General features: G+C 66.7%; 40 protein-coding genes (1 of these 40 cut by a window edge). 19 read left to right on the top strand and 21 right to left on the bottom strand.

What is annotated here, in order from left to right:
* Window positions 1–177: 177 nt before the first annotated feature.
* The 3 genes from HY019_RS01625 (at window position 178) to HY019_RS01615 (ending at window position 3092) form a co-directional block, all read left to right on the top strand.
* Window positions 178–1182: a helix-turn-helix domain-containing protein gene (locus tag HY019_RS01625; RefSeq protein WP_290687828.1), complete on the top strand. Its 1005-nt coding sequence runs from the start codon at window positions 178–180 to the stop codon at window positions 1180–1182.
* A gap of 110 nt (window positions 1183–1292) precedes the next feature.
* Window positions 1293–2447, top strand: a complete 1155-nt coding sequence (locus tag HY019_RS01620; RefSeq protein WP_290687826.1) for a hypothetical protein — start codon at window positions 1293–1295, stop codon at window positions 2445–2447.
* 261 nt (window positions 2448–2708) lie between these two features.
* Window positions 2709–3092, top strand: a complete 384-nt coding sequence (locus tag HY019_RS01615; RefSeq protein ID WP_290687825.1) for a hypothetical protein — start codon at window positions 2709–2711, stop codon at window positions 3090–3092.
* A 69-nt stretch (window positions 3093–3161) separates the two neighbouring features.
* Here the strand turns inward: HY019_RS01615 and ahpF are convergent, their stop codons facing one another.
* The 3 genes from ahpF to HY019_RS01600 all read right to left on the bottom strand — a co-directional run bounded on the left by ahpF (window position 3162) and on the right by HY019_RS01600 (window position 7572).
* The gene (gene ahpF, locus HY019_RS01610) at window positions 3162–4730 is read right to left on the bottom strand and encodes an alkyl hydroperoxide reductase subunit F (RefSeq protein WP_290687823.1); all 1569 of its coding nucleotides are present in this window, start codon (window positions 4728–4730) and stop codon (window positions 3162–3164) included.
* 160 nt (window positions 4731–4890) lie between these two features.
* Window positions 4891–5454 (bottom strand): alkyl hydroperoxide reductase subunit C, encoded by a 564-nt coding sequence (ahpC, locus tag HY019_RS01605; RefSeq protein ID WP_290687821.1) that lies wholly within the window; start codon window positions 5452–5454, stop codon window positions 4891–4893.
* Window positions 5455–5640: 186 nt separating this feature from the next.
* Window positions 5641–7572, bottom strand: a complete 1932-nt coding sequence (locus HY019_RS01600) for a reprolysin-like metallopeptidase (protein ID WP_290687819.1) — start codon at window positions 7570–7572, stop codon at window positions 5641–5643.
* A 301-nt stretch (window positions 7573–7873) separates the two neighbouring features.
* Here HY019_RS01600 and flhD point away from each other — a divergent pair, with 301 nt between their 5' ends.
* From flhD to HY019_RS01585, 3 genes are all read left to right on the top strand, one after another.
* Window positions 7874–8197, top strand: a complete 324-nt coding sequence (flhD, locus tag HY019_RS01595) for a flagellar transcriptional regulator FlhD (protein ID WP_035037613.1) — start codon at window positions 7874–7876, stop codon at window positions 8195–8197.
* 51 nt (window positions 8198–8248) lie between these two features.
* Window positions 8249–8785 (top strand): flagellar transcriptional regulator FlhC, encoded by a 537-nt coding sequence (flhC, locus tag HY019_RS01590; RefSeq protein WP_035037610.1) that lies wholly within the window; start codon window positions 8249–8251, stop codon window positions 8783–8785.
* Window positions 8786–9028: 243 nt separating this feature from the next.
* On the top strand, window positions 9029–10162 hold the full coding sequence (locus tag HY019_RS01585; protein ID WP_290687817.1) for a hypothetical protein: 1134 nt from the start codon (window positions 9029–9031) through the stop codon (window positions 10160–10162).
* A gap of 41 nt (window positions 10163–10203) precedes the next feature.
* Here HY019_RS01585 and HY019_RS01580 read toward each other — a convergent pair whose 3' ends face one another.
* Window positions 10204–10569: a PilZ domain-containing protein gene (locus HY019_RS01580; protein ID WP_290687816.1), complete on the bottom strand. Its 366-nt coding sequence runs from the start codon at window positions 10567–10569 to the stop codon at window positions 10204–10206.
* Between the two features lie 296 nt (window positions 10570–10865).
* Between HY019_RS01580 and HY019_RS01575 the strand changes: the two genes are divergently transcribed.
* The 3 genes from HY019_RS01575 to HY019_RS01565 all read left to right on the top strand — a co-directional run bounded on the left by HY019_RS01575 (window position 10866) and on the right by HY019_RS01565 (window position 13475).
* Window positions 10866–11129 carry a hypothetical protein gene (locus HY019_RS01575; RefSeq protein ID WP_290687814.1) on the top strand — a complete coding sequence of 88 codons (264 nt, stop codon included), beginning with the start codon at window positions 10866–10868 and terminating at the stop codon, window positions 11127–11129.
* A gap of 155 nt (window positions 11130–11284) precedes the next feature.
* Window positions 11285–12841: a methyl-accepting chemotaxis protein gene (locus HY019_RS01570; RefSeq protein WP_290687813.1), complete on the top strand. Its 1557-nt coding sequence runs from the start codon at window positions 11285–11287 to the stop codon at window positions 12839–12841.
* A gap of 49 nt (window positions 12842–12890) precedes the next feature.
* On the top strand, window positions 12891–13475 hold the full coding sequence (locus HY019_RS01565; RefSeq protein WP_290687812.1) for a chalcone isomerase family protein: 585 nt from the start codon (window positions 12891–12893) through the stop codon (window positions 13473–13475).
* Between the two features lie 21 nt (window positions 13476–13496).
* Here the strand turns inward: HY019_RS01565 and HY019_RS01560 are convergent, their stop codons facing one another.
* Window positions 13497–13751, bottom strand: coding sequence for a hypothetical protein (locus tag HY019_RS01560; protein ID WP_290687811.1), 255 nt, complete (start codon window positions 13749–13751; stop codon window positions 13497–13499).
* 118 nt (window positions 13752–13869) lie between these two features.
* Here HY019_RS01560 and HY019_RS01555 point away from each other — a divergent pair, with 118 nt between their 5' ends.
* Window positions 13870–15825: an SPFH domain-containing protein gene (locus HY019_RS01555; protein WP_290687809.1), complete on the top strand. Its 1956-nt coding sequence runs from the start codon at window positions 13870–13872 to the stop codon at window positions 15823–15825.
* Between the two features lie 6 nt (window positions 15826–15831).
* Here the strand turns inward: HY019_RS01555 and HY019_RS01550 are convergent, their stop codons facing one another.
* Window positions 15832–16815: an MDR family oxidoreductase gene (locus tag HY019_RS01550; RefSeq protein ID WP_290687807.1), complete on the bottom strand. Its 984-nt coding sequence runs from the start codon at window positions 16813–16815 to the stop codon at window positions 15832–15834.
* Window positions 16816–17000: 185 nt separating this feature from the next.
* On the opposite strand from HY019_RS01550, the gene HY019_RS01545 reads away from it, so the two are divergent.
* The 4 genes from HY019_RS01545 (at window position 17001) to HY019_RS01530 (ending at window position 23559) form a co-directional block, all read left to right on the top strand.
* Window positions 17001–18347, top strand: a complete 1347-nt coding sequence (locus HY019_RS01545; RefSeq protein ID WP_290687805.1) for a dicarboxylate/amino acid:cation symporter — start codon at window positions 17001–17003, stop codon at window positions 18345–18347.
* A 702-nt stretch (window positions 18348–19049) separates the two neighbouring features.
* The gene (locus HY019_RS01540; protein ID WP_290687803.1) at window positions 19050–19700 is read left to right on the top strand and encodes an ABC transporter ATP-binding protein; all 651 of its coding nucleotides are present in this window, start codon (window positions 19050–19052) and stop codon (window positions 19698–19700) included.
* A complete protein-coding gene (locus HY019_RS01535; RefSeq protein ID WP_290687802.1) occupies window positions 19690–22308 on the top strand; it encodes an FtsX-like permease family protein in 2619 nt (872 codons plus the stop codon). The genes HY019_RS01540 and HY019_RS01535 overlap by 11 nt, the downstream gene beginning before the upstream one ends.
* The gene (locus HY019_RS01530; protein WP_363302075.1) at window positions 22309–23559 is read left to right on the top strand and encodes a lipocalin-like domain-containing protein; all 1251 of its coding nucleotides are present in this window, start codon (window positions 22309–22311) and stop codon (window positions 23557–23559) included.
* Between the two features lie 24 nt (window positions 23560–23583).
* On the opposite strand, the gene HY019_RS01525 is transcribed toward HY019_RS01530, so the two are convergent.
* Window positions 23584–23835 carry a DUF1289 domain-containing protein gene (locus HY019_RS01525; protein WP_290687801.1) on the bottom strand — a complete coding sequence of 84 codons (252 nt, stop codon included), beginning with the start codon at window positions 23833–23835 and terminating at the stop codon, window positions 23584–23586.
* 166 nt (window positions 23836–24001) lie between these two features.
* Here HY019_RS01525 and HY019_RS01520 point away from each other — a divergent pair, with 166 nt between their 5' ends.
* A complete protein-coding gene (locus HY019_RS01520; RefSeq protein ID WP_290687799.1) occupies window positions 24002–26149 on the top strand; it encodes a phosphocholine-specific phospholipase C in 2148 nt (715 codons plus the stop codon).
* Here HY019_RS01520 and HY019_RS01515 read toward each other — a convergent pair.
* Together HY019_RS01515 and HY019_RS01510 are read right to left on the bottom strand one after the other, a co-directional pair.
* Window positions 26116–26598 carry a hypothetical protein gene (locus HY019_RS01515; RefSeq protein ID WP_290687797.1) on the bottom strand — a complete coding sequence of 161 codons (483 nt, stop codon included), beginning with the start codon at window positions 26596–26598 and terminating at the stop codon, window positions 26116–26118. The genes HY019_RS01520 and HY019_RS01515 overlap by 34 nt on opposite strands.
* Window positions 26599–26693: 95 nt before the next feature.
* The gene (locus HY019_RS01510; RefSeq protein ID WP_290687795.1) at window positions 26694–27695 is read right to left on the bottom strand and encodes an AraC family transcriptional regulator; all 1002 of its coding nucleotides are present in this window, start codon (window positions 27693–27695) and stop codon (window positions 26694–26696) included.
* Between the two features lie 198 nt (window positions 27696–27893).
* Here HY019_RS01510 and HY019_RS01505 point away from each other — a divergent pair, with 198 nt between their 5' ends.
* Genes HY019_RS01505 through mmsB form a run of 4 tightly spaced genes read left to right on the top strand, consistent with a single transcriptional unit; the run spans window position 27894 to window position 32289 of the window.
* Window positions 27894–28670, top strand: coding sequence for a 3-hydroxyacyl-CoA dehydrogenase (locus HY019_RS01505; protein ID WP_290687793.1), 777 nt, complete (start codon window positions 27894–27896; stop codon window positions 28668–28670).
* A 21-nt stretch (window positions 28671–28691) separates the two neighbouring features.
* Window positions 28692–29825 carry an acyl-CoA dehydrogenase family protein gene (locus HY019_RS01500; RefSeq protein ID WP_290687839.1) on the top strand — a complete coding sequence of 378 codons (1134 nt, stop codon included), beginning with the start codon at window positions 28692–28694 and terminating at the stop codon, window positions 29823–29825.
* A 12-nt stretch (window positions 29826–29837) separates the two neighbouring features.
* Entirely contained in the window at window positions 29838–31370 is a 1533-nt protein-coding gene (locus HY019_RS01495; protein ID WP_290687791.1) for a CoA-acylating methylmalonate-semialdehyde dehydrogenase, read from the top strand.
* Between the two features lie 31 nt (window positions 31371–31401).
* On the top strand, window positions 31402–32289 hold the full coding sequence (gene mmsB / locus HY019_RS01490) for a 3-hydroxyisobutyrate dehydrogenase (RefSeq protein ID WP_290687789.1): 888 nt from the start codon (window positions 31402–31404) through the stop codon (window positions 32287–32289).
* Window positions 32290–32355: 66 nt separating this feature from the next.
* Here mmsB and HY019_RS01485 read toward each other — a convergent pair whose 3' ends face one another.
* From HY019_RS01485 to HY019_RS01430, 12 genes are all read right to left on the bottom strand, one after another.
* Window positions 32356–32742 carry a VOC family protein gene (locus HY019_RS01485; protein WP_290687788.1) on the bottom strand — a complete coding sequence of 129 codons (387 nt, stop codon included), beginning with the start codon at window positions 32740–32742 and terminating at the stop codon, window positions 32356–32358.
* A 72-nt stretch (window positions 32743–32814) separates the two neighbouring features.
* On the bottom strand, window positions 32815–33381 hold the full coding sequence (locus HY019_RS01480; protein WP_290687786.1) for a hypothetical protein: 567 nt from the start codon (window positions 33379–33381) through the stop codon (window positions 32815–32817).
* Between the two features lie 3 nt (window positions 33382–33384).
* The gene (locus tag HY019_RS01475; protein WP_290687785.1) at window positions 33385–33939 is read right to left on the bottom strand and encodes a DUF4442 domain-containing protein; all 555 of its coding nucleotides are present in this window, start codon (window positions 33937–33939) and stop codon (window positions 33385–33387) included.
* Window positions 33932–35956, bottom strand: coding sequence for a tetratricopeptide repeat protein (locus HY019_RS01470; protein WP_290687784.1), 2025 nt, complete (start codon window positions 35954–35956; stop codon window positions 33932–33934). The genes HY019_RS01475 and HY019_RS01470 overlap by 8 nt, the downstream gene beginning before the upstream one ends.
* A gap of 88 nt (window positions 35957–36044) precedes the next feature.
* Window positions 36045–36518 (bottom strand): hypothetical protein, encoded by a 474-nt coding sequence (locus HY019_RS01465; RefSeq protein ID WP_290687783.1) that lies wholly within the window; start codon window positions 36516–36518, stop codon window positions 36045–36047.
* A 22-nt stretch (window positions 36519–36540) separates the two neighbouring features.
* Window positions 36541–39999, bottom strand: coding sequence for a DUF4157 domain-containing protein (locus HY019_RS01460; protein WP_290687781.1), 3459 nt, complete (start codon window positions 39997–39999; stop codon window positions 36541–36543).
* Window positions 40000–40011: 12 nt separating this feature from the next.
* Entirely contained in the window at window positions 40012–41376 is a 1365-nt protein-coding gene (locus HY019_RS01455) for an ATP-binding protein (RefSeq protein ID WP_290687779.1), read from the bottom strand.
* On the bottom strand, window positions 41373–43472 hold the full coding sequence (locus HY019_RS01450; protein WP_290687778.1) for a contractile injection system tape measure protein: 2100 nt from the start codon (window positions 43470–43472) through the stop codon (window positions 41373–41375). The genes HY019_RS01455 and HY019_RS01450 overlap by 4 nt, the downstream gene beginning before the upstream one ends.
* 16 nt (window positions 43473–43488) lie before the next feature.
* Window positions 43489–46278 (bottom strand): hypothetical protein, encoded by a 2790-nt coding sequence (locus HY019_RS01445; RefSeq protein WP_290687776.1) that lies wholly within the window; start codon window positions 46276–46278, stop codon window positions 43489–43491.
* Entirely contained in the window at window positions 46271–49006 is a 2736-nt protein-coding gene (locus HY019_RS01440) for a hypothetical protein (protein WP_290687775.1), read from the bottom strand. Before HY019_RS01440 ends, HY019_RS01445 begins: the two co-directional genes overlap by 8 nt.
* Window positions 49006–52164 carry a baseplate J/gp47 family protein gene (locus HY019_RS01435; protein WP_290687773.1) on the bottom strand — a complete coding sequence of 1053 codons (3159 nt, stop codon included), beginning with the start codon at window positions 52162–52164 and terminating at the stop codon, window positions 49006–49008. Before HY019_RS01435 ends, HY019_RS01440 begins: the two co-directional genes overlap by 1 nt.
* Window positions 52165–52172: 8 nt before the next feature.
* A protein-coding gene (locus HY019_RS01430) for a GPW/gp25 family protein (RefSeq protein ID WP_290687772.1) crosses the window boundary here: on the bottom strand, window positions 52173–52366 show its 3' portion. Its footprint extends 238 nt past the window's final position; 194 of the gene's 432 nt are visible here — the last part of the coding sequence; its start codon lies beyond the right edge, outside the window — the gene reads right to left on this strand; the stop codon is at window positions 52173–52175.

Raw genomic sequence — 52366 nt, 5'->3', positions numbered from 1 at the left:
ATACAAGTTAGAGGGCGCCACCTCGTCGCGAGCATCGCAGGGCAGTCCTGCCTACGGCAGGACCGTCAACATGAAGCCCGGCCCGATGCCACCTCAGCCCCCGACCTGCGGCCGCAACGCCAAAGCGCCAGAACCTCCGCACGAACACCACAGCATGAACGAACCTATATTTCACGCATGCCAAGCCAACGCCCCACCCCGCACACCATCCTCATGGTCGTCTTCCCCGACTTCCTGCTGCTGGATGCCGCCGGGCCCCTGCAGGTCTTTGCCATGGCCGACCAGGAAGCCGCCAAAGCCCAGCTCACACCCCGCTACCGCTTGCGCACCGTCTCCACCACCGGCGGCTTGATCACCTCCTCCACCGGCCTGGCCGTGCAAACCGAAGCCCTGCCCCGCCCAGCCAGCCTGAAACACACCACCCTCATCGTGGCCGGTGGCGACGGCACACAAGGCGCCATGCACGACAAACGCCTGATCCGCTGGCTGCAAGCCGCATCCAAGCAAGTAGCCCGTTGCTGCTCGGTCTGCACCGGCGCCTTCGTGCTGGCCCAAGCCGGTCTGCTCGACGGCCGGCGTGCCGTGACCCACTGGCAAGACGTCCCCCTGCTGCGCCAGCTGTTCCCACAGGTGCACCTGCTGGACGACGCCATCCATGTGCGAGACGGCCATGTCCACACCTCAGCCGGTGTGACCGCCGGCATCGACCTGTGCCTGAGCCTGGTCGAGGCCGATCACGGCCGCGCCCTCTCGCTGCGCGTGGCCAAGCGCCTGGTCGTGCCGCTGCGGCGAGCCGGTGGCCAGCGCCAATTCAGTGCCGAGTTGCTGGCGCAGGCAAGCGATCAAGAAGGCATCGCCGGCCAGCTGCTGCAATGGCTCAAGCCCCGCTTGAAGCAGGCCATCAGCGTGGCCGACATGGCGCATGCCCTGGCCCTGTCTGAACGCACCCTGCACCGCCAGGTGCTGGCCCAGACCGGGCAGACCCCGGCCCGCTTCCTTGCCAACCTGCGGCTGGAGCGCGCCTGCCGGCTGCTGGAGGCCGCGCCGACACCGCTCAAGCGCGTCGTGCGGGAAAGCGGCTTCGGCAGTGAAGACAAACTGCGCCGCTGCTTTCAGCAACGGCTGGGTGTGTCGCCTGGAGACTACGCATGGCGCTTCAGTTCAGGGCGAACCCGCAGCTGAACACCACCTGGTGGTGTCGCTGTTGCGCCCTGGTCCGCCATTTACGAATGATTACGGGCCAAGTTGCGACACTGCCCTTAATGTCTTGCCTGCACATCAGGAGCCCCCGCATGAACACCCGGATCACATCGTTTGCAGCGCTGCTCGGCAGCGCGCTGCTGGCGCTGTCGTCCACAACCGCCGGTGCCGCCTACAGCGTGAGCCTGCTGGCACCCATCGCACAGGATCAGAACAGCTACGGTGAGGTGATCGCCGCCAACGGGGTCATGCTGGGTGAGTCCTACGTCAAGCAGGACTGCCCCGTCAGCCAGTGGGTAGGCTGTCTGGTCGAGGGCTACAGCAGCCGCCAGCCACGTTCGGTGTGGTGGCCTGCGCAAGGCGGCGCCCCCACCGCGCTGCCCTGCCTGAGCAAGGCCGTCAGCACCTCGGCCAGCTGGGACAAGCCTTGCGAGGCCCACGCCATCAACAACCGCGGCGTGATGGTCGGGCGCAGCTACGTCCCCAAGGGCGCATTTGACATCGGCGTGCACCCGGTGCTGTGGTTGAGCCCTGGCAGCGCCCCTGTGGACCTCAGCGCGCAGTTGCAGGGCCTGCCCAGCTACCTGTCCGCCCGCGCCGTGGGCATCAATGAACAAGGCTGGATCATCGGGCGCGCCCAGATCGACAACCGGCAGAACGAATACGCCTTCCTGCTGCGTGATGGCCTGGCCACCGTGCTGCCCTCGGCCAGCGCCCTGTCGGTCAAGGCCCGCGCCATCAACACCACCATGGCCGTGGGTGATGGCCAGTACGAGCGCGGCGGGCAATCTGGTGTGATCGTGTGGACACTGGGCGGGCCGACCACCACGCTGCGCACGGTCGACGGCAGCGAAAACGACGTGCATGCCGAAGCCATCAGCTCGGCGGGCCATGTGGCGGGCTTTTACTGGGCGCCCGCCAGCAAGCAGGGCAACCGGGCCTACGTCTGGTACCAGGGCCGCGCACAGGCCTTGCCCACCGATCCCGGCTACAGCAGCGTGGCCTATGGCGTGAACGCCGCGGGGCAGGTCGTGGGCAGCCACTGCCGCACCGATCAGGACATCCATGGCTGCCGCGCCGTGGTCTGGACCAATGGCGTGCGGCAGGACCTCAATGTGCTGGCCACCCCGCCGGCAGGCTACACCTTCGTGCAGGCCAAGGCCATCAACGACCAAGGCCAGATCACCGGCTGGATGGTCAATGCCGCCAACGCTTATCGAGGCTTCGCGCTGATCCCCAAGCCGTAGCGCTCAAGCCTGAACGCTCAAGCCCTGACGCCACCAGCGCCCCAGCACGGGGCCCCTCTTACGGGGCATCTTGTATCCAGATCCTTCCGTGCGATGGGCCTGCGTCACGCACGTAAGCATTGGTTGCCGCAGCGCGCCAGCCTGGGGCACGCGCGGCCTGTTCAAGCTGGCATGGATGCTGCGCTCACCAGCGGGCCGGTTCGCTGTACCCCCGCTCGTCAAAGCAACAAGATCCATTCAACCCAAGAACACGGAGTTTTCATGAACACTTTCTTCCACTCATCCACCGTGGTGCGCCTGGCAATGGCCGCCACCTTGCTGTTCTCCAGCCAGGCCTGGGCCGACAAGCTCAGCATCAAAGCCAACCTGGGCGCCGCGCGCGAACGTGTGGTGGCCATCGTCAATGGCCAGGGCGACGCGGCCAAGCTCAAGCCCGAGATCAGCGAACTGAGCGCCAAGGTGGACGCCGAAGCCGACAGCGTGCCGGGCCTCAAGCCGGTGTGGGAGCAGTTCAAGGCCAACCGCGACGGCAAGATCATCCCAGCCTTCGACGGCAGCAATGCGGCTGACAAGGAAGCCGCCAAAGCCCTGGCCATGGGCGAGCAAAAGCAGCTCTACGAGAAGATGATGAGCCTGCTGAACTGATACCTGCGAGGGCCACTACAGGGGCGAACCGGCCCCCGCTGTGAAGCACCCCTGCCGCTCGACTGCCGCTTAAGCCGGCACCGATGAACGGATGAGGTGATCGAAGGCGCCCAGCGCGGCCTTGGCACCGTCACCTGCGGCGATCACGATCTGCTTGTAAGGCACGGTCGTGCAGTCACCCGCGCCAAACACACCGGCCACATTGGTGGCACCCTTGGCGTCCACGATGAGCTCGCCGAAGCGCGACAGCTCCAGCGTGCCCTTGAGCCACTCGGTATTGGGCACCAGGCCGATCTGCACGAAGACACCTTCCAGCGCGACATGGTGATCAGCCCCGGTGGCGCGGTCCTTGTAGCTCAGGCCATTGACCTTGCCTTCAGCCCCGGTGATCTCGGTGGTCTGCGCATTCGTGTGGATCTCGACATTGGGCAGGCTCTTGAGCTTGTTGACCAGCACGGCATCGGCCTTGAGCTGCTCGGCAAACTCGATGAGCGTCACGTGGGCGACCACACCAGCCAGGTCGATGGCGGCCTCCACACCCGAGTTGCCCCCGCCGATCACGGCCACACGCTTGCCCTTGAACAAGGGGCCATCGCAGTGCGGGCAATAGGCCACGCCCTTGTTGCGGTACTCGGCCTCGCCGGGCACGTTGACATTGCGCCAGCGCGCACCGGTCGAGATGATCACGGTCTTGCTCTTGAGCACACCACCATTGGCCAGCTGCACTTCAACCAGGCCGCCAGGCTGCGCCGCCGGGATCAGCTTGTCGGCACGCTGCAGGTTCATGATGTCCACGTCATAAGCGCGGGTGTGCGCTTCCAGGGCGGCGGCGAACTTGGGGCCATCGGTCTCCAGCACCGAGATGTAGTTCTCGATGGCCAGCGTGTCGTTGACCTGGCCGCCAAAGCGCTCGGCCACCACGCCGGTGCGGATGCCCTTGCGGGCGGCGTACACGGCTGCCGCGGCACCCGCAGGGCCACCGCCAACGATCAGCACGTCATAGGCTTCCTTGGCCGACAGCTTGGCGGCATCACGCGCGGCCGCACCCGTGTCCAGCTTGGCCACGATCTCTTCCACCGTCATGCGGCCCGAGCCGAACATGCTGCCGTTGAGGAAGACCATGGGCACGGCCATGATCTCGCGGGCGGTCACTTCTTCCTGGAAGGCCCCGCCTTCGATCACGGTCGTCTTGACCTTGGGGTTGAGGATGGCCATCAGGCTGAGCGCCTGCACCACGTCCGGGCAGTTGTGGCAGCTCAGGGACATGTAGACCTCGAAGTTGAAGTCACCGTCCAGCGCCTTGATCTGCTCGATCACATCGGGCTCGACCTTGGGCGGGTGGCCGCCCGTCCACAGCAGCGCCAGCACCAGCGAGGTGAACTCGTGGCCCAGCGGCAAGCCGGCAAAGCGCAGCGATGTGCCGCTGCCAGCGCGTTGCAGCGTGAAGGAGGGCTTGCGCGCATCCTGGCCATCGGTCTTGAGCGTGATCTTGTCGCTGCGCAGGCCGGTGATGGTCTGCAGCAGGTCCAGCATCTCACGCGAGTTCTCGGAGTCGCTCAGGGATGCGACGATCTCGAAGGGTTGCTGTACGCGCTCCAGGTAAGCGCCGAGTTGTGCCTTGAGGGAATCGTCCAACATGATGTGCATCCTTTTTAATCAAGCGACTTCGGGAACCGGCCCCCTTTCGATCTTGAAAGGCGACCAGCATCCACCCCGGCGAGCCTCTTGAGCCCGCAGGGTAGGTATCTTCAACAAGGTGATGAGGTCAGGCCTCAACACAGATCAAGCAAAGCCTGATTTAGATCTTGCCGACCAGGTCCAGCGAAGGGGTCAGGGTCTTGGCGCCTTCTTGCCACTTGGCAGGGCAGACCTGGCCAGGGTGGGAAGCGGTGTACTGAGCGGCAGCCAGCTTGCGCACGGTTTCCTTGACGTCACGGGCGATCTCGTTGGAGTGGATCTCCAGCGTCTTGATCGTCAGGCTCGGGTCGATGATGAAGGTGCCGCGCAGAGCCAGGCCTTCTTCAGGGATGTGCACGCCGAAAGCGTTGGTCAAGGCGTGGGTGGGGTCGCCAACCAGGGGGAACTTGGCCTTGCCCACGGCGGGGGAGGTTTCGTGCCACACCTTGTGCGAGAAGTGGGTGTCGGTGGTGACGATGTAGACCTCGGCGCCAGCCTTCTGGAATTCAGCGTAGTGCTCGGCGGCGTCTTCGATTTCGGTCGGGCAGTTGAAGGTGAAAGCAGCCGGCATGAAGATCAGGACCGACCACTTGCCCTTCAGGGACTGCTCGGTGACTTCAATGAACTTGCCGTTGTGGAAAGCCTGCGCCTTGAAAGGCTGAACTTGGGTGTTGATCAGAGACATGGCTTGTTTCCTGTTTAGGTTTGGGGTTGAAAGACTACGGGCTGAATCTTAGGCCAGCTCATGCCATATAGCGAATTGATTGATCAAATACGAGCGATTGTCAGGGGCTATTGAGCAGGCACGTCGATCAGACATGAAAAATCCCGCCAGGCCTTGCAACCTGGCGGGATTAAAGATAGCGGGCGCTTACTTCTTGATCGTGATGGCCGCCGTCGTGGGCGCGGCGCTCAGGTAGAAGCGGGTGCCAACCACCGGCATGTTGACGGCGCGGTCCACGGTGAAGGAGCCCACCGAGGGCGCCACCACCTTGCCCGTGGCCGTCACGCTGAGCGACACCGCCCCCACCGCGCTGGGCACCGTGCACACGTACAGGCCGGTTGTCCCGGTGGCGCAACTCACCCGGCTGTCCGTGGCCCGGATCGTGGCCGCGCCCGTGTAGGGCGAACCGTTGGCATTGAGCAGCCAGCCCGCCACCACGGTCGAGCCATCGCTCGAGACGGAGGCCTTGCTGGCGTTGCCCTGCGCCGCCACCGTGGCCTTGGTCTGCAGCATGGTGGCCACCACGTTCTCGGTGCTGGTGCCACAGGGCTGCTTGGAGGCCGTGCACGTCAACTGCGGCGAGGAGAACAGCGCCACGCGCGGCGAGATGTAGGACATGATCGTGCCGAACTGCCCGCTGATGCCCTTGCCGTAGCTGTAGCTGAACACGCCGGGGAAGGACGAATTGGCCTTGTCATGCGCATTGCCCAGGTTGTGGCCCAACTCATGAGCCAGGCTCAGCATCTCGCAGTAGTAGCCGTTGGACTGCCCGTCGTTGAGCGAGGCGAACATCGAACTGGCCACCTGGGCGTTGAACAGGCTCATGCCCCCGGCCCCACCGCCCGGCACATAGGCCAGCCCGCAGGTGGACGAACTGGAGGTGGTCGTGTTGAAGGGGGCAAAAAAGACCGTGATGGCACCGCCCGCCGTCCGCTTGAGCGCCGCCACGCCCTTGAAGGCACCGGAGTCGGCCCGCATGGCCGGCAGGATGACCTGTGGGGTGGCATCGGCTTGCGCCACCTTGGCCCACCCGACGATCTTGAAGGCGACACCCGTGCCGCTGTTCGAATAGGCCGAGTTGGCCAGTTGCACGATGTTGGACAGGCGGGTGCGCGCCACGGCCTCCGTGCCCCATTGCGCCACGTAACCGGGCCCATAGGTCATGAACAAGGTGATGGTGGTGTCGATCTTGCCGGGGGCCAGGGGGACCAGGGTGCTGCCGCTTGCCGCGGCGGTCGCGCCTGCATTTTGCGTGCTGCCCCCGATCTTGATCGCCAGGGCCGAGGACTCCCCGCCCGGGTCTGCCTGGTCTGGCCCGCGCAGCTTGGTCCAGCCGGCCGCATTCGGGTCCACGATCTGGGTCCGCCCCTGGCGGGTCACGATCTGGTACTCGTTGCCATTGCTCAGCACCGTGCCAAAGACCGCGTCCGTGCCCACGGTGATGACGGTGGGCGCTGCCGCACCGTCCATGCGGCTGATGCCCTGGATCTGCACGAATCCGTCCTGGTCCAGCTCGCGGTGGGTGACGATGGCCACCTCCACCTGGCCGTCGGGCAGGGGCAGCGCGATTTCCGCACCCTCATCGGCTTGCGCCAGCCCGGCCAGGTTGCCCGTCAGCTCGCGCACGCCCTGGCTCACCTGGGCGCCCAAGGTGTAGGCCTGCCCCTGGATCGGGCCCGCGTCGGCCACCCGCACCAGGGCGCCGTTGGCCTGCTGACGGAAGGGCACCTGGCGCCCGCCAAAGCGAACCGCCCCCACAAAGCCTTCCTTGGTCTGCTTGAGGTAGACGCGGTCGCGGGGGCTGCCCTGCAGGCTGCCATGCCAGTAGCTCAGGCCGTCCTGCCCCTTGGTGGTGGTCTCGAACACCACGGTCTTGCGCCCGATCACCGGGAAGGTGATGGCCACGGTCTGGCCGCTGCGCATGGCCATCAGGCTGCGCACGTCAAGCTTGAGCGGGCTGTTGATCTCCAGGCCCTTGTCGGACAGGGTGGCGGGGTCCACGGCCGCCAGGGCCTGGCCACTGCCAACACCCATGGCCGCCAAGGCCAGCGCGGAACACATCGTGCGGCTGATCTGCATCTTCCTCGTCCTTCGCCCTGCAGGCGCGTCGTCATTGACATGCCAGCGTACGTGGCCAGGCCCAGGCGTCCTAGTGAATTTCTGACGGCTTTCGGGCAATTACAGGCTGTTTACAAAGCTTTTGTCTGAACCGCCTTGCCTGCCCTGTTCGGCGTTTTTGTCAGGCAAATTCCTACAAGGCGTGTAGCCGGAAACCGACCCGTCTTACAGCCGCTTACCTATCAAGGAATTTGGCATCCGTTTGCACAATGACTCCATCGACAACGCGAAACCGCACTGAGCCAAACAAAGGAACACAGCCATGAACGCCGACCAAATCCTGATGGAAATCCGCGAAACCAACCTGTCCTACCTGATGCTGGCTCAGACCCTGATCCGCAACGACCGCGAGCAAGCCCTGTTCCGCCTGGGTCTGTCCGAAGCCGCCGCCGACCGCCTGGCTTCGCTGTCCCCCGCTCAACTGATGAAGGTCGCTTCGAGCAACACCCTGGTGTGCCGCATGCGTGTTGACGACGACATGGTCTGGACCCTGCTGACCAACCACGGCAAGGGTGCCGGCAGCGATGGCGCCTCCCGCCTGCACGCCTCGATCCTGCTGGCTGGCAAGCATCAAGAAGCCGCCTGATCCCGAATTCGACAAGACCCCACCATTTACAGACAAGCCGGAGAATCCACCATGCGTAGCAAGAGCCTGTTGACCGAAGCCAAGCAAATCGACCGCGCCGTGACCCTGATCAACCTGGGTGCCCGTCTGCAGGTCCTGGAGTCGGAAACCGACATGTCTTACGAACGCCTGCTGCGCCTCTATAAGGAAGTCTCCGGCAAGTCGCCATCCAAGGGTCAGCTGCCCTTCTCGACCGACTGGTTCATGACCTGGCAGCCCAATATCCACGCCAGCCTGTTCCTCAACATCCACGAGTACCTGAACAAGGCCGCCGAGATGGACGAGATCGACGTCGTCATCAAGGCCTACCAGCTGTACCTGGAGCAAACCGAATCCCAAGGCCTGGAGCCCCTGCTGTCCGTGACCCGCGCCTGGCGCCTGGTCAAGTTCATCGACAACGGCATGCTGACCATGACCAAGTGCTCCAAGTGCGGTGGCCACTTCGTCAGCCACCCCCATGAAATTTCACGCCACTTCGTGTGTGGCCTGTGCAACCCGCCCGCCCGCGCCGGCAAGGGCAAGGCCGCTGGTGCCATCCAGATGCACTGATCCCCGGGTTTTTTGTCAGCGTGTTTTCATTGCTTGTCTCCTCCTAGCAGCACTGCTGTACCGAGTGCTTTGTCGGGGTCCTTCGGGACCCCGCTTTTTTTTGCCTGCGCCCAGCCCCAGCCAGGCACAGATCGACCAATTAGCCCCCGTTGATCCGGGTTTTCATCCCCGCGCGGGGCCCTGACAATGGGCTGCCCACGGCTTTTTCAGCAGTGGGCTTTGTGTGTTCAAGCGGGAGTGGGCATGGATGTTTACCTGAATCGGACCTTGGAGCTGGGACAGAAGATCCCCTATGGGGCCAGCGACTTCAAGCTCGACGTCAGCCACCACACCTACTACGTGGGCAACCCCGGCCGCTCGGGCGCGAGTTTCCCCGTGCGGCTCAAGGCCGCCGTCTACTGCGGCGAAACCGAGGTGCTCAACCTCGTGGCCGAAGTCCAGCCCCATACCAAGGCCCAGGCCATGGGCTACCTGTTCAAGTACGAGGCCGGTGTCGCCGCCGATGAACCCGACCGCATCCTGGCCTATATGGGCTCCAACCCCTCGGCCGCGCCCGTGGGCGAGTTGACCTTCACCGCCGTGGGCGCCTACCTGATGGACCAGGATGCGCAGGTGGCCTATGAGCACCAGCGCCGCGGCATCGCCACCGCCATGTACCAGCAGGCCGAAGCGCTGACCGGCAAGCCCTTCCTGTCGCGCGCGGGTGATGTGCTGACCGTGGATGGCGCCGCCTTCTGGGGCAGCCCCGACCGCCCCTTCGGCGTGGACGCGCTCTATAGCCAGCCCCGCCGGCTCTTGTGGATCAACCTGGCCGACCTGCTGGCCGCGCCTTTGCGCGAGCTGCCCAGGATCGTGTTCGACGCCGACCGCTTCACGCGCTCGGCCACCGGGCAACGCTGCATCGACATGGCCAACAACGGCGCCGGCCCGCGTGTGGGCCTGCAGGAAGCGCGCATCCGGGGCCTGGTGGCGCGCGGCAGCGAAGGCCGTGTCGAGTCATTTGTGAACGACCCACACGCCCCGCCCAAACTGATGCGCAGCGTGCTGTGTGGCGAACAGCCACCCTCCCTGGCGTTGAGCAACCCGCGCGGCCTGCCCGACCCCAGCATCACGCCGCCACTGGCCCTGCTGAACGAAGAGGCGCGCGAAGAGGTGCTGCACTTCATCGGCCGCCACCTGCACGCCCTGGCCGACCTCAATGCGCTGGAAGTCCTGCACCCGCTGATCCGCGCGCTGAGCCGTCAGCGGCAGGTGCACCACGAGCGGGGCGACCCGGGCGCCATTGAGCTGGCCTTCGAGGTGCGCCGCGTACAGTCCATCTCGGTCATGACCGACATGCTGGAAAAAGAAGCCGAGTTCCGCGCCAGCCGGATGTGATGTGACGTGACGCCAGGGCCTCGGCCCTTTTTCAGCCCTCTTCAGCCTTTTTGCACCCAGGTCTCGATCATGGCCTTCATGGCCGGGTCGATCCTGGCAAAACGCGTCCCCATGCGGAACTTCCCGCCTTTGGCCACATGGAACATCACCTTGGTGTGCAGATCGGGGTAGTGGTACTTGCTGCGGTCGAGCGGGTCCGGCAAGGCAATCAGGACGTGCAACATCGCCCCGTCGGGGAAGGCCCTTTCGCAGACCAGCCCCAGCCCATCGGCCGAGACATTGACCACGCGCGCCTCCACATACGACTGGGGGTTCAGCACCACCCGGGCAGCCCAGGAGACATTGGCCCGGGGGCCTAGGCGAGCATCCGTCGCTTGCTGCTGCGACGTCAAATCAGTTGCGGGCACGGCTACCTCTTGCTGGATGAACGTGGTGAGAACACATGCTCGGGCGCCTCACCAGAAGACGAATATATGAGCACCCATCGGCAGTTGTGATCAGACCTGAAGCGCCGTGGAAAGTCATTGAACTTTCTCTCGCTTTTGCCATTTTTATCAAAGTACCGCTGCATGGTGCGCTGCAGCATTTTGCATGATTTGCAAATGCCCCCAGGGAATACACGCTCTTGCGCGCATCCGGCACAGGCCTTAGAAATTGACCAGCGTCAAATACGTCACGGCTTACGCCCCGAAAAGGAGAAGCGATGCCCGGTTCCCTGTCCCGTCCGACATCCGCCAGAAAGCGCATTCGCCATCTGACCACGCTGGCTTGCGTGCTGGCTTGTGTTGCCGGCTTGCTGACCTTGCTGAGCGGGCACGTCATCCACGGCGCCCTGCTGATGCTGGCCGGCCTCGTGCTGGTGCCCGGCAGCATCTGGGGCCGACGCCACAAGCAGCATCCGCTGGACGCCACCGTGCTGGATGCCCCCAGCGCACCGGCCACACGCCGCTGGCGCAAGGCGGCCTGAGCACGCCTTCCTGAGCGGCCACGGCCGGCTTTTTCACTTCAGTCCCTGCAGCCCCTGCCGAAAACGCTGGGAGCCGTCGTCTTTTGTGCCCTTTGACGCATGCCGTTCAAGCGCACCCGACGACGCCCTGTTTCGACCATGGATTGCAGTGGACCATGAACATCCGAAATATCCGTATCGGGCAACGATTGATGCTGGGCTTCGGCCTGGTCATCGCCTTGCTGATGCTGCTGGCCGGCCTGGCCATCCTGCGCATCAACAGCCTCAACAGCGAAATCGGGTCCATGGTCAACGAGACCTACCCGCGCACGGTCATCGCCAACAGGATGAAGGCGGACCTGGGCGACATCTCGCGCAGCATGCTCAGCATCCTGGTGATGTCAGATGCGGACCAGATGAAGGGCGAGGTCGCCAACATCGAGAAGGTCACCAAGCGCAATGACGAGAACCTGGCGCTGCTGAAAAAGAGCGTCAGCGACCCCGAGGGGCTGGCCCTCGTCAAGACCATTGTCGAGTTGCGCGAGCGCTCGCTCAAGCACCAGGTCTCGTTCATCAATCTCATCAACACCGATGAGAAGGACAACGCGATGACCAAGTACCTGTTCTCGATCCGCTCGCTGCAGACCAAGTACTTCGCGGCACTGGACAAGCTCATTGCCTTGCAGAACCAGCACATGGAAGCGGCCGGCGCCAACTCGGCGCAGCAGGCCCGCAGCACGGCGCTGTTCATCCTGGTGCTGGCGCTGGCCGCCACCGGCATCAGCGTGGTCGTGGCCCTGCTGTCCACACGCAGCATCACCATCCCGCTCAACCGCGCGGTGGACGTGGCCCAGCGCGTGGCCAGGGGCGACCTGACCAGCACCATCACCACGCGCAGCCAGGACGAGACGGGCCTGTTGATGCAGGCCCTGGCCGAGATGAATGCCAGCCTGCAGGCCATCGTGGGCAATGTGCGCCAGAGCACGGAGCAGATTGCCTCGGCGTCCACGCAGATCGCATCGGGCAACCTGGACCTGTCGCACCGCACCGAACAGCAGGCCGCCTCGCTGCAGGAGACCTCGGCCTCGATGAGCGAGCTGACCAACATCGTCAAGCAGAACGCCGACAACGCGCGCATGGCCAGTGAGCTGGCCCAGTCCGCATCGCATGTGGCCGCGGATGGCGGCTCGGTCGTGTCCCGCGTGGTCGACACCATGGGCGCCATCGACGCCTCGTCACGCAAGATCGTGGACATCATCGGCGTGATCGACGGCATCGCCTTCCAGACCAACATCCTGGCGCTGAACGCCGCCGTGGAAGCCGCGCGGGCTGGCGAGCAAGGCCGCGGTTTTGCGGTGGTGGCCGGCGAGGTGCGCAGCCTGGCGCAGCGCTCTGCCACGGCCGCCAAGGAGATCAAGACCTTGATCAGCGAGTCCGTCGAGAAGGTGGCCCAGGGTGGCCAACTGGTCAGCGAGGCCGGCAGCACCATGAGCGAGGTGGTGGCCAGCGTGCAGCGCGTGACCAACATCATCACCGAGATCACCGCGGCGAGCCAGTCGCAAAGCCATGGCATCGAGGCCATCTACCGCTCCATCCACCAGATGGACGGGGTCACGCAGCAGAACGCCGCGCTGGTTGAAGAGGCCGCCGCATCCGCCGAATCCATGCAGAACCAGGCCGGGCAACTGGCCAAGGTCGTCAGCGTTTTCAAGCTGGAAGGCTCGGCCTCCTGAAGCCGTGCCTGCCGTCAACCGAGCAACCCCTAACCGCAAGAGGGCCCTCATGAAACTGTTCTCCAAAACCACCCTGGCCGCCGCTGTACTGGGCATGGCCATGAGCCTGGCCCAGGCTGTTGAAGTCTCGGGCGTGAAAGTCGATGAAGCCGCGAAGGTGGGCGGCAAGGACCTGGTGCTCAGCGGCGCCGGCCTGCGCACCAAGACCATCTTCAAGATCTACGTGCTGGGCATCTACCTGAACAAGAAGGAAACGACCCAGGCGGGCGTGCTGGCCGCACAAGGCCCCAAGCGCGCCAAGATCCATGTGCTGCGCGAGCTGACCGGCGAAGAGTTCGGTGGCGCCTTCCTGGCGGGCATCAACAAGAACCTGGACAAGGAAGAAAAGTCCAAGTATGTGAACCAGCTGCTGAAGTTCGGCGAGCTGTTTGAAACCCTGCCCCCGCTCAAGCCCGGCGACACCGTGATGGCCGACTGGGTGCCCGGCACCGGCACGATCATCACCATCAATGGCAAGCAGATCATCGATCCGCTGCCCGACCCTGGCTTCTTCAATGCCATCCTGCGCATCTGGTACGGCGACAAGCCCGCCGAGGTGGCGCTCAAGCACGCCCTGCTGGGCGAGCCGACCTGATCGGATCTGATCGCGTTCAGCTCAGTCCTGCGTGCGCCAGGCCCAGACGGCTGCGGCGCACAGCAGCACCCCGATGAGGTAAAGCAGACGCGTGTCTGACACCGCATAGGGGTAGAACATCAAGGCCACGCCCAGCCATTTGGTCGTGGCCTTTTGCATGCGCTTGCCAGCCATCCACGCGGCCATGCCGATCAGGCTGAACAGGAACATGCCGGCCAGGTAGGCCGGTGAGGGCAGGGTCAGGCCCATCGACTGCAGTTGGGAGATGGTGTCCATCAAAACGCCTGACAAAGTGTGGAGAAGGCAGGATATCAAAGCGCCGCCCGATTTCCCCTGTACGCTGCTCATGAGCCCAAGCGGCTCCTGTCAAGCTACAAGGAAAGGAAGGCATGTCATGTTCTCTGAGGTACTGGGCCAAGGCCCCTTGTTCTATCTGGTGATGCTGCTGGTGCTGCTGGGGCTGGCGGCGGCGTTTGCCTTTGTCTCGGGCATGGTGCGCTACATCCCCAATGACCGCATTGGTGTCGTCGAAAAACTCTGGAGCCCCAAGGGCTCGGTGCAACTGGGCTTGCTGGCGCTGGAAGGCGAGGCGGGCTTTCAGCCGGAGTTGCTGCGCGGCGGCTTTCACTTCTTCCCGCCCTTTCAGTACAAGGTGCACATCCACGCCATGGTGTCGGTGACGCAGGGCAAGCTGGGTTATGTGTTCGCACGCGACGGCATGGACCTGCCCGCCGGCCAGACCCTGGCCGACAACGCCCGCGTGAGCAACTTCCTGGATGTGCGCGGCTTCCTCCAGGGCGGCGGCCAGAAGGGCCCGCAGCGCAAGGTGCTGCGCGAAGGCACGCACATCATCAACCCGGCCTTGTTTGTGGTGATGACGGAAGAGGCCACCTACTCGCTCACGCTGGACGCGACCGAGAGCGCCTACTACGACAAGATGCGCGATGTGCTGGACCAGCGCAGCGCCTTCACGCCCGTGGTGATCAAGGAGGTCACCGGCCAGCATGAGTCCGACCAGCTGGCCGTGGTGACCGTGCAGGACGGCCCGGCCTTGCCCAAGGACGAGCTGCTCGCACCCGATGTGGGCGACGCCCACAACTCCTTCCAGGAGCCCGAGCTGTTCCTGGCTGCAGGCGGCAGGCGCGGCCGCCAGGAGCGCGTGCTGGTGGAAGGCACCTACTACATCAACCGCCTGTTCGCCACGGTCGAGTTCATCCACAAGACCATCATCCCGGTGGGCTTCGTGGGCGTGGTGGTGTCCTACACGGGCCGCAAGGGGGCCGACACCTCCGGCGTGGAGTACAGCCATGGCGAGCTGGTCGAGACCGGTTGCCGCGGCGTGTGGCGCGATGCGCTGATGCCGGGCAAGTACGCGTTCAACACCTATGCGGGCAAGATCGAGCTGGTGCCCACGACCAACTTCGTGCTGATGTGGCAGCACGGCTCCAGCGGCTCCACCTTTGACGGCAACCTGCGCGAGATCACGCTGATCACCAAGGATGCGTTCGAGCCGCAACTGCCTTTGAGCGTGGTGGTGCACATCGACTACCGCAAGGCGCCGATGGTGGTGCAGCGCTTTGGCAATGTGAAGCAGTTGGTTGAGCAGACGCTGGACCCGATGGTGTCGAGCTACTTCAAGAACGTGTCGCAAACGCGCACCTTCATCGAGCTGATCCAGTCGCGCAGCGAGTTGCAGGCCAATGCCTCGGTGGACATGCGCGAGCGTTTCCTGGCTTACTCGCTGGAGTTCCAGGAGGTGCTGATCGGCACGCCCAAGCCGCAGGATGGCGACACCAAGATCGAGAACATCATGTCGCAGTTGCGGGACCGCCAGATCGCACGCGAGCAGGTCGAGACCTTTGCGCAAAAGCAGATCGCCGCCGACAAGCAGCGTGAGTTGAACGAGGCCGAGCGCCGCGCCGAGAAGCAAAGCGAGCTGACCGCCTCGCTGGTGGACATCTCCATCAAGGAGAACCACGGTGCGGCGTTGGTGAAGGCCGCCGAGAAGCGCCGCCAGGAGATCGAGGCGCTGGCCCAGGCCGACAAGTTCCGCCAGGAGATGGAAGGCTCCGGGCGCGCCTCGGCCATCCGCGCGGTGGGTGAGGCCGAAGCGGCGGCCATCAAGGCCAAGTCCGAGGCGCTGGAGGGCGAGGGCGCCGACAAGCAGCTGATGCAGACCGTGATGCTGCGCCTGGCCGAGGCCTTCGAGACGGCCAAGGTGCCGCTGGTGCCGCAGATCCAGCTTGGGGGCGGGCAGGACGGCAACGCGTTCTCAACGCTGCTGAGCCTGATGAGCTCACTCAAGGCGCAGGAGCTGGCGGCGGCGCATCAGGCCCCATCCAAAGCCTGACGCGCTTCAGGCGTCGACCTTGACCACCACCCGGCCGCGCACCTGGCCCTCGATGAGCTTGTGCGCAATCGAGATGGCATCGCTCAGGCCGATCTCCTGCGTGATCAGCGCGAGCTTGCTCACGTCCAGGTCGGTGGCCAGGCGCTGCCAGGCTTTGAGGCGAATGGCGCGTGGGCACATCACGCTGTCGATGCCGGCCAGGGTCACACCACGCAGGATGAAGGGCGCCACGGTGGACGGAAAGTCCATGCCGCCGGCCAGGCCACAGGCCGCCACGGTGCCGCGGTACTTGGTGGCCGCGCAGACATTGGCCAGCGTGTGGCTGCCCACCGTGTCCACGGCACCGGCCCAGCGCTCTTTGACCAGGGGCTTGCCGGCAGATGAAAACTCCGCGCGGTCCAGCACGGTGCTGGCGCCCAGGCTCTTGAGGTAGTCGGCCTCTTGCGGGCGGCCAGTCACCGCCGCCACCTGGTAACCCAGTTTGGCCAGGATGGACACGGCCACGCTGCCCACGCCACCGGCCGCACCGGTGACCAGCACCTCACCCTTGTCGGGCGTGACACCGTGGTCTTCCAGGGCCATCACGCACAGCATGGCGGTGTAGCCCGCCGTGCCAATGGCCATGGCTTGCGCGGGCGTGAAGGCCGCGGGCAAGGGCACCAGCCAGTCGCCATTGAGGCGTGCACGCTGGGCCAGGCCACCCCAGTGGGTTTCGCCCACGCCCCAGCCATTGAGCACCACCGCGTCACCCGCCTTGTAATCGGGGTGCGTGCTGGTCTCGACCACGCCGGCCAGGTCGATGCCCGGCACCATGGGGAACTTGCGCACCACGGGGGACTTGCCGGTGATGGCCAGGCCGTCCTTGTAGTTCAGCGTGGAGTGCGACACGCGCACGGTCACATTGCCTTCAGGCAGGGCCGCGTCGTCGATGTCCTTGAGCGCGGCGCGGTAACCCTGCTCGTCTTTTTCAATGAGGATGCCTTTGAACATGCTGGTGTCTCCTGGGGGCCCGTCGCGGGACGGAGGGCAGGGCCGCAGCATAACCGCGCCGCGTGGGAGTCCTGGAGGGGCGGCCTCATCACGCATGTGGAATGCCACATGTTTAAGCAGCCTCTGGCTCGCTAATCTTGCACCCCATGCTTGGCCAGGTATGGGCCGTCACGATTGGAGCCACGATGAAGCGTCTCACCTCACACTTGTATTTCTGGGTCGTGCTGGCCATCATCGCGGGCGGCTGCATCGGCGTCGTCGAGCCGCAGATCGGCGTCAAGCTCAAGCCCTTGGGCGATGGCTTCATCGCGCTGGTCAAGATGCTGATCAGCCCCATCATCTTCTGCACGGTGGTGCTGGGCATCGTCAACGGTGGCGACATGAAGAAGGTCGGGCGCGTGGGCGTCAAGGCCATCGTGTACTTCGAGCTGGTGTCCACGCTGGCGCTGGCGATCGGGCTGGTGGTGGTCAATGTGCTCAAGCCCGGCCATGGCTTCAATGCGGACCCGCACACGCTGGATGGCGCAGCCGTGGCGACCTATGCCAAGAAGGCGGGCGAGCAAAGCACGGTGGATTTCGTGCTGCACATCATCCCCAAGACCTTCACCGATGCCTTCACCGGCTCGGGTGACTTGCTGCAGGTGCTGTTGCTGGCGCTGCTGTTTGGTTATGCGATGCAGCACATGGGCCAGAAGGGCCGCGCGGTGCACGCTTTCATTGAAGAGTGCTCGCACATCTTCTTCGCGATGATGAACGCGATCATGAAGCTGGCGCCGATCGGTGCAGGCGGTGCGATGGCGTTCACGCTGGGCAAGTACGGCTTTGCCGCGCTCAAGCCGCTGGCGGCGTTGATGGGCAGCTTCTACCTGACCTGTGGCCTGTTCGTGCTGGTGGTGCTGGGCACGATCGCGGCGCTCACTGGCTTCAACATCCTGCGCTTCATCGCCTACATCAAGGAAGAACTGCTGACGGTGCTGGGCACGTCCTCATCGGAGTCGGCATTGGTGCCTTTGATGGCCAAGCTGGAGCGCCTGGGTTGCTCCAAGCCCGTGGTGGGGCTGGTGGTGCCGGCGGGTTATTCCTTCAATCTGGATGGCACCAACATCTACCTGACCATGGCGGCTTTGTTCGTGGCACAGGCTTTGAACATCGACCTGTCGCTGACGCAGCAGTTGAGCATCCTGGGCGTGGCCATGCTGACGTCCAAGGGTGCGTCGGGCGTGACGGGTGCGGGCTTCATCACCTTGGCGGCCACGCTGGCGGTGGTGCCGGATGTGCCGGTGGCGGGGCTGGCGCTGATCCTGGGTGTGGACCGTTTCATGTCCGAGGCGCGCGCGCTGACCAACTTCATTGGCAACAGTGTGGCCACGATCGTGGTGGCGAAGTGGGAAGGCGAGCTGGATGAGGGGATGCTGGCGCGTGAGTTGCGTGATGGCTATCAACCTGATGCGGTGGTGACGGTTGCGGGTGATGACGGTCGCGATGCGCAGCGTTTGAGTGTGGGTGGTGAGGTTGAGCAGGTTCGCGTCTGAGTCGTTTGTCGTTTGTAGCTTGCGTGAGTGCTTCGTAGGTTGAGCGCTTTTTCGATACGGCGCGGGGCGCGGACTGAGCCGGCATTTGGCCAGGCTTCATGTTGGTGGCCCCGCTTTGCAAGCGGGACTGCCTTGCGGTGCTCACAAGGAAGTGGCGCTGGCGAACTCGCTACAGGGCCTGTGGCCCTTGCACTCGAACAACGCCAGCGAGTTTGATGGTCGAAGCGCGCTGCGCGCGCCCACTTCCTTGCTCCGCGCCTCAGCACCACCAAGGCGCCTGGCCAAATGCCGGCTCAGTCCTTTTTGCGCCCCGCTCGTGGCATGCGGCGGACCTTGTGCATGCCCAGGCCATGGTGCGACGCCACCAACCTAACCCCACCCCGGACCCAACAACCTTGGCACGCCACGAGCAGGTCGGGACAAGGGATGAGGCGGTATCCGGTGGGGCGCCTTGGTGGTGCCGAGCAGCGCAGTGACAAGGTGGGCGCGCGAAGCGCGCTTCGTCAACTGACTCGCCGGGGTTGTTCGAGCGCAGCAGACAAGGTCTGCGTAGCGAGTTCCCCGGCGCCACCTTGGCACGAGCAGCGCAGGGTAGCCCCGCTTGCAAAGCGGGGCCGCCAACATGAAGCCCCGCCGGATACCGCCTCGTCCCCCGACCTGCGTTCGCAACGAAGAAGCGCGACACCCGATATGCTTGCACCCATGCTGCAAGTCCGAAACCTGTGTAAACGCTACGGCTCGGAGCCGGTTTTCTCGCATGTCGACCTGGATGTCGCCCCCGGCGAGTTCGTCGCCATCGTGGGTGAATCCGGCGTCGGCAAATCGACCCTGCTCAACTGCCTCGCCGGCCTGGACACCGTGTCCGAAGGCACGGTCCAAGTACTGGGCACCAACATCACCCAGCTCGATGACCAGGCCCAGGCCCTGTTCAGGCGGCAACACCTGGGCTTTGTCTTCCAGGCCTTCCACGTGCTGCCCCACCTGGATGTGGCCCAGAACGTGGCCCTGCCCCTGATGCTGCTCGGCCAGCCCGACGACGCCCGCGTGCAGGATGCCCTCAAAGCCGTGGGCCTCGACAGCCTGGGCACCCGCCTGCCGCAAGAACTCTCTGGTGGCCAGCTGCAGCGCGTGGCCATCGCCCGCGCCCTGATCCACCGCCCCGCCCTGATTCTGGCCGACGAGCCCACCGGCAACCTCGACCCGGGCACCGCCGACAAGATCATGACCGCCCTGGTCGCCCAGACGCGCGAACACGGCGCGGCCTGCGTCATGGTCACGCACTCGCAAGCGGCGGCCAAGCTGGCTGACCGCGTCATGCGCCTCACGCAGCATGGGCTGCACGATGCCACCTGACTCACCGCTGACCTCACCCGTCTGGCGCCTGCTGCGGCGCTTTTCCTGGCAAGAGCTTCGTCACCATGGCCTGCGCCATGCCACGGCCGTGCTCGCCGTCTTGCTCGGCGTGGCCCTGGCCTTCTCCGTCCACCTGATCAACGCATCGGCACTCAGCGAGTTCAGCGCGGCGGTGCGCTCGGTCAATGGCCAGGCCGACATGAGCCTGCGCGCTGCCCACGGCGGGCTCGACGAAACCCTGTACACCCGCGTGGCCCGCCACCCGCAGGTGGCCTTGGCCAGCCCGGTCATCGAGGTGATGACGCAGGCGCGGGTCCACCAAGGAACAGGCACGCAGGCCGGCGGGCCCAACGCCGACAAACCGACCGGCCCCTTGCGCATCATCGGCCTGGACCCGCTGGTCGCCGCGCCGCTGTCCCCCGGCCTGTGGCCACAGCTGGATGCGCACATCGCCAAGGCCGACCGCCTCGCCCTGTTTGCCACCGACACCATCTCGCTCAACACCGCCGCGCAACGCAGCCTGGGTGCCCAACCCGGTGACACGCTGCAGGTGCAGGCCGGCCTGAAGCTGCTCACGCTGCGGGTGATCGGCACGGTGGCCGCTCAAGGCGAGCCGCTGGGTGTGATGGACATTGCCGGTGCGCAAGACACCTTTGGCACACCCGGCCAGATCACCCGGCTGGACATCAAGCTGGCAGGCGGCGCGCAAGCCAGCGACGTGCTGGATGCCCTGAAGCTGCCACCCGGCGTGCTCAGCGACTCGGCCGACGATTCGACCCAGCGCGTGTCCAATATGTCCCGCGCCTACCGGGTCAACCTCACGGTGCTGGCCCTGGTGGCGCTGTTCACCGGCGCGTTCCTGGTGTTCTCGATCCTGTCGCTGTCGGTGGCCAAGCGCCAGCAACAGTTCGCGCTGCTGGGTGTGCTGGGCCTGGGGGCGCGTGAGCGGCTGCAACTGGTGTTGTGGGAATCGGCCTTCATTGGTGCGGCGGGTTCCGCCCTGGGCATTGCCTTGGGCACCGGCCTGGCCGCCGCTGCGCTGCGTCTGCTCTCGGGTGACCTGGGCGGGGGCTACTTCCCCGGCATCACACCACGCCTGCAATGGTCGCTCTGGGCGGCGCTGGCCTATGGTGCGCTGGGCGTGGTGGCGGCCGTCGTGGGCGGCCTGGTGCCGGCGCGCATGGCCCAGCGCCTGACACCCGCGCAAGCCCTCAAAGGCCTGGGCGATGTGGCGCAGCACACCGGCGGCTGGTGGCTGGGGCCGGCGCTCTTGCTGCTGGGCGCGGGACTGACCCGCCTGCCCGCGGTGGCCGGTGTGCCCTTGTGGGCTTACTTGGCCGTGGCCTGCCTGCTGGTGGGCGGCATCGCCTGTGTGCCATTCACGGTGGGCGCCCTGCTCAGCCTGTGGCCACGCCGCGCGCTGGCCCGCCATGCGCCCTTGATGTTGTCGCTGGAGCGCGCACGCCGCATGCGCCACACCGCCACGGTGGTGATGGCCGGCGTGGTGGCCAGCCTGAGCCTGTCGGTGGCCTTGACGGTGATGGTGGCCAGCTTCAGAAGCTCGGTCACATCCTGGCTGGACGTGGTGCTGCCCGCCGACCTGTATGCGCGCACGGCCCGCACCAGCAGCGGCAACGACACGCAGCACCTCACGCAAGCCCTGCTGGCCGACATCGCCCGCATCCCTGGTGTGCAGCGGGCCGTGGGCATCCGCGTGAGCAACCTGAGCCTGCGGCCCGACCTGGCCCCCGTGGCGCTGATCGCGCGGCCTGTGGGCCAGGCCCCCGGCGCCGCCCAACGCAGCCTGCCGCTGATCGGCGAGCTGCGGCCCCCCCGCCCCGATGCCATCAACGTCTTCGTCAGCGAGGCCATGGTGGACCTGTACGACGCCCGCCCTGGCACGCTGCTGACCCTGCCCTTGCGCGCCGGCCAGCCACCGGTGCAGGCCCATGTACGCGGCGTCTGGCGCGACTACGCCCGCCAGCAAGGCGCCATCGTGATCGACCAGGCCGACTACCAGCGCCTGAGCGGCGACACCGACATCAACGACCTGGCCCTGTGGCTGGCGCCCGAGGCCCGCACGCCCGATGTGCAGCAGGCCATCCGCGAACGCGCCCGTGCGCAAGGTCTGGGCGGCGAGCTGATCGAGTTCGCCGAACCCCGCGAGATCCGCCAGACCACCTTGCGCATCTTCGACCGCAGCTTTGCCGTGACCTACTGGCTGCAGGCCGTGGCCATCGGCATCGGGCTGTTCGGCACGGCAGCGAGCTTTTCGGCGCAGGTGCTGGCGCGGCGCAAGGAGTTCGGCCTGCTCAGCCACCTGGGCTTCACGCGCACGCAGATCCTGGCCACGGTGGCGGGCGAGGGCGCGGCGCTCAGTACCGTGGGCGCGCTGCTGGGCCTGGCGCTGGGCATCGCGGTGAGCGTGGTGCTGGTGCACGTGGTCAACCCGCAGAGCTTTCACTGGACCATGGACATGATGCTGCCCTGGCCCCGCCTGGCCGCCCTGTGCGCCAGCGTGGTGGCCGCCGGCACCTGCACCGCCCTGATCGCCGGGCGCGCCGCCGTCAGCCGCGATGCGGTCATGGCCGTCAAGGAGGATTGGTAAGTGCCCGTGAACAAGCGCCCCCAGACGCCCCCCCTTCGTGCGCCTCGCCGACGCGAGCTGCTGGCCCTGGCCTCCGCCTGGGGCGCGGCGCTGAGCCTGCCACCTTGCGCACGGGCCGTTGAAGCCGAAAAACTTGACGAGGCGGATGAGGCCGGTGCGCCTCGCCCGCCCAACAGCATCAGCAACAAGCCCGCGTCATCCGACACGCCCGTCATCCGGCCCGGCCAGCCTTTGCGCTTCCCGCAGGATTTCGGCGCCCACCCGGCCTACCGCACCGAGTGGTGGTACCTCACCGGGCAATTGCAAACGCAAACGCAATCTCAGACGCAGCCGGCCTCAACCGAATCCCCCCAGACCTTCGGCTTCCAGATCACCTTCTTTCGCACCCGCGTGGACGCGGCCCGCACCAGCCACAGCGCTTTTGCCACGCACCAGCTGGTGTTCGCCCATGCGGCCTTGAGCGACCTGCAGCAAAGCCGCCTGCTGCATGACCAACGCATTGCACGCGCCGGTTTCGAGCTGGCCGACGCCGCTTCGGGCGACACGCGCATCACCCTGCGGGACTGGCAGTTGCGGCGCAGCGGTCCGGCCACCCAAAGCCGCTACACCAGCCACGTGGCCGCGCGGGACTTCACGCTCGACCTGGCCTTCACGCAAACCCAGCCCCTGCTGTTGCAAGGCGAGGCGGGCTTCTCGCGCAAGGGGCCGCGGCCCGTCAACGCCAGCCACTACTACTCGCAACCGCATCTGGCTGTGCAGGGTGAACTGAAGCAGCAGGGACGCGCGCTGGCCGTCCAGGGCGAGGCCTGGCTGGACCATGAATGGGGCGAGACCCTGCTGGACCCGGCCGCGGTGGGCTGGGACTGGATCGGCATGAACCTGCACGATGGCAGCGCGCTGACGGCCTTTCGCTTGCGCCGCCAGGATGGCAGCACCCTGTGGGCCGGCGGCAGCTTGCGGCGCCCGGGCCAGGCCACACGCCCCTTCCAGCCCGAAGAAGTGCGCTTCACACCCCTGCGCAGCTGGACCAGCCCCGCCACGGCCGCCCGCTACCCGGTGCAATGGCAGCTTGACGTGGCCGGCACCCGCTACCAGGTCAAGGCCCGCCTGGACAGCCAGGAGCTCGACAGCCGCCAGAGCACCGGTGGCGTTTACTGGGAGGGTTTGAGCGAGCTGCTCGACGCGCAGGGCCGCGTGATCGGCCAGGGTTATCTGGAGATGACGGGTTACGTCGCGCCGATGGCCCTGTGACGGGCACCTCCGCACCGAGGCACGTCAGCGTCGGGGCAGATTGGGCGGCGGCGGATAAGGCGGCAGAGGCCGTCCCATGGCCTGCAGCCGCTCACGGGCCCGGGTCACGCAGGCCGCCTTGTCGGCATCAGCCATCTTCGTCCAGCCGGTGATGTCGGCCAGGCTGCGGCCACAGCCCACGCAGATGTCCTGCTCGTCCAGCGTGCACAGGCGCACACAGGGGCTGGCCACCGCCACGGGAGGGAGACTGCTGGGCAAGGCATGGGGCGTCGACATGTTTCCCAGCTTAACGCCTGCCCGCGCGCGCTGGCGTGCGGCAAACCGGTGCCCAACGGGGTCAATTGCGCATTTGAACCGTTCGGGCCATCTCGCCCTGTTGGGCTTTTCACATCCCGCCTTCACGATGGCCCTGCTTCATCCACCGCTTGCACAGGGCACGCCCATGACACCCATCGACCGCCGCCAGTTCCTGACCACGACCGCGCAAGCTGCGGCCACCGTGAGCGCCGCCTCGGCCATGCCCGCCGCCATCGCACGCGCGCTGGGCATCCCCGCGCACCACCAGACCGGCACCATCAAGGACGTGCAACACGTGGTGATCCTGACGCAGGAAAACCGCTCGTTCGACCACTACTTCGGCAAGCTGCGTGGCGTGCGCGGCTTCGGTGACCGCCTGACCATCCCCCTGCCGGAGGGCCAGCGCGTGTGGGCGCAAAGCAATGGCACGCGCACCGTGCTGCCCTATCACCTTGACAGCAGCCAGGGCAACGCCCAGCGCGTCAACGGCACGCCGCACTCCTGGGGCAATGCCCAGGCGGCCTGGGACAACGGCCGCATGAGCCAGTGGCCCAAGTACAAGCATGACCACGCCATGGGCTACTACACCGAGGCCGAGGTCGGCTTCCAGTACGCGCTGGCCAATGCCTTCACCGTGTGCGACGCCTACCATTGCGCCCTGCAAGGCGGCACCAACCCCAATCGCCTCTTCATGTGGACGGGCACCAATGGCCCGACCGGTGCCGGCGTGGCCGCCGTGGTCAACGAATGGGACGATTTCGGCCCGGCCAACGAGGGCTACACCTGGACAACCTACCCCGAGCGCCTGCAAGCGGCCGGCGTGAGCTGGAAGGTCTACCAGAACCTGCCCGACAACTTCACCGACAACTCGCTGGTGGGCTTCAAGCAATACCGCGAGGCCGCCTACAAGGCCCTGGCCACCATCCCCAACGCCTCGCCCCTGATGCCTTATGACCCCAGCATGGAGGCCATCAGCCCCCTGCTCAAGGGCATCACCAACACCATGCCGGACGGCGGCTTCCTGGAGACCTTCCAGCAGGAGGTGCTGAACGGCCAATTGCCGCAGGTGTCGTGGATCGTGGCACCCGAGGCCTACAGCGAACACCCCGGCCCCTCCAGCCCCGTGCAGGGCGCCTGGTACGTGCAGGAGGTGCTCAACGCCCTGACGGCCAACCCCGAGGTCTGGAGCAAGACGGTGCTGATCGTCAACTTCGACGAGAACGACGGCTTCTTCGACCACATGCCGCCCCCTGCCGCGCCGTCCATCGACGCCCATGGGCAGCCCGCCGGCCAGTCCACCACCGATGTCGCCGCCGAGTACTTCACCCACCCCAAGCCGCCCGGCACCACCGGCCAGCCCGCGCCCGATGGCCGTGCCTACGGCATGGGCCCGCGCGTGCCCGCCTTCGTGGTCTCGCCCTGGAGCCGGGGTGGCTGGGTCAACTCGCAGGTGTTCGACCACACCTCGATCATCCGCTTCCTGGAGGCGCGCTTTGGCGTGATGGAGCCCAATATCAGCGCCTGGCGCCGCGCCGTGGCCGGTGACCTCACCTCCACGCTGAACTTCGTCAACCCCAATGACGAGACCCTGCCCACGCTGCCCACCCTGACGCGCGAAGAGGCCGATGCCCTGCGTGCGCAGCAGGAGGTGCTGGCCCAGGTGGCGGTACCGGCCGAGTCCACCCAGAGCCTGCCCGGCCAGGCGCGCGGCATCCGCCCGTCGCGGGCCCTGCCTTACGACCTGCGCGTGGACAGCGACATCGACCCGCGCACCCAGCGTGCCCAGCTCCGCTTCGTCAACACCGGCCGCGCCGGCGCCGTCTTCCACGTCTATGACCAACTGCACCTGGACCGCCTGCCCCGCCGCTACACGGTCGAAGCCGGCAAGCAGTTGCAAGGCAGCTGGGACACCTCGGCCGACGCTGGCCGCTACGACCTGTGGGTGCTGGGCCCCAACGGCTTCCACCGCCACTTCAAGGGCAACGGCAACGCCGCCACCGACCTGGATGTGCGCACGCTGGCCTCACGCCACATGCTGCGCCTGACCCTGCACAACGACAGCAACGAGGCCCGCACCTTCAAGATCAGCTTCAATGCCTACCACCGCCAAGTGCCGCACACGGTGCGCGTGCCCGCCGGCCGCGAGCTGGAGTGGGACACCAACCTGATGGGCACCGGTGGCTGGTATGACCTGAGCATCACAGTCAAGGAAGACCCCGCCTTCAGCCGCCGCCTGGCGGGCCGGCTGGAGACGGGGCGTCACAGCGTGAGCGACCCCGCACTGGGCGCCTGAGCCTGCTTCTGCGCCAGCCAGTCGGCGTAGTCCAGCTGGATGGTCTGCATCAGGTCGGCCCAGCCGGCCAACTGGCTGGCCACCAGCGCGTTGAACTGGTCGGCCAGCTGGTGCTCCTGTTCCACGAACTGGGTCAGGGTCTGGGCCATCGTCAGCTGGCTGTAGGCCTGGCCGAGACCCTTGCAGCCGTCCACCCAGGCCTGTTGCTGTTGGCCGCAGCGCCGGGCGACGTCCTGCTGGATGGCCAGCATCTCCTGCCACAGCGAGGCGTCCAGCCGCATGGGCAGCAAGGTGGCCGTGCCGACCTGGTTGCGCAAGGCGGCCCCCATGAGCTGCCCGGCCAGGGTCTGGATCTTGTGTGCGCGCAGCAGGGGCACCGACCAGGTGGGAGTCGCGGGCGGGGCCTCCTGGGTCAGCACCGGGGCAGAGGGGGTGTTGCGTTTGGACATGGTGCCGCCTTGTTGTGAAGCCCTTGCGGGTGCTGGGCTGTAGAGCCTTCGACTCTAGGCACTGTTGGCCGGGTCTGCCTCCCCAAGGTTAGGGGTCAGGCCGTCACACGGTAGTCCGATGGCTTGGCCCCGGTCCACTTCTTGAACGCCCGGTAGAACGCCGCCGGCTCGGCAAAACCCAGGTCACTGGCAATGTCTTCGATGCTGCGCCGGCTGTCCTGCAATTGCGTGATGGCCATGTCGCGCCGCAGGTCGTCCTTGATGGCCTGGTAGGTGTGCCCCTCCTCGCGCAGGCGGCGGCGCAAGGTGGCTTCGGTCAGGTGCAGCTCGGCGCACAGCACGGCCAGGTCCGGCCAGCCCGCAGGCGGCTGCTCGCGCAAACGGCGGCGGATGCGCGCGGCCAGGCTCTTGGGGTTGCGGTACTTGACCAGGAAGTTGTCGGGCACGCCTTTGAAGAAGGTCTGGAGCGTGCCCGGGTTCTGGATGACGGGCAGAAGCAGGTCGGAGGCCGGAAAGCACAGGCGCGTCTGCGGCGCATCGAACTGCAGGGCCTCGCAAAACAGCACACGGTATTCGGCTGACGCGTCCGGCTCGGGGCAGCGAAAAGCCCCTTCGCTCAGGTGCAGGCGCCGCCCCGTCAACCAGCAGGCCAGGCCATAGACCATGATCAGAAAGGTCGCGTAGGCAAACACGCGCTGGGGGCCTTGGCGGTCATGCAGTTGCAGCACGGCCTGCTCGCCCTCCACCGTCAGGCTGCCATGCATGTCGTCCAGCACCAGGCGCATGAAGCGCAGGATGCGTTTGAGCGCATGGCCCAGGTTGTCGCAGTCCAGCACGCTGTGGCACATCAGCACATAGGTGCCCTGCCGGGCGGGGTGCGCGTCCAGGCCGAAGAACTCGTCGTCCAGCTCGCGGGCAATGTCGCGCCACAGCGCCCCGAACTGCGCGGGCGACACGCGCGCCAGCGGCTCAACCACAAAGGCAGCCGGGATACCCGCACGCTGCAGGAAACCGTCCACACTCAGGCCACGCTCGCGCACGCAGCGCAGGGCTTCCTGCACGAAATGGATGGAGATGGTGCCGCGCTCAGGCTTCACGCCGGCCTCCCTGGCGAGGCGGCCGTGTCACCAGGGATAGCACCGAGTGACTGGCTGGAACGTGCAGCGATATTGACGGATTTGGGCATCGAAAACAGGGTGGCATCTGCCTAGGATCTGGGCAAGGCCCGACTTGTCCGGGCCAGCGGCAACCATAAACCATCTGCTCACCCCGTTCACCCCACTGAGGCACCCACCATGCAAGTTTCCGACAGCGTCTTTCTGATCACCGGCGGCGCCTCCGGCCTGGGGGCCGCCACCGCCCAGATGGCCTTGCAAGCCGGCGCCCGCGTGGTGATCGCCGACCTGGCCGAGCCCCGCGAGGGCACGTTTGCCCCGTCCGAGAACCTGGTCTACGTCAAGACCAACGTCACCGACGAAGACAGCGGCCAGGCCGCCGTGCAGACCGCGCTGCAGCGCTTTGGCCGTCTGGACGTGCTGGTCAACGCCGCGGGCATCGGCCCGGCCGAGAAAATCCACGGCAAGAACGGCCCGCACCGGCTGGACTCCTTCACCCGCACCATCACCGTCAACCTGATCGGCACCTTCAACATGATGCGCCTGGCCGTGCCGGCCATGATCCAGTCGGGCGTGCCCGGCGGGTCGAACGAGCCCACTGCCTCGCAAGGCGTGATCATCAACACCGCCTCCGTTGCCGCCTTCGACGGCCAGATCGGCCAGGCCGCGTATTCGGCATCCAAAGGTGGCGTGGTGGCCATGACCTTGCCCGCCGCACGCGAGCTGGCGCGTGACCGCGTGCGCGTCATGACCATCGCCCCCGGCATTTTCGAGACGCCCATGCTGCTGGGGCTGCCACAAGAGGTGCAGGACTCGCTGGGCCGCTCGGTGCCCCACCCCTCGCGCCTGGGCAAGCCGGCCGAGTTCGCCGCCATGGTGCGCAGCATCGTCGACAACGAGTACCTCAATGGCGAGGTGATCCGCATTGACGGCGGCATCCGCATGGCGGCCAAGTAAGAGGGCGCCATCATGAGCAACATGGATGCCCTGCTGACCGAAGACCAGCGCCTGGTGCGCGACGCGGCCCGAGACTTTGCGCAAGGCGTGTTGGCCCCCCACGCCGCCCAATGGGACCAGGCCGGCCAGCTGCCCGACAACGTGGTCAGGCAGATGGGCGAGTTGGGCCTGCTGGGCATGCTGGTGCCGCCTGAGCTGGGCGGCTCGCGCACCGATGACCTGAGCTACGCCATGGCCATCGAAGAGGTGGCCGCCGGTTGTGCCTCGTGCTCGACGCTGATGAGCGTGCACAACTCGGTGGGCTGCGTGCCCATCCTCAAGTTCGGCACGCCCGCACAGCAAGCGCAGTGGCTGCCCCGGCTGGCCACGGGTGAGGTCATCGGCGCCTTCTGCCTGACCGAGCCACAATCGGGCTCCGAAGCCGACGCCATGAAGACCCGCGCCGTGCTGGATGGGGACACGTGGTTGCTCAGCGGCAGCAAGCAGTTCACCACCAATGGCGAGCGCGCCGGCATGGCCATCGTGTTCGCCGTGACCGACCCCGAGCTGGGCAAGAAGGGCCTGTCGGCCTTCATCGTGGACACGGCCACGCCGGGCTTCACGGTGGCGCGCAAGGAAAGCAAGATGGGCATCCGCGCGTCGGACACCTGTGCCATCACGCTGGAAAACTGCCGCGTGCCCGCCGCCAACCTGCTGGGCCAGCGCGGCGAGGGCCTGAAGATTGCCTTGTCGAACCTGGAGGGCGGGCGCATCGGCATCGCGGCGCAGGCCGTGGGCATCGCGCGGGCCGCGCTGGAGGCCGCCAAGGCCTATGCCGCCGAGCGCGTGCAGTTCGGCAAGCCCATTGACCAGCACCAGGCCATCTCGCATATGCTGGCCGACATGCACACCCGCCTGAACGCAGCGCGCCTGCTGGTGCACCACGCTGCGCGCCTGCGCACGGCGGGTGTGCCCTGCATCTCCGAGGCCTCGCAGGCCAAGCTGTTTGCATCCGAAACCGCCGAGTGGGTGTGCTCCAAAGCCATCCAGATCCACGGGGGCTACGGCTTCCTGGAAGACTACCCCGTGGCCCGCCATTACCGCGACGCCCGCATCACCCAGATCTACGAGGGCACCAGCGAGATCCAGAAGATCGTGATCGCCCGCCATATTTGAAGAAAGCACACCATGAGTCTCACCCCCAGCCTGTACGGCAACACCGATGGCACGCACACCGTGCGCCTCCTGATCAACGGCGAGTTCGTGGACTCCACCTCCGCCGAGCGCCGCCCCATCATCAACCCGGCCACGCAAGAGGTGCTGGCGCAGGTGCCCTTTGCCACACCCGATGAGGTCAACGCCGCCATCGCCTCGGCCAAGGCCGCGTTCAAGACCTGGAAGACCACGCCGCTGGCCGTGCGCATGCGCATCATGCTGCGCTTTCAGGCCCTGCTGCGCGAGCACCTCAGCCGCATCGCTGGCGTGCTGACCAACGAGCAGGGCAAGACCCTGGCCGATGCCGAGGGCGACATCATCCGCGGCCTGGAAGTGGTGGAGCACGCCTGCTCGGTGGGCACGCTGCAACTGGGCGAGCTGGCCGAGAACGTGGCCAATGGCGTGGACACCTACACCCTGCGCCAGCCCATCGGCGTGTGCGCGGGCATCACGCCCTTCAACTTCCCCGCCATGATCCCGCTGTGGATGTTCCCCATGGCCATCGTGTGCGGCAACACCTTCGTGCTCAAGCCCTCCGAGCAGGACCCGATGTCCACCATGGAGCTCGTGGCCCTGGCCCTGCAGGCCGGTGTGCCAGCCGGCGTGCTCAACGTCGTGCACGGCGGCAAGGACGTGGTCGATGCGCTGTGCACGCACCCCGATATCGTGGCCGTGTCCTTCGTGGGCTCGACCGAAGTGGGCACGCACGTCTACAACCTGGCCAGCCAGCACGGCAAGCGCGCGCAGTCCATGATGGGCGCCAAGAACCACGCCGTGATCCTGCCGGACGCCAACAAGGAGCAGTCGCTCAACGCCCTGGTGGGCGCGGCCTTCGGTGCGGCCGGCCAGCGTTGCATGGCCACCTCGGTGGCGGTGTTTGTGGGCGCAGCCAAAGACTGGCTGCCCGATGTGGTGGCCCGCGCCAGGCTGCTCAAGGTCAACGCGGGCGTGCAAGCGGGCACCGACGTGGGCCCCGTGATCTCGCCGCGCGCCAAGGCCCGCATTGAAGCGCTGATCGCCACCGGCGTGGCCGAAGGCGCCGAGCTGCTGCTCGATGGCCGCGGCATCAGCGTGCCGGGTTACGAGCGCGGCAACTTCGTGGGCCCCACCGTGTTCGGTGGCGTCAAGACGAACATGCAGGTCTACACGCAAGAGATCTTCGGCCCCGTGCTGATCACGCTGTGCGTGGACACGCTGGACGAGGCCATTGCCCTGGTCAACGCCAACCCCTTTGGCAACGGCGTGGGCCTGTTCACCCAAAGCGGCGCCGCGGCGCGCAAGTTCCAGAGCGAGATTGATGTGGGCCAGGTCGGCATCAATGTGCCCATCCCCGTGCCTGTGCCTTTCTTCAGCTTCACGGGCTCGCGTGGCTCCAAGCTGGGTGACCTGGGGCCGTATGGCAAGCAGGTCGTCCAGTTCTACACGCAAACCAAGACCGTGACCGCGCGCTGGTTCGACGACAGCAGCGTCAACACGGGCGTGAACACCACCATCAGCCTGCGCTGAACGCGGCAAGGCAAACAAGGAGCTGAGCAGCATGAACATCGCCTTCATCGGCCTGGGCAATATGGGCGGGCCCATGGCCCGCAACCTCGTCAAGGCGGGCCACGTGGTCACCGTGTTCGACCTCAACAAAGAGGCCGTGGCAGGCCTGGTGGCCGAGGGCGCCAAGTCTGCCGCCTCGCCCGCCGAGGCCGCGCGAGAGGCGGCGTTCGTGCTGACGATGCTGCCGGCACCCGCGCATGTCGAGGCCGTGTTGACCGGGCTGCAAGGCGTGTTGTCGGGCGCCACCAAAGGCGTGCCCATCGTGGACTGCAGCACCATCGACCCGGCCACCGCACGCCGCCTGGCCGAGCGCTGCACCGCGCAAGGCAACCCCTTTGCGGATGCGCCGGTATCCGGTGGCACGGGTGGGGCCACGGCGGGCACGCTGACCTTCATGGTGGGCGCCGACGAGGCCCTGTTCGCGCAGGCCCAGCCGGTGCTGCAGGCCATGGGTAAAAACATCGTGCACTGCGGTGGCACTGGCACCGGCCAGGTCGCCAAGATCTGCAACAACCTGCTGCTGGCGATCTCGATGATCGGCGTGTCCGAGGCCATGACGCTGGGCGCGTCCTTGGGCATCGACACCAAGGTGCTGGCCGGCATCATCAACACCTCGTCGGGCCGCTGCTGGAGCGCCGACACCTACAACCCCTTCCCCGGCGTGATGGACGCGGTGCCCGCCTCACGCGGCTACACAGGCGGCTTTGGCGTGGACCTGATGCTCAAGGACCTGGCCCTGGCCACGGATGCGGCCAAGGGTGCCCATCAGCCCTTGATGCTGGGCGCGCTGGCACAGCAGCTCTACCAGGCCTGGAGCCAGCAGGGGCAGGGCAAGCTGGACTTCTCGTCCATCATCCGGATGTACCAGCCGCCGCAGTGAGCGGTGGCCCATCGCGATGAAGCACCGGCTGCAGCGCCTGGCTTGCAGCGCCGCCTGCGATGCCAATCAAGCCGCGTCGTGGCAGACGGCTTCGATGTTGTGCCCGTCCGGGTCCAGCACGAAGGCCCCGTAATAGTTCGGGTGGTAATGCGGCCGCAGACCCGGTGGGCCATTGTCCGCACCACCCGCCGCCATGGCAGCCTGGTAGAAGGCGTCCACCATGGCGCGTGAAGTTGCACGAAACGCGATGTGGATCGGAGGCTTGTTGGGCGCGCCACGGCTGATCCAGAAATCCGGCTTGGGGGCCTCGCCAAAACCGGCCACATCCGTGTGGCCCGTGACGGCGGCGGGCAGCTCCAGAAGCAGGGTGTAGCCGATGGGCGCCAGCGCTTGCAGGTAGAAGGCCTTGCTCTTGGCAAAGTCCGAAACGAGGATGCCGGTGTGGTCGATCATTCAAGACTCCTTGCGTTGGTTCAGATGTTGAACACCACTGTAGTGGAGCGGGATGTCAACCGCAACGGTGCATCACAAACCCCGCGCCTCTTGCCACATGCGTGACAGCCCAACCCGCCCAAGCCAGGCATTGAACTGCGCACGGTCCTGCTGCCATGGTGCCGCCAAGGTGGCACGAGGGTCCTGGCTGAGCGAGTACGCCATGCCCTCAATGAGCCAGGACGGCATCAACATCCGGCGCAACACGCCAAACCGTTGCCCCTGAAGGTGGTGGATGAGTTCGTGTCGCACGTAGTACGGTTTCCACGCCCTGGGCCCGATGACCGTCCCCATGGTGCCGACCGTGACGGCTGCGCGAGCGCCCAGGCCAAACATGTCGGCGCAAGCCTCCGTGGCGCAGAAGACGATCACGGGATGGCCTTCAAGCACGCCAACCTGCCCGTCAACAAAAGCAACGGCATCGCGATAGAGCGCCGTCGCGGCCGCAAGCTGCTCGGGTGATTCGACGCAAACGCCTTGGCTCTGGCACGTCAGGCCGGCCCACCTTGGTGCCACAACACGCACCGGCTTCACCACGAACCAGGCCAGGAGCGGCGCAACCACCAACAGCAGCACGGCAAGACGGATCGCGATCTTCATGGTCTACTTGATCGCGTCCGGCTCCGGCTTGCGCTTCTTGGGCAACCAGGCCATTTCCATGTAACCCGTGATCGGCGTCTGGCCCTGCGCGTCCTCGATGGTGATCGGTACCGTCAGGCTGCCCTTGGGCTCCATGCCCATGAGTTGGGTCTCTGGTGGCGTGAGGCAGGCCGTGGCGCGCACATGCCCGCGGTTGGGCTTGCGCAGCTCGATGTGGATGGTCTTGACAACGACGATGGCGCTGTCAGGCACGTGCTGGCCCACCAACAGGCCACTGGCGTACTCGGCAGCGAGGGTGGCCGCCACGGCGTGGATGCCGCCCACATGGTTGCGCACCCGGCGCGCCAGCTTGATGCCCACCGTGACCCGGTGCGGCTCCAGCTTGAGGATGCGGCAGCGGTTGGTGCGGAAGTAGGGGGTGTATAGGCCAAAGCCGAAACCCACCAGGCGCAAACGCCACGCTGGCGGCAAGGCCTGCAACCTGTTCAGCAGGCGGGCAAACCGATTGGGCGGCGCCGATGAAGCCGGAGCCAACGCAGGCAAGGATTCGTCACGCATCTGTTGTCACACCCTTGTTGTTGCACTGCTTGTTGCACCACTGGGCCCACATCCCTTGCCAGGCCGCTTCCAGATGGCGTGCAAAGCGCGCGCCATCGAAAACCGGTGAGGCCAGCACCTGCTGGCGCAAGCCCGCTCGCAAGGCCGCCAGGGCGGGCACATTGGCGGCATGCGCCACAGCCTTGGCCAAGTAATCATCGGCATCCCGGGCCACCCAGTCCGGCAAGCCCGCGTTCATCATCAGGCCCACACCCTGGCGCGAGACCAGGCGGTCGCCGTCCAGCGTGAGCACAGGCACGCCCATCCACAGGCTCTCGGCGCTGGTGGTGCCGCCGGTGAAGGGGAAGGGGTCCAGGCCGATGTCGACCTCGCCATAAGCGGCCAGGTACTCGGCGCGCGGTGAGCGGCCCGCCAGCGTCAACCGAGATGGGTCGATGCCCTGGGCCTCGAAGCGGCTCAGCAAGCCTTGCTTGACGGAGGCCTCGTCCAGTTGCTTGGCCTTGAGCATGAGGCGGCTGCCGTCCACGGCCTTGAGCACACGGGCCCACAAGGCCACCACCTCGTCATTGAGCTTGGTGATGTTGTTGAAGCAGCCAAAGGTGATGTGGCCTTTGCCCCATGCTGGCAACGCCGCCACCGGCACATCCGCATCGGGCGGCGTGAAGCACATGCGCGTCTCGGGCAGGCGCCAGATCTGCTCGGTGAAATGCGCCTCATGCGCGGGCGGCACCGTCCACGGGTCGGCCAGCAGGTAGTCGATGGCGGCCACACCCGTGGTCGCGAAGTAGCCCAGCCAGCTGAGCTGCACGGGCGCCGGCTTGAGCGCGAACATCGGCAGGCGGTTGTACGCCGTGTGGCCGGAGAGGTCCACCAGGATGTCGATGCCGTCAGCGCGGATGCGCTCGGCCAGCGCGTGGTCAGACAGGCCGGCGGCCACGCACCAGCTGTCGCAACAGGTCTGCAGGCGCTCGGTCAGGGCGTCACGGCGTGCCTGCGTGGCATAGGCGTGCAGGCTCAGGCGGTCAGCCGCCTGGGTTGACAAGGCCTTCAAGACGCCTTCCATGAAGAAGCCCACCGGGTGCTGATTGAGATCGCCCGAGACCAGGCCGATGCGCAGCTTGCGGCCTGCGTCCACGGTGTTGGGCCAGCTGGTGTAGGGCGTGACCCGACCGGCAACACGTTCGCCATAGGCCCTGGCCTCGTTCAACAAAACCTCGGGCTGCTGCCCTGCCACATAGTTGAGGGCGAACAGCAGGTTGCTGGCGGCCTCGTTGTAGTCGGGGTTGAGCTTGAGGGCTTCGCGGCAGTGCGCGGTGGCCTCGTCCAGGCGGCCCAGGTCCTTGAGCAGGTTGCCCAGGTTGTTGTGCGCAGCGGCGTCATCGGGCTTGAGCGCCAGCAGGCGCTGGCAGGCGGCCACGGCCTCGTCATAGCGCCCCATGTCCTTCAGGACGATGCCCAGGTTGCAGTGTGCGCCCAGGAACTTGGGCTGCAAGGTCAAGGCCTGGCGGTAGCTGGCGGCGGCTTCTTCGAAGCGGTCCAGGTCCGTCAGCGCGATGCCGAGGTTGAAATGCGCGTCGGTGAAATCGGGCTTGAGCTTGATCGCTTGGTGAAAGCTCGCCACGGCCTCGGCCGAGCGGCCCAGGTCGCGCAGCACGATGCCCAGGTTGTAATGCGCGAGCGCATGGTCCGGCTTGAGCCTGATGGCCCGTTGGTGGCTGGCAGCAGCCTCTTCATAGCGCCCCAGGGCCTTGTACATATTGCCCAGGTTGCTGTGGGCCTCGGCGTCTGTGGGCAAGAGCTCGACCGTCTTTTGCAAGGCCTGCAGGCCGTCCTTGCCCTGCACCAGCAGCACGGTGCCCAGGATCTTCCAGGCAAAGGGCGTGGCCGGGTACAGGTCCACCAGCAGGCGCGCGCGCAACTCGACATCTGCGTAGCGGCCGGCGTTGAACAGGTTAACCAGTTGCTGCGCTTCTTCGCGCGGCATGCTGGCAGGGACAGAGGGCTTTTGCTTTTTCATGGCGAACCAGGCGGGCAAGGCCTGCGAATGCGCCGGACTCTATCAGAAGGCCTTGCAGCCTCACCCTCTGACATGCCCCTGTGCACGGCTACCAGTGCAACACCCGACACACCAGGTAGTACAAGGATGCGACGATACCCACACCGAACAGCACCATGAGCAGCTGATAGGCGCGTTTGGCCACGTCCAGCCAGAAGTCTCGCTGCACGAACAGCTGGTCGCGCGGGCCGTCCTTCTTGCCCTTCTTGGTCTGGAGCGCGGTGGCCCACAGGTAGTTGCGGCGCCCATCGGCAAACCAGCTCAACATGCCGCACAGCGTGGCCAGCGACATGGCCACCAGGGCCACCAGCACCACCACCTCCTGACGAGGCGTCAACGGCGGGTCGCTCTTGCCCGTCAAGGCAATGAAAAACACACCCACACCGGCGGTGGACAAGGTCAGCAGCAACTTGACCAGTTCTTCGGTGGACACGCGTGCGCGGTCATGGAGGATCTGCGGGAAGCCTTCGCCGCGATGCTCGGTGTCATGGGCTATGTCGCGGGCCTCTGTTGATTCGGTCATGGCGGGTGAATCCGGACGCTGCTCAGGTGTCAAACCGCAGTGAGACACGAACCAGGCTGGCCAGTTGATGCGCCTCGTCTACCGACAGCCTCTCTGCCACATCGTGCTTGCTCTTGTAGGGCTTGCTGCCCTTCAGGTTCAGCAAGCGGTCAGCCAGCGCCGCGGGCACGCCCAAGGCGATCATCTGGCTCCTGCTGGCCTTGTTGACCTGGAGCGCGCGCATGCTGCCCGCCGACAGGAAGTAGTTGGCCGGCGTCTGGTCAATGTAGTTCTCCACCTGCACCACCCCGGTCAGGTTCGATCGGGTGCCGGCCGCATCGAGCTTGTAAGCTTCGCAACGCACGGCGCGCGGCACGGCGGCCTCGGCTTTCATGATGGCTTTCACCGTCGGCAGGTCCTCCTGGACATCGAGCTCCTGCTTCTTGCTGAGCGTGGGTGTCGATCGGCCATACAGCATGCTGACCGTCACGGACACGCGGGTGCCATCGCTCGCGGCCTTGACCACCTGGGATTCGAACTGGCGCAGCATCGAGAAGGGGCTGAGGTTGTTCGTCGGTTGGGTCAAGGGCGCCAGATTGCGCCAGTCGCCCCCCGAGCCCCAGAGCTTGCCGTTGAGCAGATGGCCTTTGACGTAATACGGGTACGCGCCATGCTTGCGTTGCTCCAGCACGGGCCAGACATCCGTGTCGCCCACGCTGGGTGGGTCCTCGCCCCGGGTTTTGGTCAGGCACTCGGCCGTGGCCGACACACCAAAGCCCTTGGCGTTGGCGTAGATCGGCTTGTTGGCCCGTGCGGCCAGTTGCTGGGGTGACATGAACTTGGCCGTCTGCTCGGCCAGCTCACTCATGAGCCCCTCGATGCTGGCCGCTGCCGTCTCGCCCGGTGCACCGGGTTTGCCGGCATCCAGCATGGCCACATCGAGCTTGTCCAGGATGGCCATGGCCTTCGTCTTGGCCTTCTTTTCGTCCTTGTCGGTGACCTCCATCGCCTTGATGGTCTGCTTGTACTGCACCGGCGTCGAGGCCATCATCACGCGGCGTTGTGCGCCCTCGCCCTCGAAGTAGACCGAATGGGATTCGTCACCCACCTTGAAGGGCTTGCGGATGCCCATCCAGTTGAGCACGCGCTGTGCGGCGCCCTTGACGGCCGTCCCCACGCGGCGCGCCATGTTCACGATCCACAACACCACGCGGTCCAGCGCCCGGTTGATGGGCGCGCGGATGCGCTCCACCACATCACGGATGGCATCGCTGATGCGGCCCAGGCCCATGAGGCGCGCCAGGAAGCTGATGGCCAGGGTCAGCAGGCCGGCCAGCGTGCTCTCCACCCTGTTCGCGGCGGCCCCGATATTGCCCACCGCAATCGCCGCAATCGAGTCGATGACGGCCGCGGCCACCTGCGCGATCTGCTTCATGCGCTCGATGAAGAACATGATGGTGTTGTAGATCGCGATGATGGCCTGGATGAAGGCGCCGGCCGGGTTGAGCATGCTCACCAGCTTGACGATGGCCGCCTCCACGATGTTGCGCGACACGAAGCTGATGATCTGCTCCATCACCATCTCGCGCAGGTTGCCCAGGGTCTCCATCAACTGGCCCCAGGCCGCAGCGGGCCCGCCGGTGACCAGGGCCACGACGATGTCCACGCCCATCTCCATGGCGCGCACGGCGGTCTCGCTGGTGGCCTTCACGAGTTTTTCGCGGATGGCTTGCCAGGTCAGGCCCAGCACGCTGGTGACGAACTTGAGGATCTCGACAAAGCTCAAGGCCTGCGGGATGTACACGCCCGCGCCCGACAAGGCCCCCGTCAACCAGCCGATGATGGCCGTGCGCAGGTGGGTCATGAAGCGCGTGGCGAACTGGCGCAGGCCGGTGACGCCTGCACGCACCAGGTTGCCGATGAAGCCGATGGGGTTGTGGAGGATGGCGCGCAAGGCGCCAGCCGCCCGCTTGAGGTAGACCAGCACGCCCGGCGCCACCACCGCGAAGACGATCTCCAGCAGGTTCCACACTGTTTCGCCGGCCCAGCCGATGAACTGGCCGACGAAGCTGCCGAACACGCCGGCAATGCGCATGAAGGCGCTCGGCAGCAGCACGATGTCTGCCAGCTCCAGCGAGGTGAAGGCCTGGATGAACAGCTGGGGGATGCGCTGCACAAAGCCCATGAGGCCGGCCATCGCGCCCTGGAACCAGGACATGGCGCGTGGGACGGCGTTGCCGCGCTGGATGTTCTCCCAGATGTCTTCGCGCCCGATGAGCTTCATGAAGCCGCCGATCAAGGTGGCGGGGGTGCGAGGCACCGCATCGCCCGTGACCGGGTCGAAGCCCAGCACGGCGCACAGCAGGTCATAACCCCGTGTGCCCTGCGCCAGACGCGCGATGGGCCGCAGGATGGCGTCCTTGATCAGCATGATGATGCCGCCCACCAACCCACGCACGAAGGACAGCACCTGGTTGACCGGCTCGGTGACCAGGCGCACGGCGCGGTCCCACAGGCTGCCCAGGCTGAAGATGTCGCGCCAGCTCAGGCCATCGACAAAGTTGCGCACGGCCTGGCGGATGCTTTGGCCGATGCTGGCCAGCGAGGCCAGTTGCTGCTGCGCCCAGTTGGCCACGCGGTCGACGATGCCGTGGTTGTCCAGGGCCTGCGTGATCAGGGCACCGCCGGGCAGCAGTTCGATCACGGCGCGCAGGATGTTGCCGGCGTTGCGGTCCACGCCCTGGCCGGTGATCGGGTTGAAGCCCAGGATCAGGGTCAGCATGCGGAAACCAGGGATGAAGTTGGCCTTGTCCGCGAAGTAGGCGATGGCGTCGCTGATGCCTAGGCGCTGGATGCTCGGGGCCGTGCGCTCGCTCACGCGGGTGTCCAGGCTGCGCTGGATCTGCTGCTGCGGTGCCGCGCCTTGCTGGACCGTGTGCGCCAGTTCATGCGCCAGCAGCTCGCGGCCTTCGCTGGTTTCGGGCTGGTAGGCGCCGCGTGCAAAGAAGATCTGGTTGCCGGTGGTGAAGGCCGCGGCATTGAGTTCGCGGCTCTTGACCGCGGCTGCCTCATCGGTGTGAATCCGCACACCGGAGAAGTCGGCGTTGAAGCGCGGCTCCATGAAGCGGCGCACGGACACGGGCAAGGGCTGGCCACCGCTGGCCGTCATGGCCGCGGGGGCTGGTGACGCCGAACTGGTCGCCTTGGCTGCTTGCGCGCCCGCCGTACCCACTGCACCAGCGCGCGCTGAAGGCACCGCGCCCGCAAAGCGCGACCCGGTGGCCGACTGCGGCGCCGCCGGCATGCTCACCACCTTGCTGGCAACCCGCGCGGCCTCGCGCTCGCTGGCATCGCCCGGCTGCGACACGCTCAAGCCCGATGGCGCCTGGGGCCGCTGCACCTGAGGTGCAGGGGCGGGCACCGGTGTGGGCACCCGCACGGGCGCCGCCGCGCTGCGCACATCGGGTGCGCGCTGGATGAGCGGGCGGGTCAGGGTGCTCATGGCGGTGCCCGGTCAGCTTGACCGGCCCTCCTTGAGCAGCTCACGGCGCAGGCCTTCGTCCACCTCTTGCGCCCTCACCGTCTGGTCACCCCGGGCGAGCGCACGCAGGCAGGCGTAGCGCACCACGTTCATGATGGTGCCGCCCGAGATCTCGTGCTGCTGGGCCAGGCGCGGCAGGTCCAGATCGGGCGCGAGCCTCGCCACAGGCGGGAAGGCCTCTCGCCAAAGGCGCAGGCGCTCGGGTGCGCGCGGCAGCGCAAAGTGCACGACCGACTGGAAGCGCCGCAAGAAGGCATCGTCGATGTTGTGCCGCAGGTTGGAGGCCAGGATCACCACACCCGCGTAGTCCTCGATGCGCTGCAGCAGGTAGCTGATCTCCTGGTTGGCATAACGGTCGTGCGCGTCAGACACGCTGGTGCGCTTGCCGAACAAGGCATCGGCCTCGTCAAAGAACAGGATCCACTGGTGCTGCTCGGCGGCCTCGAACACGCGGCCCAGGTTCTTTTCGGTTTCACCGATGTACTTGGACACCACCTGCGACAAGTCCACCCGCCAGACCTCACGCCCGCAGCGCTGACCCAGCAGGCCTGCCGACAAGGTCTTGCCGGTGCCGGGTGGCCCGTGGAACAGGCAGACATAACCGGGCGCGATGCGACGGGCCATGCCCCATTCGTGCAGCAGGGTCTGGCCATGGTTGAGCCACAGGCCGATGTCTTCGAGCTGCTCGATGGTGGGCGCGGGCAAGACGAGATCGGACCAGGCCAGGGTCGTGTCCACGCGCTGGGCGGGCAGGTCCTGGTCCGGCCGGGTCAACAGGCTCAAGCCCGGCAGGGCCTGGGCCAGGAAGCCGGGCGAGAGGGTCAAGGCGCCCGACAAGGGGCGCTCACCGGGCAGGGGTGCCGCCACGCGCAGCACACCCAGCCGGGCCAGGCGGCCCTCGGGTGCGAGGCGGCTGATGGCTTGCAGGCGCGCGGCCATGTCGTCACCGGCCAGCAGGAAGCAGGCGGTTTCGCCCGTGGGGGCGTTGAGGTTGGCGGCGCTGTTGCCCACGCCAAACTCGGTATAGGGGCGCTGGGTGACCTCGTTGCGGCTGCTCAACACGTCCAGCAACTGCGGGCGCAGGTGGTGGGCCAGGGCCAGCGCCAGCAAGAGGCGCTCGGTCTCGTCCAGCTCCAGGTGGCGCAGGGCGGCGCTGTAAGGGCAATCGGGGTTGGCCAAGACAGGGGCCGATCCGGCTTGCGGCAACACGGGCGAGGCCGGGGGCTGCCCGAAATAGCTGCTCAGGCGCGCCTGCAGGCAGGTGGCCAGCCATTCCAGTTCGGCCTCGATGGTGCGCGCGGCGGCGCCCGCCAGGGTTCGGGACAGGTCACGCTTCATGGGGCGCTCCATTCCACATGCAGGGGCTGGGCCATCCAGGGCAGGCGCACCAGGCTCATGCCCCAGGGCAGGCTGCCCAGCAAGACATCATAGGGCGCAGGTTCGACACGCAGCAAGCTGGCACCGCCCCTGGTTTCGAGCCAGCCGCGGCGTTGCAGAAAGCTCTCGCGCAGGCCGGCCACGCTGGTGCCTTTGAGTGCCCGCCAGTGGCCCAGCACGGCGCGCAGCAGGGCATCGGCCTCTTCGCGTTCATGGGGGAGCAAGGTGGGCAGGCCATGGCTCAGTGCGTCGTGCTCGTCATGCTGATCACGGCGGCCCAGCAAAGGCTTGATCAGACCGAGCTCGCATTCGAGCGCGCCGTCCTGACCTGTGGCCAGCCAGTGCAACACGGCCGCGGCCCGTGGCCAGAGGTGATCGGCCAGGGGGCCCCGCTGGCCGCTGGGGTAGAGGCCCAGTACGTCCAGGCAACGGGGCAGGTAGGCATGCAGCAGCACCAGGCCGGCCTGGGACACGATCAGGCCGTTGCTGGTGGAGGGCTCGCGGGCGGGCAGCATGGGCGCGGGGATGGCCGCGGGAAGGGGCCTCACCGGGCCCTCGCTGGGCGACGCTTCTTGGGCAGAGGCCAGGCCACGGCGCTGCGCATCGGTGTGGATGACAAGGCTCACATGGGCCGCGTCGTCCTGCCCAGGTGCGTGGGCCGTGTGCAGGGGCGCAGGCGTTGCGGCACCCAAGGCCAGCAGGGCATGCCAGACATCGCTGGACGGGCCTTGCTGACGCAGGGCCTCTACCCAGGGCAAGGCCTCGTTCAGCCAGTGCTGGAGGGGCAAGGCCCCCATGGCAACGCCGCCTGCGGCCAACCAGTCCAGCCAGAGGGCCTGGGCGTGCAGGCTGTCGGCGCGCACAACAGGGCCGCCATCGGCCAGCACCTGCAGCAGGTCCGGCCACAGCTTGGCCAGGGCATGCTCGGGTGCCGCGTGCTCAACGCCGGGGCGCGTTGTGGTGTGTGTCTGAATGTGGTGACGGTGCACAGCTCGCCGCTGCCCGTCGGTCAACAAGGCCAGCCAGCGGCTCAAGGCGCCCAGGCGCTGGGCCAGTGCGCTGGTGGCCGGCAGCGCACCAGGGACCAGGCCCCAGCTGACCCACAGGCTCGCAGCCTCACGCAGGGCGGCCTTGGCCTCAGAGGCAGGCAGGCCGGCCAGCACCCAATCGAGCTGGCCCGTGCGCAGGTAGTGCAGCAACTGGGCTTGCAGCTGCTGGCTACCCGATGGCGAGCGCAGTGAAAGCGCATCAGCAGCCCGGCGGCTGGCCTCGGCTTTGGATGAATCGGTTGGTGGCGTACCAGGCCCTGTCTGCGCCAAGGCCTGGCCGGCATCGCCTGGCCCTGCTTTGCGCGAACCGATGGCACGCTCGCCAGCCCCCGGGCGCAACGATGCGTTGGCAGCAGCCTTGACCGATGTATTGGATGCTGGCCCGCGGCCATGGCGTTCTGCGCCCTGGGCCCCACCGTCATGCAGGGCCTGCGCAGCGCGGGCATCTGCCAGGCAGGCCAGCCAATGCGCCACATCGCCCCCCCGCACGGCCCAACGCTGGCCCAGCCAGTTCAGCTCACACAGGCCATCGTTGCGCCGCTGCTCGCCTGCGGCCGTCAAGGCCGCATGCAGGGCCTCGCGCAAGGCATCCGGTGCTTGCACACGCGCGGCCTGCAAGGCACACAGCAGGGGCGCCATGTGGCCCGTGCCGGTCGTCGCGGCAGGCCCCTGCCCTGCCTGGGCAGGCGTGACGGGAGGCAGATCAGGCGGCGCCATCTCGCTGGCCGCGTCGTGCAAGGCCTGGCCCAGGGCCGTGCCCAGCTCGCGCATCAGGTCTTGCTGAGAAAAGGCTTCGGGCAGTTTCAGGTTCAAGCTCAGGCTGGCCAGGTGGCGCACGTCATCGCCCCCACCTTGCTGGTTGAAAGCCGCTTCCAGCGCCGCTTCGACATCGGGCAGCCAGTCGCGCAAGCTCACCCGCACGGCCAGGGCCGCGTCCGCACGCGGGGTGCGGACCTGCCAGCGCAGGCGGCGGATGCGGTGAGGGGTGCCAGGAGGGGTGGTGTGCATGGCTCAGTGCACCCCGTCAGCCACGCAGCTTGCCCAGGTTTTGCAGTGTCCCGATGAGCACCGTCTGCGAGGTGTCGCCCGCGCCGCTCTGCAAGGTGCCCAGCTTGGTCGTCAAGGTCTTGGACGCGGTGGCGTCCGACACCAGCATGGTGCTTTGCGCCAGGATGGAGGCCACGCCCGCGCCCGCGCCCGAGGCGGTATTGGTCTTGCTCACCACCACGTGCTCGGCGGCATCACCCACGGCCGCGCCCAGCTCGCCTTGCGCCTTGCTCAACATGCTCTGCGCCTTGGCGCGCTCTTCTGCCGTGATGTCGGCTCGGCTGGCCAGGTCGATCAGGCCCTGCACACGCTGGCGCTTGTAGTCCACGTCCTGGGCCAGCTGGTCCAGCAGGGTGTCGCCGGTGGCGATCAGCTTGCCGCTGCCCACCACGCCGGCGGCGGTGGCCTCTTTGGTGCTGAAGGCGCCCTTGACCAGGCCTTCGACGCTGGAGGACTGCAGCTTGAGGCGGTTGTCCACGTCCAGGTTGACGGCCAGGATCTTCTCGTCGAACTGCTTGGTCGAGGCCTCGATCCGGTCGGTCAGGGTCTTGCTGGTGATGGCGAACTGCGAGCCGATCTGCGCGGTGACCATGGTGTCCAGGTCCAGCTTGATCGGGCGCACGATGCCGATGGGGCGGATGTCGGCAATCGGTGGGCGCATCAGGGGTGGGCGCCGCAGCGGGGGCTCTTCGGGCTCGGGCTCGTCGACCTCCTCAAAGCTGTAGGGCAAGGCGAAATCGCCCACCACCGTGCCGGCGTCGTCGTACAAGAGCACCAGGGTGCCGCCGCGCCAGGCGCCGCCCAGGTGATCCAGCGAGGGGTGGTCGCTCACGAAGCGCGAGAGCAGCAGCTTGTCGTCCTCGCGCTCGTCCTTGGCGGCGATGAGGTCGTCCAGCCAGTTGAGCCACAAGGGGTGCGTGGTCTGGATCAGCGAGTCAATCGGCGAGACGATGTCGTTGCGGGCGACCTCACCCAGCTTGCTGCGCACATCGCCCAGGCTTTGCAGCTTGGTACCCAGGCCCTCGTTCCAGGCCGTGGTTTGCGTCTCTTGCTTGTAGAGCGTGTAGCGGGTCTGGTTGAGGGCGGGCAAGGCGCGCGCGGTCAGGGTGCCCATGTCATTGCGCACGGTCTCGACCGCCTGGGTGACCGAGCTGAGTTCGCTCACCTGATCGGGGATGGTCTTTTTCTGAACGGCCTCCTGCACGTTGTCCGAGAAGCGCGCGGTGAAGGCCTTGCCTTCGTCCAGGCGCACGGCCACGTCCTGGCGCAGCAGGTAGTGGAAGCGGTGCAGGTCGGTGTAGCGGATCTGCGGGCGGATGCGGATGAACTTGCGCAGGTTGTGGGCGAGCACCGCGTGCACCTTGAAGGGCAGGTTGTTGTCGGCCACCAGCGCCTTGAGTTCTTCGCGCACCTTGCCCACTTCGCGGCCCAGATGGCCTTCGACGCGGAACATCTCGTAGCCGGCAATGGCGCTGCCCAGGGGGTTGCGGGCCCGCGCGGTGCCACCGTAGTCGGCCGCGCGGTAGCCCAGGTTGGCATCAGCCTGCTGGCGCTTGCTGAGGCGGTAGTTCCACTGCGTGCTGATGTCGGGCTTGTAGTACCAGGGGATGGCGCGCTCTTCCAGCGGCACCTCCTCGCCCATGCTGGGTGTGACGCGCAAGGTGGCGTCGTCGGGCACGACGAAGCAGTCCATCTGCGCTTGCAGCTTGCGCACCAGGAAGCCCGCACGGGCCGCGGCCTCGCGCGCACCGGTGTCGGCCACGGACGGGAAGAAGGCCGTGCGCAAATCAGTCGGGTCCAGCACGCGGCCCAGCAGCAGGTGCTTGGGGAAGGCCGAGGCGCCGGGCAGCAGGATGGCCGTGGTGTCGAGCAGGGCGTCCACCATGGCGTTCCAGGTGTCCACCATGTCCTTGAAGAAGCCGTAGATGAGCTGGGCGTTGCCAATGGCGATCTGCCCATGGATGGCCTTGAGGCGCAGTTGCCAGGCTTCCACGGGGTTGAGGCCAAACAGGGTTTGCAGCTCGGGGGCGAAGTCCTGACCAAAACGCTTGAGGCCGTCGTTCAGGCCATCGAGCACCTCGGTGCAGGCATCGCGGTAGCGCGCCATGAACAGGGTCGTGTTGACCATGGTTGCGTTGAGCTTGGGGCGCGTGGCCAGCAGGTCGGGCAAGGCGCGGGCCCGCTCGCTCACGGGCCGGAAGGTGTCGCGCAAGGCCTTGGCGTCTTCGGGCTGGGCCAGCAGCACGCGCAGCTTCTGGGTAGCGCGGCGGCCCAGGTTGTCGCAGTTCTCGCCGATGCACAGGTCAGGGTCCACCTCGGTGGTTTCAACCAGCAGGACCACGGCCCAGTCCTGCTGCTTGACGGGCGTGGGCAAGGCGGTGCCCAGCAGGTCCTGCTCGTCCGTCAGCTCCTGCAGCTTGATGATGGTTTTACCATCCGGATAAAAAGGCGCGTACTGGGGCTGCTTGTTGTCGTAGGACTTGCTGTGGGTGAAGCGCACAGCTTGCGGCCACACGACCAGGTCGCCGTCGGTGGTGACACCCAGGCCCGGCGTGACGGTGATGGCTGCGTCGTCAGCCACCACTTCCAGGCCGCTGACCACGCCCACCCCCACGAGGTTGGTGCGTGTCAGGCGCTCTTGCTGGTTGAGGTAGAGGCTCAGTTCATTGAGCTGACTGTGGGTGAGCACCTGGTCGCGCTCGAAGACCGTGTAGGTGCTCACCGGGGTCGAGCCCAGCAGTTGCAGGACCTTGATCGGATCAGCCATGGTCCGTCTCCTTGGGGTCAGATGTGTGGATTTGTTGAACGCTGCCCAGCGCGGTGCTGCCCAGGACGAAGGGGTCCTTCGGCGTGGCCTCGGTGGCGCAGTCATACAGGGTGCGCTGCGGGTAGACGCTCTTGATGGTGCTGAGCACAGCGATGAGCGCAGCCAGCTTGGCCGTGCGCTCGGCCCGGGTCACGCCGGCGTGCACATTGAGCCAGTCGCGGTAAGCGCCTTCAAAGCGGGCCATGTCATCGCTGCCCACCCAGCAGATGCGGGGCATGATGTGGGCGGGCACCTCGGCGCGGATGCAACGCTCGGCGAACGCGCGGAAGGGCCTGTGCTGGAAGCGCCCGGCATAAGCCGGCATCACGATGAACAGGCGCCAGGAGTAGGGGTCGGCGTCTGCGCAATCGGCGCAGTCCGTGTCCAGGCAGATGGGCATGAGCGGGTCACCCGCCTCCATGGGCCGCAAGAGCAGGCCTTCAAGCGCGTACAGGCCCTCGCCGCTGTAGCGGTCGATCAGGTAATCGCGCAGCTCGCGCATGGCGGCCTGCAGCTCATCTTGCGTGGCAAAGCCCTGGTTGCGCCGGCCCAGCACAGTGGTCTCGTCGTCAGGGGCCACCACGCGGAAGTAGAACTGCGTGTCCTTGCCCTGGTGCCAGCGGTAGTGGCTCAGGTCCTGCGCGGCAGCAATGGCGCGGATCATCAGGCCTTGCGCTTCCTGCGGGGTCTTGAAGTGGGTGGTGGACGACAGCAGGATCTTGTCGGTCACGCCATGCACCACGCGGTAGCGGAACTCGTCGTTCGGTGTCTGGTCGATCTCGGCGTAGGCGTCGTAGGACACGGTCGCCAGGTTGCGGCGGCTGAAGTCGTTGATGCCCAGCAGGGCCGCGATGCGCCGCTCCAGGCCGCTGACGTTGTCGCTGTTCCAGGCGCCATGCAGCGCGTCGGCCTGCTGGTGAAACGCACCGGCACGGTTGGCGCTCAAGGCAGGTGCTGCAGCCAGGAAGTCGGCCTTGTCGGCCAGCACCTCGCGGCGCTCGTCACCGAACACCGAGGCCATGATGGAGGCGTAGGACGAGAAGTCTTCGCCGATGCGGGCCAGCAGGTGGTTGTACAGGCGGTCGCGGCGGGCCATGGCCTGGTCGGGCGGCTCGATCAGGTCGGCCAGTTGCTGCGCCGACAGGTCGGGCGTGAACAGCTTGCTGCGGTCGATGAAATCATCCTGCACGGGCTGGGCGCTCAGTGCATGCACGGGGGTGGCCGCATCACGCAGGCGGTCGGCCTGGGCTTGCAGTTCATCGGGGTTGACCGACAGCAGCGCACGGGCCTGGGCCATCTGGGCCGCGTCATTGGCCAGTTGCTGGTCGAACAGCATGAGGAAGGCACGCCATTGCAGTTGCTGGGCCTTGAGGCGCTCGTCGGCCGTGCGGGGCAGGCCGATGGGGCCCAGGCCATACAGCTCAGGGAAGTCGCGCTGGATGCTGCGGTAGGCGGCCAGGTCTTGCCATTGGCCTGGCGGCACGGCCGGGGCATCTTGCTGGTCGGTCTCGACCGACTGGCGGGCGGCCTCGCGCAAGGCGTTCAATCGCGTTTGCACGGCAGCAGGCACGGCGTCCATGTTCCAGGTCGACACCGGTGTGCCGCGCTTGCGCATCACCAGGCGGCCGGTGGGTGCCTTGGCGTACAGGGCCAGGCGCGGCATGTGGCCAGCCTGGACCGGCACCTGCCAAGGGTTGGGCACGCTTTGCGCCAAGCCATCTGCATCCAGCGGGCTGAGCGTGACGTCGGTGATGGCGCGCAGGCCGGGCACGTCCATCAGCCGGCCGATGAGGTCAGACAGGCGCAGCACCTCGGGCAGCTCGGAGGCCCGCAGATCGCGCTCGTCGATGAAGCCGTTTGCAAGCAAGGGGCCGTCGAAGATCTCGTCGATGCGATAGGGCTGGCCGCTGGGTGACAGGCGCTGGCGCATCTGTGCCAGGCTGTAGCTGGGCACCATGGGCGCCAGGGCCTGCTCGGCCACGAACAGCCATTGGGCGGCGGCCTCGGTCACGTCGGCATGCACGTCCAGGTCCACCTCGGCGCACAGCGCGAAGTACTGCACCGGCACGGGCTCGATGGCCACGAAGTCCTCGCACAGGTTGCGGTTGGCCTGCAGCGCCTCGTGCACGCGCTGGAGCACCACCTCCTGGTCGGCCTGGGTGGTGACGTGGTCCATGAAGTCCACCTTCACGCGGTACAGGCCCTGCAAGGCCACCGGCTGGCTGTGACCGTGTGCGGGGGGCACATAGGCCAGCTCGCGCGCCAGCAGGTCGGCGTACAAGGGCATGGCGGGCTCTGGGACCACCCAGGCGTTCTTCACGCCATCCAGGTCGATCAGGAGCTTGCGCCAGTCCAGCCTGGTCAAGGGCCGGTTGGGCAGGACCGCGCGCGGCTTGAAGAACTGCCGCGCCAGCTCGGGCGTGCTGCCGGTGAGCGGGTCACGCGGCTCGGCCAGCCAGTCTTCGATGGCGGTGCCGGCCTTGAAGCCCAGCTCGGCCAGGGCCAGGCTCAGCATCTCCAGCGTGGTGATGCCGGGGTCGTGGATGTTGTGGTCGGTCCAGGTGCGGCCGGCCAGCTCGCGCAGGTGGGCCAGGCCTTCATCGAACAGGGCGCGCGGGTCTTCACCCGTGGCCAGGGGCGCACGCTTGAGGGAGAGCAAGGTGGTGGCTTGAAGTGGGGCCAGGGCCATCAGGTGATCTCCTGGATATCGTGTTCGGCGGCGGACACCAGGATCACATCGGGCGCCTGCGGTGCGAGTTCGGGCTGGTCCTCGCCGGGGTGATCCAGGCGCGCCAGTTTCACGTCGGTGATGTAGTCCACATAGTCCAGGGACTCGATGGCGTCCACCAGGGCCGAGCGCACCACGCGCCCGCCAAAGTTCAAGGGGCGGCTGACATCAAAGGCCCAGGGCGACAAGGTCTGCACAATGGCCTGGTTGAGCTGCGACTTGTAGTAGCTGAAGGCAAAGCCATCGCGCATGTGCACCTTGAAGCTGAGCTGGACGGGCTGGTAGCGCGGGTTGCGCACGGTGACTGCCGAGGGTTGCGCCGATGTTGGCGCCGAGTTTTGCGCGGACGTCTGGTCGGCAGGCGTGCCCTGGAGGCACATGGCCGAGCGTTGCAGCACGAAAGCCTCGATGCGCTGCAAGGTGTCCAGGTCCACACGCGGGGTCAACAAACCCAGCTGGTGTTGCAGGCGCAGATTGGGCACGACCACCAGCATGACGCAACCCGGCGCCCGCCAGGACTGGCTGTTGGCATACGGGATGCACTTGACACGGTCGAGCATGGGGAAGGCTTCGAGCACGAGGCGCTCGTGGTCCCAGGCGGTGATGGCGCGGCCCCGGTGGCGCAGGCGTTCGGCGGCACGGCGAGACAGGGCGGCATCGTCTTCCATCAAGGCCCCGCCAAAGGACGGATAGGGCTGGCTCAAGGCCTTGATCTCGGCCACGGGGCTCTTGAGGCGCGTGATGCGCCCGGCCGGCAAGGCGTTGGCCAGGTGGCTGGCACCCAGGCCCTGGTCCACCCAGGCCACTTCCACGGCATTGGCGTGCACGCCCACCAGGCTGCAGGCTGCACGCGGCTCTTGGGCGATGGCCGCACGCAGCCAGACCAGGCCCGCTGGCATGCGCGTGTTGTCGGTACTCACGTTGTCGGGCAGGACCACGTTGATCAGCCCGCTGCGGCGCAGGCCACTGGTGGTGTCCAGCGGCAGATCGGGCCCGGGGTTGAGGGCCTGCCAGGCGTTGTCGGCCAGCACGGACCAGCGCACGGCCTGCACATGGGCCAGCGGGTCGGCGCTGCCTTCTTGCGCTTGCAGCAGCAGGCTCAAGGGCTCACCGGCCTGCACGCCCGACACGCCGATGAACAGCTCGCCGGCCGCCGTGTGCCGCGGCAACAGCGACACCGAGGCCTGCTTCATCCAGCTGCGCTGGCGGCTCAGCCACAGGTGCTCGCGCGCCACACCGAATACGTCCACATGGTAGAAGGCCACCTCGGCCTCGGTGAAGGCGCTCAGCGATTCATCGTGGATGGCCGTGCGCTCGGTCTCGGCCTCGTAGCTCAGGGTCAGCTCCTTGAGCTTGGGCGTGTAGGGCTCCTGGATGACCGTGGGCGGCTTGGCGTCGGCCGTGAGCAGCAGCATGCGGATCGCGTCGTTGCGGTAATCGCCGTGCAGCAGGTCGGTCGTCAGGCTCAGGGTGATGAAGCCGGGGCGCACGGTGGCGGGCACGGGTGGCTCAGGCGCCTCAACCTTGCGTGGCGGGCTGTGGCGCTGGTTCTCGCTTTGTTGCTGGTGCAACCAGGCCTTGATGTCGCCCTGCTTGCGGGCCACGGCGCTGCCGGACTGGTGAAGAGCGTAAGCCTCCTGCAGGCGGCCCTTGCTGACCTTGCGGACTTTGTAGTTGGCCTTGTCCAGCGCCAACTCGATGCCGGTGGTGGCCGCGGGCAGGATGGTGCCGGTGGCCGTCTTGTGCTGGGCGCGGGCATCGGCCCAGTCGGCCTGCACGGCCACACCATGGGCCAGATTGGCCTGGTGCGTGTAACTGGCGTAGCGGGTGGTGAGCGCGGTCTGCGTGGTGGGCGCGCCCTGCCAGACCAGGTTCAGCGTCAGCGCGCTCAGCGACTTGCCCAGGGCCTCGGCGCAGCCGATGAAAAAGCGCGAGCCTTCTGCAGGCTGCGAGCCAAAGGGCAGGAAGGGCTTCTTGGCATCCAACGCGCCCAGCTCGCCTTCGAGCACCAGCTTGCGCATGTCCTTGACCACCACGGCCAGCTTGACCTGCTGCAGGCTCAAGCCCGCCAGCTCATCGTGGCCCAGCAGCCCATCGGGCTTGAGCAGCAGTTGGGCCACGGGCAGGCCAGCTTCGAAAGGCTGGGCGTGCACCTCGCTCAGGTCCACCACGGCGGGCTGGTCGGCTTCCAGGGTGAACTGCAAGGCGCGCTGCTTGGCATCTGTCGATGACACGGCTTTGAGCGCATACGGCCCGATCCAGCCCTTGGGGCCGCTGAGCAGCACCTCGAAAGACGCGGCCAGGGCCTCGGCGCTGAGGCGCTCGCGCAGGCCGTCCAGGTAGAGCGTGAGCGTGACGGTGCGTGTGCCTTCGCTCAGACGCAGCAGGGGCGAAGCCAGGGCAAAGCCCGTGGTGGCGAAGGGCAGCGCAGGCCGGTCGGGCAAGGCTTGCGCAAAGGGTGACCACACCGGGTTGTCAGGCGGCAGCTTGCCACCCAGGCCGTCGATGGAATCGGCGATGGGCGCGCAGACCAGGCGGTGGCTGGCGTGGCTGACCGCGCGCAACTGGGCCACCTTGGCGTGGTTGAGCACGGTGGGGCGCACGGGCTGATAAAGCAGCTCCTGCTGCTGGGCGTCCTTGCCACCCGACAGCCACTGGCCCGGCTTGAGTTCGACCGGTGGGGCGCCCTTTTTCAGGTCCACCAGCACATGGGCGTGGTCCGGCTGCGCGGCCTTGGGGGTGAAGGCCAGCACCGTCTGCATCTGGAAGTTCAGGTGCTGGCGGGTGAAGTCATTGAGCAGGGCGCGGGGGTGGCGGGCCAGGCGGGCAAAGGCCATCAGCAAGGCAAGGTGCGGGGGCAGGTTGCCGCCCTCGCCATCTGCACCAACGGCACCATCCGCGCTTTGCAGGATGTCCTGCCAGGTGCCGGCGATGCGCTCGGGTGAGTCTTCGTAGAAGTTCAGCTTCGCGGCCAGCGCGCGGGCCGCCAGCACCAGGTCGGCCGGGGTGCGCTCGTCCAGCGGGGCATAGGCCGCGTCCAGGTGCGGGTTGAGCCGGTCGGCCTGGCGCGTGCCCGGTTCGGCCAGCTGTGCGTTGTGGAGGTCAGGCGTGGTGGCCATGGTGTTCATCAGCTGCCGCGGCGCGGCGCGGCCAGGCGCTGCTCATTGGCATCGCCCAGGTAGAAGGGGTAGACCAGGTTGAAGCGCGAGTTGGTGCTGCGCACCTCGTAGTCCAGGCGCACTTGCAGCACGCCGGCCAGCGCTTCGCTGTCGTCGATCACGAGGTTGAGCACGCGGATGCGCGGCTCGTGGACCAGCACAC

The sequence above is a fragment of the Aquabacterium sp. genome, from assembly GCF_016195855.1.
Classification (GTDB): domain Bacteria; phylum Pseudomonadota; class Gammaproteobacteria; order Burkholderiales; family Burkholderiaceae_C; genus Aquabacterium.
This window is presented reverse-complemented; position numbering and strand designations above follow the sequence as displayed.

Excerpts from the sequence above, each read along its gene's own strand:
- ahpF (WP_290687823.1), bottom strand. The coding sequence starts at position 4,730 with ATGTTGGACGATTCCCTCAAGGCACAACTCGGCGCTTACCTGGAGCGC.
- HY019_RS01450 (WP_290687778.1), bottom strand. The coding sequence starts at position 43,472 with ATGCACACCACCCCTCCTGGCACCCCTCACCGCATCCGCCGCCTGCGC.
- HY019_RS01520 (WP_290687799.1), top strand. The coding sequence starts at position 24,002 with ATGACACCCATCGACCGCCGCCAGTTCCTGACCACGACCGCGCAAGCT.
- mmsB (WP_290687789.1), top strand. The coding sequence starts at position 31,402 with ATGAACATCGCCTTCATCGGCCTGGGCAATATGGGCGGGCCCATGGCC.
- HY019_RS01455 (WP_290687779.1), bottom strand. The coding sequence starts at position 41,376 with ATGAAGCGTGACCTGTCCCGAACCCTGGCGGGCGCCGCCGCGCGCACC.
- HY019_RS01620 (WP_290687826.1), top strand. The coding sequence starts at position 1,293 with ATGAACACCCGGATCACATCGTTTGCAGCGCTGCTCGGCAGCGCGCTG.
- HY019_RS01615 (WP_290687825.1), top strand. The coding sequence starts at position 2,709 with ATGAACACTTTCTTCCACTCATCCACCGTGGTGCGCCTGGCAATGGCC.
- HY019_RS01440 (WP_290687775.1), bottom strand. The coding sequence starts at position 49,006 with ATGGCCCTGGCCCCACTTCAAGCCACCACCTTGCTCTCCCTCAAGCGT.
- HY019_RS01460 (WP_290687781.1), bottom strand. The coding sequence starts at position 39,999 with ATGAGCACCCTGACCCGCCCGCTCATCCAGCGCGCACCCGATGTGCGC.
- HY019_RS01585 (WP_290687817.1), top strand. The coding sequence starts at position 9,029 with ATGGATGTTTACCTGAATCGGACCTTGGAGCTGGGACAGAAGATCCCC.
- flhD (WP_035037613.1), top strand. The coding sequence starts at position 7,874 with ATGAACGCCGACCAAATCCTGATGGAAATCCGCGAAACCAACCTGTCC.
- HY019_RS01505 (WP_290687793.1), top strand. The coding sequence starts at position 27,894 with ATGCAAGTTTCCGACAGCGTCTTTCTGATCACCGGCGGCGCCTCCGGC.
- HY019_RS01565 (WP_290687812.1), top strand. The coding sequence starts at position 12,891 with ATGAAACTGTTCTCCAAAACCACCCTGGCCGCCGCTGTACTGGGCATG.
- HY019_RS01435 (WP_290687773.1), bottom strand. The coding sequence starts at position 52,164 with ATGGCCACCACGCCTGACCTCCACAACGCACAGCTGGCCGAACCGGGC.
- HY019_RS01475 (WP_290687785.1), bottom strand. The coding sequence starts at position 33,939 with ATGCGTGACGAATCCTTGCCTGCGTTGGCTCCGGCTTCATCGGCGCCG.
- HY019_RS01560 (WP_290687811.1), bottom strand. The coding sequence starts at position 13,751 with ATGGACACCATCTCCCAACTGCAGTCGATGGGCCTGACCCTGCCCTCA.
- HY019_RS01465 (WP_290687783.1), bottom strand. The coding sequence starts at position 36,518 with ATGACCGAATCAACAGAGGCCCGCGACATAGCCCATGACACCGAGCAT.
- HY019_RS01545 (WP_290687805.1), top strand. The coding sequence starts at position 17,001 with ATGAAGCGTCTCACCTCACACTTGTATTTCTGGGTCGTGCTGGCCATC.
- flhC (WP_035037610.1), top strand. The coding sequence starts at position 8,249 with ATGCGTAGCAAGAGCCTGTTGACCGAAGCCAAGCAAATCGACCGCGCC.
- HY019_RS01445 (WP_290687776.1), bottom strand. The coding sequence starts at position 46,278 with ATGGCTGATCCGATCAAGGTCCTGCAACTGCTGGGCTCGACCCCGGTG.
- HY019_RS01550 (WP_290687807.1), bottom strand. The coding sequence starts at position 16,815 with ATGTTCAAAGGCATCCTCATTGAAAAAGACGAGCAGGGTTACCGCGCC.
- HY019_RS01480 (WP_290687786.1), bottom strand. The coding sequence starts at position 33,381 with ATGAAGATCGCGATCCGTCTTGCCGTGCTGCTGTTGGTGGTTGCGCCG.
- HY019_RS01600 (WP_290687819.1), bottom strand. The coding sequence starts at position 7,572 with ATGCAGATCAGCCGCACGATGTGTTCCGCGCTGGCCTTGGCGGCCATG.
- HY019_RS01575 (WP_290687814.1), top strand. The coding sequence starts at position 10,866 with ATGCCCGGTTCCCTGTCCCGTCCGACATCCGCCAGAAAGCGCATTCGC.
- HY019_RS01470 (WP_290687784.1), bottom strand. The coding sequence starts at position 35,956 with ATGAAAAAGCAAAAGCCCTCTGTCCCTGCCAGCATGCCGCGCGAAGAA.
- ahpC (WP_290687821.1), bottom strand. The coding sequence starts at position 5,454 with ATGTCTCTGATCAACACCCAAGTTCAGCCTTTCAAGGCGCAGGCTTTC.
- HY019_RS01525 (WP_290687801.1), bottom strand. The coding sequence starts at position 23,835 with ATGTCGACGCCCCATGCCTTGCCCAGCAGTCTCCCTCCCGTGGCGGTG.
- HY019_RS01540 (WP_290687803.1), top strand. The coding sequence starts at position 19,050 with ATGCTGCAAGTCCGAAACCTGTGTAAACGCTACGGCTCGGAGCCGGTT.
- HY019_RS01570 (WP_290687813.1), top strand. The coding sequence starts at position 11,285 with ATGAACATCCGAAATATCCGTATCGGGCAACGATTGATGCTGGGCTTC.
- HY019_RS01485 (WP_290687788.1), bottom strand. The coding sequence starts at position 32,742 with ATGATCGACCACACCGGCATCCTCGTTTCGGACTTTGCCAAGAGCAAG.
- HY019_RS01500 (WP_290687839.1), top strand. The coding sequence starts at position 28,692 with ATGGATGCCCTGCTGACCGAAGACCAGCGCCTGGTGCGCGACGCGGCC.
- HY019_RS01515 (WP_290687797.1), bottom strand. The coding sequence starts at position 26,598 with ATGTCCAAACGCAACACCCCCTCTGCCCCGGTGCTGACCCAGGAGGCC.
- HY019_RS01625 (WP_290687828.1), top strand. The coding sequence starts at position 178 with ATGCCAAGCCAACGCCCCACCCCGCACACCATCCTCATGGTCGTCTTC.
- HY019_RS01555 (WP_290687809.1), top strand. The coding sequence starts at position 13,870 with ATGTTCTCTGAGGTACTGGGCCAAGGCCCCTTGTTCTATCTGGTGATG.
- HY019_RS01535 (WP_290687802.1), top strand. The coding sequence starts at position 19,690 with ATGCCACCTGACTCACCGCTGACCTCACCCGTCTGGCGCCTGCTGCGG.
- HY019_RS01495 (WP_290687791.1), top strand. The coding sequence starts at position 29,838 with ATGAGTCTCACCCCCAGCCTGTACGGCAACACCGATGGCACGCACACC.